Source organism: Pseudomonas sp. R5(2019), from assembly GCF_009905435.1.
Lineage (GTDB): Bacteria > Pseudomonadota > Gammaproteobacteria > Pseudomonadales > Pseudomonadaceae > Aquipseudomonas.
Genome location: NZ_JAAAMT010000010.1, coordinates 1 through 57,510, shown reverse-complemented (window position 1 = coordinate 57,510; position 57,510 = coordinate 1). Strand labels below are relative to the sequence as shown.

Here is a 57,510-nt window from a genome sequence, read left to right as displayed (position 1 = left end):
TCGCCGACGCGCTTGTGGTCCTGGCTTGTGGCCATCGGCAAGACGTTCTTGCCATCGACCATGACGATAAAGCTGGCTTCTTCGCCGTCGAGGAACTCCTCGATGACGACGCGCGAACCGGCGTCACCGAAGGCGTTGCCGGCGAGCATGTCGCGCACGGCGTCTTCGGCTTCAGCCAGGGTCATGGCGACGATCACGCCCTTGCCGGCGGCCAGGCCGTCGGCCTTGATCACGATCGGCGCACCCTTTTCACGCAGGTAAGCCAGGGCCGGCTCGATCTCGGTGAAGTTCTGGTAGTCGGCGGTCGGGATCTTGTGGCGCGCCAGGAAGTCCTTGGTAAAGGCCTTGGAGCCTTCCAGCTGGGCAGCACCGGCGGTTGGGCCGAAGATGTCCAGGTTACGGCTGCGGAACAGATCGACCACGCCGGCGACCAGCGGCACTTCCGGGCCTACGATGGTCAGCGCGACATTCTTCTCGGCGAAGTCGGCCAGTTGCTCAAGGGCCAGCACGTCGATGGCGACGTTCTCGCACTTGGCTTCAATGGCGGTGCCGGCGTTGCCCGGGGCAACGAAGACTTTGGCGACGCGTGGGTCTTGTGCAGCTTTCCACGCCAGGGCGTGTTCACGGCCACCGCTGCCGATGATCAAAACATTCATGTCAAAACCTCGATGAAGCGAATTCTTCAGGGTGAGGGCGCCCTTGCGGACGCCATCGCGGCTAAAGCCGGCTCCTACATGAATGACGCGATCCTGTAGGAGCCGGCTTTAGCCGCGAACGAGCGCAAGGCGCTCGCCGTGAATCAGTGACGGAAGTGGCGCATGCCGGTAAATACCATGGCGATGCCGGCTTCGTCGGCCGCTGCAATCACTTCATTGTCACGCATCGAACCGCCCGGCTGGATCACCGCAGTGATACCCACCTTGGCCGCGTTGTCGATACCGTCGCGGAACGGGAAGAACGCATCCGAGGCCATGACCGCGCCCTGCACTTGCAGGCCGGCATGTTCTGCCTTGATCGCAGCGATACGCGCGGAGTTGACGCGGCTCATCTGGCCAGCGCCGACGCCGATGGTCTGGCGGTTCTTGGCGTAGACGATGGCGTTGGACTTGACGAACTTGGCCACTTTCCAGGCGAAGATCAGGTCGTTGATCTCTTGCTCGCTCGGGGCGCGCTGGGTCACGACTTTCAGGTCAGCGGCGGTGATCATGCCGATATCGCGGCTCTGCACCAGCAGGCCACCGTTGACGCGCTTGTAGTCCCAGGCAGCGGCACGTTCAGCCGACCATTCGCCACAGGCCAGCAGGCGCACGTTGGCTTTGGTAGCAACGACAGCGCGGGCTTCGGCGCTGATGCTCGGGGCAATGATCACTTCGACGAACTGACGCTCGACGATGGCCTTGGCAGTTTCGCCGTCCAGCTCGCGGTTGAAGGCGATGATGCCGCCGAACGCCGACTCGGTGTCGGTGGCGTAGGCCAGCTCGTAGGCCTGGCGAATGCCGCCTTCGGCGTCCGGGCAAACCGCCACGCCGCACGGGTTGGCGTGCTTGACGATGACGCAGGCGGGCTTGACGAAGCTCTTGACGCATTCCAGCGCGGCGTCGGTGTCGGCCACGTTGTTGTATGACAGTTCCTTGCCTTGCAGCTGGGTCGCGGTGGCGATGCCGACTTCGGCAGGCTTGGCTTCCACGTAGAACGCCGCGCTCTGGTGCGGGTTCTCGCCGTAGCGCATTTCCTGGGCCTTGATGAACTGGCTGTTGAAGGTGCGCGGGAACTCGCTGCGGCCTTCTGTGCTCAGGGTTTCGGCAGCCTGATTAACCGTGCCCATGTAGTTGGCGATCATGCCGTCGTAGGCGGCGGTGTGTTCGAAGGCCTTGAGCATCAGGTCGAAGCGCTGAGCGTAGGTCAGGCCGCCGGCCTTGAGGTTTTCCAGCACCTGGGCGTAGTCGCTGGCGTTAACCACGATGGCCACGTCTTTATGGTTCTTGGCCGCCGAGCGAACCATGGTCGGGCCGCCGATATCGATGTTCTCGATCGCGGTCGGCAGGTCGCAACCGGGTTTGGAGATGGTGGCTTCGAAGGGGTAGAGGTTGACCGCGACCAGGTCGATCGGGTTGATCCCGTGCTCTTGCATGATGGCATCGTCGATGCCGCGGCGGCCGAGGATGCCACCGTGGATTTTCGGGTGCAGGGTCTTGACCCGGCCGTCCATCATTTCAGCAAAGCCTGTGTAGTCGGCGACTTCGACTGCGGCAACGCCGTTGTCCTTGAGCAGCTTGAAGGTGCCACCGGTGGACAGGATCTCGACGCCCAGGGATTCCAGCTCACGGGCAAATTCAAGGATCCCGGTCTTGTCGGAAACGCTGATCAAAGCGCGGCGAATCGGCAGGCGGATAGTCTGGTCGGTCATTTCAGTTTCCATCTAAAGCAGAGGAGTCAGCAAAAAAGGCGACCTCATGGAATGCGAGCCGCCTTTTATGGTTTGAATGCATGCTTACAGCAGATCGTACTGCTTGAGTTTCTTGCGCAGGGTGCCCCGGTTCAGGCCCAGCAGTTCGCTGGCCTTGGTCTGGTTGCCCTTGACGTAGTTCATCACGCTTTCGAGCAAGGGAGCCTCGACTTCGGAGAGCACCAGGTTGTACACGTCCGTAACGGCAGCGCCCTCCAGGTGGGCGAAATAATTGTGCAGCGCCTTTTCGACACTCCCGCGCAGGGTCTGGCCCTCTTCGCTGGGTGTGCTCAGGTGCTGTTTCAAATTGACGTTGTCGCTCACGGGTGTTGTTCCACTCACTAAAGTCTCGGTCATCATCGTCATGCGGCCACCCCTTGTCCGTCTCCTGTCACCAGGCTCTGGTCACGTTCGCGGAAGAAGCTGCGAACGTCGGCGCACTGCGCCTGCGAATCTTCCAAACGATTGAACTGGGCGCGAAATTCCCTGGCCCCTGGCAGGGTGGCCAGATACCAGCCGACATGTTTGCGGGCAATACGTACGCCCATCACATCGCCATAGAAGGCGTGCAGCGCGGCAAGGTGTTCTAGCAGAATTCGTTCCACTTCTTCCAACTGCGGTGGCGGCAATGTCTCGCCGGTGCGCAGGTAATGCTCGATCTCGCGAAAGATCCATGGCCGCCCTTGGGCAGCCCGGCCAATCAACACGCCATCAGCCCCGGTGGCTTGCAGCACCTGCCGGGCCTTTTGTGCAGAGTCGATGTCGCCGTTGGCAAAGACCGGTATCGACACCGCCTGCTTGATCGCAGCGATGGTGTCGTACTCGGCTTCACCGGTGTACAGGTCGGCTCGGGTCCTGCCATGGACCGCCAGGGCTTGAATCCCGGCTTGTTCGGCGATTTTCGCCACCGTGATGCCGTTTTTGTTCGAACGGTCCCAGCCGGTGCGGATTTTCAGCGTGACCGGGACATCGACGGCGGCAACCACGGCGTGCAGGATTTCGCGCACCAGGTTTTCATCTTTCAATAAAGCAGAGCCTGCAGCCTTGTTGCAGACTTTTTTTGCCGGGCAACCCATATTGATATCAATAATCTGGGCACCCAGCTCGACATTGGCCCGGGCCGCAGCCGCCAGCATCTGGGCATCACCACCGGCGATCTGGACCGAGCGTGGCTCGGGATCACCTTCGTGGATCATGCGCAGGCGCGATTTGCGGCTGTTCCACAGACTCATGTCGCTACTGACCATTTCCGAGACCACCAGGCCTGCGCCCAGTCGTCGGCATAACTGACGAAATGGTTGGTCCGTGACCCCGGCCATCGGGGCGAGGATCAAGGCGTTTTGCAATGTATATGGGCCGATGCGTACCGCCGACATAGGTGTTCCCTGTTGTGGGGCCGGATCATTGGAGTTCGAAAAAGGGTGGGCATGATACCCGCTCTCGATGACCGGATAAAGGTCGATTTGGATAAAATCTGAACAGCTGCAGGCTTATGCCGAGGGGTTTTGTCCGGGCGGCTGGCGCCGGAATGCTGGCATCAGCGGTGCTAGACGCGGTCGATCACTCCGGAGAGCGGAAGCTGAGGCTGTAGTTGACGGCCCTGGAGCCCGGGTCGAGGATGTCCAGCGCGATGTGGATGGGCGTTTGCGGGGGCATTTCTGCCTTGCCGGCCAGCTCACCACTCAGGTATTCACCGGGTTTGAACCGACGGCTGGCAATCAGCTGCCCGTTCAAGTCGGCGAACCGCAGTTCCAGCAGCGGGAAAGGCTGCGAAAAAGTCGCACGGTTGTAGATGATCGCATCGACGATCAACGCGCCTTTGAAGTCCGGATGGCTGCGCACCACCAGGTTACTGCTCTTGATCAGGCTGATGTCGACCTTTGATGGCACCTTGCACCCTAGCTGTGGGCAGAGTTGCTGGAACCAGGGGCGGTATTGATCCTGCCGCGCCAGCTCATCAAAGTGATACCAAATGTATTGACCTGCCAGTGCCGCCGCGGCCAACAGCACCAGGATGAACCACAAAAGGCGCTTGCCCCAGGGCGTGCGGCGTTTTTGCCAGTCCAGCTGCAACGGATCGTCGACCAGGTCGGCAAGGCCATCGTTGTTCAGGCCCGGTTCATGGCGCACGCCTTTGTCGCGGCGGGTTTCCAGTGGCGGATCACGGCGCAGTGGCTCGTCGTCCTGCTCATCAAGGGGATCCAGTGCCGTCAGGCGTTCGCGCGCGGGGGGGCGCTCAACGGGCTTTTCGACAACCGGTAGCGGGCGGCGAGGTTCTACATCGAGGTCTTCGTCAGCGTCCAGCGACAACGAGGGCTCGGTGCGCTCGAAGCGCGCAGGCTCAGGCTTGTCAAAGGCGATGGGCTCGATGGTCGGCGGTTGCAGCTCGGGTTCGCCGTGAGGGTGCCCGTCATCGGCTGAACCGAACAGCCCGCCGGCCAGGGGCGGTTCATCGACATTATGGACGTCGCGCTGGGCGCTCAAGGACTCTGCGCGCGGCGGGCGGATGTGGCCGAACTCGGTGGTCGGCTCGATTTCCCGTTGTTCGAGCCTGGCCAGTTCCCGGTCGAGATCGAGTTTGTCCAGGTCAAGGTTATCCAGGTCCAGCTCGGCCGGTGACCATTCGCGCTGGCTGACCGGCGCCTTCGGCTCACCGGTGGCGGGCGCCTCTGGCGCCGGGGCAGGGATGGGCTGGGCGGAAGGCGTGAGGGCTTGCCGGGCTTCCCGGGCCGAGCTCTGTTCGAGCAGTTGGCGCGCCGCGTTGAACACCTGCAGGCAGGCGCCACAACGCACCACCCCGCGGGCCACGCTCAATTGAGTGTGGCTGACGCGAAAGCTGGTCTGGCAATGGGGGCACTGAGTGACGAAACTGTCGGTCATGCGGCGATCCGGGTTAGGCAGAGGACCATTCTAGGCGCTCTCAGCGGCGGCGGCCACTGATGCGTACCCAGCCTTCGCGCACGGCGATCGGGTCCAGGTCGAAGTCGGTGGCATAGGCGGCGGCGACCTCTTCACCTTGCTCGGCGAGGATGCCCGACAGCGCCAGGCGGCCACCCGGCTTCACCAGCCCGGACAGCTGCGGCGCCAGCGAGACCAGCGGCCCGGCGAGGATGTTGGCGACCAGTACATCAGCCTGGATCGCTGGCATGTCTTCAGGCAGGTAGACCGGGAAGCGCTCCTCGGCAATGCCGTTGCGCCCAGCGTTGTCGCGGGAGGCTTCCAGCGCTTGCACGTCGATATCGGTACCGATTGCGTGGCGAGCACCCAGCAGCAGGGAGGCGATGGCCAGAATGCCCGAGCCGCAGCCGAAGTCGAGGACTTCGCAGTCTTTCAGGTCCTGGCCATCGAGCCATTCCAGGCACAGGGCGGTGGTCGGGTGGGTGCCGGTGCCGAATGCCAGGCCCGGATCGAGCAGCAGGTTGACGGCGTCTGGCTCTGGCGCTGCGTGCCAGCTTGGTACGATCCACAGCCGCTGGCCAAAACGCATGGGCTGGAAATTGTCCATCCAGCTGCGTTCCCAGTCCTGGTCCTCGACCACTTCGACCTGATGCTCGGGCAATTCGGCGCCGGTCAGCAGTTGCAGGTGCGCAAGCACGTGCTCAGGTTGGGCATCGGCTTCGAAGAGGGCCAGCAGGTGAGTGTGCGACCAGAGTGGAGTGGTATTGAGGTCCGGTTCGAAAATCGGCTGATCTTCAGCGTCCATGAAGGTCACGGAAACGGCGCCGACTTCGAGCAAGGCGTCTTCGTAGGTTTCGGCTTGTTCCGGGCTGATAGCCAGACGTACTTGCAGCCAAGGCATGGCGGGCACCTTTGAAAATGTACAGAAGGCAGCCCTGGGCTGCGCGAAGCCTGCCAGTTTACTTGAGGTGAAGGGGAAACACGACAAGTCCGAAAGCTCTGCAGACAAACCCGCTCTCGCAAAGGGTCACCCATTTCAAGTGACGAGCTTTTCTGTGGGAGCGGATTTATCCGCGAATAAAGGCGCCGCAGCGTGTCAGTCATTCGGCGGTGTCTGCATTCGCGGATGAATCCGCTCCCACATGGATTTCGGCGGTCCGTTCCTATTGGATAAAGGCCAGAATCAGTCGGTTCACTTCGTCGGCGGCTTCCATCTGCACCATGTGGCCTTGCCCTGCAAGCACATGGATCTGAGCTGACAGCCCTTGGGCGTGTGCCGCAGGAATGATCGCATCGCGCTCCCCCCAGATCACCAGGCTCGGTTGCTGCGCCACCACGGCACGCAGACCCTGCCGTTGCTGGCCACCCTCGAACAGGTTGCCCAACAGTTGCCGCAACGCTGTATCGACGCCTTCCAGGCGCTTGAACTTGAGCATATCTTCAAGCATTTGCCGATTGACCAATGCGGGGTCGGAAAACAGCTGCACCAGTTGCGGCTTGAGGGCGTTGCGATTGCTGGCGTCGACGAAGCCCTGCAGGTAACTGCCGTTGATATCCGGCCCCAGGCCAGCGCTGGCGATCAGGGTCAGAGAGGCTGCGCGAGCCGGTGCCAGTCGCGCCAGATTGAGAGACACCGCGCCGCCCATGGAGTGGCCGACGAAATGCGCTCGTTCGATATCGAGATGGTCGAGCAGCGCCAGTACCGCTTCGCTCAACTCATCCAGATCGCCCTTTTGCAGCACCTTGCCAGACTCACCATGGCCGGGCAGGTCCAGTGCAATGACACGTCGCCCAGTCGCCAGAGGCTCATGATTGAACAGCCAGTTGTTCAGGTCGCCGCCAAAACCATGGACCAGAACCAGCGGTGTGCCGCCTTCGCCACGATCGAAGTAGCGCAGCATGCGGCCGTCTATTTCCACTTTCTGCGGTGAAGGGCCGCTGTCTTCGCTCGCATCGCCGCCCGGCACAAAGCTGGCCTGGAACTGAGCGATGACTTCGTCGATTTGGGCCTCGCTGGCTTCACCTTCGACGATCACCGCCAGCAAGGCGCCCACGCTCAAGGTTTCGTCCGGCTGCGCGATGCGTCGGCGTAATACTCCGCTGAACGGCGCTTCGACGCTGCTGGAGATCTTGTCGGTCTCCACATCCAGCACCTCGTCGCCCTTGCTGATAGGTTCGCCTTCTTCCTTGAGCCAGGCATCGACCCGGCCTTCGGTCATCGACAAGCCCCATTTGGGCATGGTCAGGGTATGGATCTGGCTCATGCCGCGCTCCTCCCTTCGAACACCTTGTGCACGGCCGCCTCGATCTTCGCGGCGGTGGGGATGTAAAGGTCTTCCAGCGCATCGGAAAACGGCACCGGCGTATGCGGCGCGGTGACCATTTCAATCGGGCCCTTGAGGGCCGAAAAGGCTTTCTGGGCAACCAGTGCGCTGATGTCGGTGGCCATCGAGCAGCGCGGGTTGGCTTCGTCGATCACCACCAGGCGGCCGGTTTTTTCCACGCTTTCCAGGATGCTGTCTTCGTCCAGCGGGCTGGTGGTGCGCAGGTCCAGCACTTCGCAGTCGATACCCTGGCGCGCCAGACTGGCCGCGGCGTCCATGGCCAGGTGGACCATTCGCCCGTAGGTCACCAGGGTCACGTCGTCGCCCTCGCGCAGGTAATTGGCTTCACCGAACGGCACGCAGTAGGACTCTTCGGGCACCTCGCCCTGCAGGCTATAGAGCAGTTTGTGTTCGCAGAAGATCACCGGGTCGTTGTCGCGAATGGCCTGGATCAGCAGCCCCTTGGCGTCATAAGGCGAGGACGGGCAGACCACTTTCAAGCCGGGGATGTGCGTCCACAGCGAGGTCAGCATCTGCGAGTGCTGGGCCGCGGCGCGCAGGCCGGCGCCGACCATGGTGCGCATCACCAGCGGAGTGACCGCCTTGCCGCCGAACATGTAGCGAAATTTCGCGGCCTGATTGAGGATCTGGTCCAGGCAGCAGCCGGCAAAATCGACAAACATCAGTTCGCAGACCGGGCGCAGGCCCTGGGTGGCCGCACCGACTGCCGCGCCGACGTAGCCGATTTCCGATAGCGGTGCATCCAGCACGCGGCCGGGAAACTGGTTGTACAGGCCTTTGGTGACACCGAGCACGCCGCCCCAGGCGTCGTCTTCACCCGGTGCGCCGGCGCCACCGGCAACGTCTTCGCCGATGATGAAGACGCTGGGGTCGCGGCGCATTTCCTGGGCCAGGGCTTCGTTGATGGCCTGTTGGTAGCTGATTTTTCTCGCCATGATGATTCTCCACTTGTTCTTGTTGTAGGGGCGGCTCAGGGGTAGGACACGTAAACGTCGCTGAGCAGGTCGGCGGCCAGGGGTTTGGGATCGGACTTGGCGCGGCGCACCGAGTCCTCGATCAGCGCGGCAACCTGCTGGTCGATGGCATCGAGTTGAGCGGCCTTGAGCACGCCGGCGCGGGTGGTGCGCTCGCGAAACTGCATCAGGCAGTCGCGGGTTTCACGCAGGTTCTTGACCTCGTCTGGTGCTCGGTAGGTTTGTGCATCGCCTTCGAAGTGGCCGTAGTAGCGGGTCAGCTTGACCTCCACCAGTGACGGACCCTGGCCTGCGCGAGCGCGCTCGATGGCGGCGCCGGCGGCTTCAAAGACAGCGAAGAAGTCGTAGCCGTCGACGGTGACCCCCGGCATGCCGAAGCCGGCGGCGCGGTCGGCGATGTGGTCGCACGCCACTGACCAGTTCGAGGCGGTGGCTTCGGCGTAGCCGTTGTTCTCGGCAACGAAGATGCACGGCAGGTTCATGATCGAGGCCAGGTTCATGGCCTCGAACACCGCGCCTTCGTTGGAGCCGCCATCGCCGAAAAACACCACCGATACGTCCTGGGTGCCCTTGAGCTTGGCGGCCAGCGCGGCACCGGCCACCAGCGGCGCACCGGCGCCGACGATGCCGTTGGCGCCGAGCATGCCTTTCTCGAGGTCGGCGATGTGCATCGAACCACCCTTGCCACCGCAGACGCCGGTTCTCTTGCCGTAGATCTCGGCCATCATGCCGTGCACATCCACGCCCTTGGCGATGCAGTGGCCGTGGCCACGGTGGTTGGAGGCAATACAGTCGCTGTCGGTCAGGTGCGCCATGACCCCGGCGGCGCTGGCTTCTTCGCCGGCATACAGGTGAACGAAGCCCGGGATCTCGCCGGTGGCGAACTCCACATGCAGGCGCTCTTCGAAATCACGAATGGTGCGCATGACCTGGTAGGCATGCAGCAGTTGCTCGGTGGACAGGTGAGTGGACATCTTGTTGTTCTCCAGGGTTGTCTCAACACGAAAGGTTGGCGGGGTGTTGCGGGTGTTCGCGGCCAACCGCCAGCAGGCGGTGGCGGGCGGCATAGGCCAGCACGGCCTCGACATCGATGCTCAAGGGGCCATTGGGGTCGAGGGTGATGGTCGGGCGCTCGTTGGCGCTGAATTCGATTTCCCGTTCGCCGTCCAGCGCCAGGGTGCCGCTGGCCAGGCTCAGGGAATAGGCGACGCCGGGTGTCAGGCGGCCGCTGGCGGTCACGCCGCAGCCTTGCAGCAGGCCGGGGGCCAACGGCGCCAGCAGTGCCTGTTCGGCCTGGTGATGCAGACGCACCCAGGCGCCTTCGGGATCCTGGCGCGAGACCGGGCACCACAGCCCGCACAGGGCCGACAGGCCAATAGCATGGGGCTCGGCAAAGGTCGCGAAGACTTCCACCAGGTCTTCGGCACGGCTGATGGCGCGCGCGCCGATAAAATTCAGCGGCGAGACCGCGACGTCCACCAGCGCCCATTCGCGCAAGGCGCGGGTGCTGTCCTGCACCAGCAGTCGCTTGTTGCGCCGCAGGCCGATCTGCGCCGGGATCCGGCCACTGGCGAACAAGCCGCCGGCGAGCCCGGCGCTGGTGGCTTCGCGCAATTCGGGGAAAGCGTTATTGGTGCCGGTGGAGAGGGTCAGCAGCGGCGTGTCGCCGACTTCGGCCGCGACGGCCTTGTGGGTGCCGTCACCGCCCAGCACGGCGATCAGCGTTGCGCCGTGCTCGACCATTCGCCGGGCTGCCAGACGGGTGTCGGCCACGGTCTGCTGCAACGGCATGTCGAGTATCTGCAGGCGCGGCCAGCGATTCTGGCTGGCGTGCGGGCTGTTGCTGGCCTTGAGCACGGCGGCGGCGATGCCGGTCATGTCCGGCGGCAGCAGCACCTGGTCGACCCCGGTGACACCGAACGCCCCCAGCAGCCGTTGCACGGTCGAGGCCTTGTCGGTGCTGGAATAAAGGCCGGCATTGGCGGTCAGGCGCCGAAGGTCACGACCGGAGGCCGGGTTGGCGATGATGCCAACGGTCAATGCGGGTTTGCTCATGGCGCACCTCTGATTATTGTTGATCAGGGGTAGAGCAAGGCCAGTGCCAACCGCGTCGAGTCTTGCGCGGATGCCCGGTCTAGAGCGTTATCGGGCAATGACAGCACGGTGGCGGGTCAGACGCTGGGTCTCATGCTCCTGATGGCGCGGTCGAGACGCCGAGACGCTGCGTCTCACTCAGGCCCGATCGGCAATGCAGGCTTGTCCACCTGCGCCATTGGGCGCTTAATGAGGCCCATAACAACAAAATCCCGAGACCGGAGGGCCCATGCTTGCCGCGAACTCCAAAGCCCATGTGGATTGCGTCAGCCGTGTTCTGAAGAATGTCGACCGCGTGCCGCAAGCGCCGGTACCGGCACTGATCCTCGATTCCTGGCGCCGCTCGATGGAGCAGCACCATCTTGACCCCGGTTCCTTGCAAGGGCCGCGTATCCTGTCCCAGACCCTGCTCAATGAATGTCGCGAACGTGCCGACCTGTTCCTGCGCATTGCCAGTGAAGAGGTGGCACGTTTGCATGGGCGTGTGCGCGATGCCGATTACTGCGTGATGCTGACCGATGCACTGGGGCGCACCATCGATTACCGGGTCGAGTCGGCGATTCGCAACGACTGCCGCAAGGCCGGGTTGTACCTGGGCACGTGCTGGTCTGAGGGCGAAGAGGGCACCTGCGGCGTGGCGGCGGTGCTGACCAACAAAGCGCCGGCCACGGTGCACAAGCGCGACCACTTTCGTGCCGCCTTTATCGGCCTGACCTGTTCGGCCGCGCCGGTGTTCGATCCGCAGGGGGAGTTGCTCGGGGTGCTGGATGTGTCGGCCCTGAGGTCGCCGGACGATCGGCGCAGCCAGCACCTGATCCGGCAGATGGTCGCCCAGAGCGCTCGGGAAATAGAGAACGCCTTTTTCATGCACAGCGCTCAAGGGCACTGGTTGCTGCGGGCTCACAGCGCACCGGGCTACGTGGACAGTCAGCCGGACTTTCTGCTGGCCTGGGATGCCGACGGGCGCCTGCAGGCGCTCAACAGTGCCGCCCGGCAATGCCTGCGCGAGCGCTATGGGCAGCTGCCGGAACACATCGGCCAGCTGTTCGACCTGGACAGCTTGCAGGCCGCAACCGATGAATCAGCCCGGATCCTGCGCTGGCGTGGCGATCTTGATGACCTGCACGTGCGGGTCAGCGCGCCTCGGCATCGGCCGCCGTTGCGCAGGGTGCTCAGGGAAGACGATGAACAGACCGACCCGCGAATCAGCGAGAGCTTGCGCCGCGCGGTGCGGGTCAAGGACTGCAATCTCGCGGTGTTGGTGCTGGGCGAAACCGGCTCGGGCAAGGAAGTGTTTGCCCGACAGCTGCACGAGCGCAGTCGTCGCGCCAAGGCGCCGTTTGTCACGCTCAACTGCGCCGCCATTCCCGAGAGCCTGATTGAAAGCGAGTTGTTCGGGTACAGCGCCGGGGCCTTTACCGGCGCATCGAGCAAGGGCATGCGCGGCCTGCTTCAGCAGGCCGATGGCGGCACCTTGTTCCTGGATGAAATCGGCGACATGCCGCTGAGCCTGCAAACCCGGTTGCTGCGCGTGCTGGCCGAGGGCGAAGTAGCGCCACTGGGGGCGTCGCGACGCCAGCAAGTGGACATTCATGTGATCGCGGCCACCCATCGCGATCTGGCCGTGGCGGTCGCCGAAGGGCGCTTTCGTGAAGACCTGTATTTTCGCCTGGCCAATGCGCGTTTTCAGCTGCCGCCCCTGCGTGAGCGCAGTGACCGATTGGCATTGATCAATCGCTTGCTGGCCCAGGAAGCACAGGGCTGCGGAGTGTCGGTAGGCCTGAGCGTGGCGGCGCTGGAGTGTCTGCTTGGCTATCGCTGGCCGGGCAATGTGCGGCAATTGCGTCAAGTGCTGCGCTACGCCTGTGCAGTGTGCGCGGGGACGACGATTCAGCGGGAGGACTTGCCAGAGGATATTCGTGGAGACGAGGCGGTAGAAGAGGGGGGGCAAGACAGTGCCAATCCGCAACGGCAACTGCTGCTCGATGCGTTGATTCGTCATCGCTGGAAGCCGGGGGAGGCGGCGCAGTCGCTGGGGATTTCGCGGGCAACCCTGTATCGGCGGGTGCGCGAGCATGGCATCAAGATGCCGCGGGTTTCTTGAGGGTCTTAAAAGCTTCGCGGATAAATCCGCTCCCACAAAAACCCTCACTCACTGTTGTGGGGGCGTTTGTGGGAGCGGATTTATCCGCGAATGGGTTCACATCACTCCTGGCTAGCCAGTTTGTGTTCCAGGTAGTGGATGTTGACGCCGCCCTTGCAGAAGCCTTTGTCACGAACCAGATCACGGTGCAACGGGATGTTGGTCTTGATCCCGTCAACCACGATTTCGTCCAGGGCATTGCGCATGCGAGCCATGGCTTCGTCGCGGTCCTTGCCATAAGTGATCAGCTTGCCGATCAGCGAATCGTAGTTCGGTGGTACCGAATAACCGCTGTACAGGTGCGAATCGACGCGAACGCCGTTGCCGCCCGGTGCGTGGAAATGCTTGACGGTGCCAGGGCTTGGAATGAACTTCTTCGGGTCTTCAGCGTTGATCCGGCATTCCAGCGCGTGGCCGCGGATAACGACGTCATCCTGGGTGAACGACAGCTTGTTGCCAGCGGCGATGCTGAGCATCTCCTTGACGATGTCGATGCCAGTGACCATCTCCGAAACCGGGTGCTCCACTTGAACACGGGTGTTCATTTCGATGAAGTAGAACGCGCCGTTCTCGTAGAGGAACTCGAAGGTGCCAGCGCCACGGTAGCCGATGTCGATGCACGCCTTGACGCAGCGCGCGAAGACTTCCTGACGGGCTTTTTCGTCGATACCCGGTGCTGGCGCTTCTTCCAGTACCTTCTGGTGACGACGTTGCAGCGAGCAGTCACGGTCGCCCAGATGAACGGCGTGGCCCTGGCCATCGGAGAGCACCTGAACTTCCACGTGACGTGGGTTGGTCAGGAACTTCTCCAGGTAAACCATCGGGTTGCCGAACGCAGCACCGGCTTCGGTGCGGGTCAGCTTGGCCGAGGAGATCAGGTCTTCTTCCTTGTGCACCACGCGCATGCCGCGACCACCGCCGCCGCCAGCGGCCTTGATGATCACCGGGTAGCCGACTTCACGGCCAATGCGCAGGGCTTCTGCTTCGTCTTCCGGCAGTGGGCCGTCGGAACCCGGAACAGTCGGAACGCCTGCTTTGATCATCGCGTCCTTGGCCGATACCTTGTCGCCCATCAGGCGGATGGTGTCAGCTTTCGGGCCGATGAAGGCAAAGCCGGATTTCTCGACCTGCTCGGCGAAGTCGGCGTTTTCTGCGAGGAAGCCGTAGCCCGGGTGGATCGCCGTGGCGCCGGTGACTTCGGCTGCCGCGATGATGGCCGGGATGTGCAGGTAGGAGGCGGAGGCTTGCGCCGGGCCAATGCACACGGACTCGTCAGCCAGGCCCAGGTGCATCAGCTCTTTGTCAGCCTTGGAGTAAACGGCGACGGTCTTGATGCCCATCTCTTTACAGGCACGCAGGATCCGCAGGGCGATTTCACCGCGGTTGGCGATCAGAACTTTTTCCAACTTCGCAGGTTTCAACATCGTTAACTCTCCGCGGTTCAAACGATGGTGAACAGCGGCTGGTCAAACTCAACCGGCTGGCCGTCTTCTACCAGGATGGACTCGATCACGCCGCTGGTTTCAGCTTCGATGTGGTTCATCATTTTCATCGCTTCAACGATGCACAGGGTGTCGCCTTTCTTCACGCTCTGGCCGACTTCAACGAAGGCAGGCGAGGTAGGCGAAGCCTTGCGGTAGAAGGTGCCGACCATTGGCGAACGGGCAACGCTGCCGTTCAGTTTCGGTGCGGATGGGGCTTCTGCGGCGGGGGCAGCGGCAGCCACTGGAGCAGCAGCGGCAGGCGCCGGTGCGGCCATCGGGGCTGGAGCGTAGTACTGCTGGGCAGGGGTTTTGCTGTGACGGCTGATCCGTACGGATTCTTCGCCTTCTTTGATCTCGAGCTCGTCGATGCCGGACTCTTCCAGCAGTTCGATCAGTTTCTTGACTTTACGAATATCCATCAATCATCAACTCCCAAGGGTCGGTCAGGGGCGTGTAAGCGCTGTCTTCAAGCGGTTTCTTGCGTCTCGTCTTGCGACCAGACACGCGTATTCAGGGTTTTGCAGGTGCAGCCAGTTGTTCCAGGGCTGCTTCCAGGGCCAGCCGATAACCGCTGGCGCCAAGACCGCAGATCACTCCTACGGCGACATCCGAAAAGTAGGAGTGATGGCGAAAAGGTTCACGCTTGTGCACGTTGGACAAGTGCACTTCGATGAATGGGATGCTCACCGCCAGCAACGCGTCACGTAATGCGACGCTGGTATGCGTAAAAGCGGCCGGATTGATAAGAATGAAGTCGACGCCTTCGTCGCGGGCGGCATGGATACGATCGATCAGTTCATACTCGGCGTTGCTTTGCAGGTACTGCAGGTGATGGCCGGCAGCGCGAGCGCGCTGCTCAAGGTCCTGGTTGATCTGGGCCAGGGTCACGGCGCCATAGACACCCGGTTCGCGGGTGCCGAGCAGGTTCAGGTTGGGGCCGTGAAGCACCAATAGCGTTGCCATCTGTGTTTTCCTTTCTCGAGTCTGGGCTGAGTTCAATGCGGGCGACTATGCCGGAAGGGCTACGCACTGTCCAGTTTGCTGCAATAGCCAGCACGATGCCCGAGGATTGCGCGAAATTTGTGACTGAATGGTTAAGTCTGGTCATGCTTGCCGCCTTTTTTGGCGGCCTGGGACGTTATAGACGCAGATCGCGCCGCGCGCTCCTCAGTCGCTCGGCAAATTCGCCGGCGTTTATCTCACCGACCACCCTTAGGTGCTTCAGTTCGTCGCCGTTCGCGGCAAAGAACAGAATGGCCGGTGGCCCGAAGAGCCTGTAGCGGTCGAGCAGGGCGCGCTGCTCGGCGTTGCTCTCGGTAATGTCGAAACGCACCAGTTTGTAGTCCTTCAACTGGGGGACCACGCTTGGCGCCGTAAGCACTTCTTTCTCGATCACCTTGCAACTGATGCACCAGTCGGCGTACCAGTCGAGCAGCACCGGTTGCCCGGCATTTTTTGCCTCGGCGAGCAGGCGATCGAGCTCGTCAGGGCGGGTGATGGTCTGCCAATCGCCATGGCTTTCCTGAACGCTGGCGGCGCTGCCGTTGACGGTCACCTGCGTGCGGCCCAGGGGTTGGAAGGGGTCGGTGTTGCCGCTCAGGGCGCCGAACCAGCAGGTCAGGGCGTAGAACAGCAACAGCAGGCCAAGCAGCTGGGCCAGCCGCTGGCGTGTGGTTTTGTGGGTGAACTCGAGGGCGCCCAGAAACACTCCGACACCGGCCGCCAACAAGCCAATCAACAGCAGCGTGACCTGCCCCGGCAGTACCCGGCTGAGCAGCCCGATTGCCAGCCCCAGCAGCAGCACGCCGATGGCGTTCTTGACCGTGCCCAGCCACGGCCCGCTCTTGGGCAGCCAGGCTGCACCGCCGACCGCTACCAACAGCAGCGGAGCGCCCATCCCCAGCCCCAGGCTGAACAGTTTCAGTGCTCCGCCGGCGGCATCGCCGCTGGCACTGATATAGAGCAGTGCGCCCGCCAGTGGGGCCGACACGCACGGCGAAACCAGCAGGCTGGAAACGACGCCAAGGATCGCCGCGCCCACCAGCGAACCGCCCTTGGTCTTGCCCGCCATGCGGTCAAGACGCGAGCTGATCGAGTGTGGCAATTTCAGCTCGAAGAGGCCGAACATCGCCAGGGCAAATACCACGAAAAACAGCGCAAATGGCACCAGCACCCAGGCCGATTGCAAGCGCGCCTGCAGGTTCAGCTGGGCGCCGAACAGTCCCATCAGGGCGCCGAGCAGGGCGAAGCAGGCGGCCATCGGCAGCACATAGGCCAGCGACAGACTGAACCCGCGCCAGCCGCCGACCTGGCCGCGCAACACCACCCCCGAAAGGATCGGCAGCATCGGCAATACACAAGGGGTGAAGGTCAGGCCGATGCCGGCGAGGAAGAACAGCAGCATCTCCTTCCAGGTCCAGCCTGTCGGGGCTATCGGGGCCGAGCTCGCCGCCATGGAGGCGACACCCTTGCCGTCGATGCTCAGGCGTTCGGTTTCCGGCGGGTAGCACAGGCCCTTGTCGGCGCAGCCCTGGTAGGTCACGGCGAGGGTGAAGGCGCGGTGGTCATCCTTGGGACGCGGGATCTCGACGTCGAGGATGCCGTAGTACACCTCGACATCGCCGAAGAACTCGTCGCGTTTCTTTTCGCCCCGGGGCAGTTGCGCGGGGCCCAGGACCACATCGACCGGGTCGCTGCGGAACTGGAAACGGTGGCGATAGAGGTAATAGCCTTCGGTGGCCACGAAGCGCAACTTGATGGTCTCGGCGTTGCTGTCGACCAGGCTGAGCTTGAACGCCTCGCGCACGGGCAAAAAGTCGCTGCTGTTATTCAGCGCGGCACCGCCGAAGGTCGCGTTGGGGCGACTGTCGAGCAGGCCGGCACCGACGGCGGGCAGGGCAAAGACCAGAAACAGCAGGCAAAGCAGGCGGCGCATGGCGATCTCGCGAAGCAGGAGTGTGGGCATCATAGCGAACTGAGTCGCGCCATGCATGGGCGCGACTCACTGCCCACCTTCTAGTGCCTCAGGATTAAGAGCCGGTTAATCACACCCTGAAGGCCCGCACAGCGGTGCGCAATTCGCTGCCCAGTGCCAGCAATTGCTCACCTTGTTCGCGACCTTCGCCGATACGTTGCAGGTTGCCCTCGCCAAGCGCGTGAATGCGCTCGCTGTGGTCGCGGATCTCGCTGACCGCGCCACTTTGCTGGGCGGTGACTTCGGCGATGCGTTCGGCGGTGGCGGCGATGGTCTGGATGGCGGCGACGATCTCATCCAGCGCACCGTCAGCGGCCTGGGCCTGGCCGGCGGTCGCCTCGGCGTGCCCGACCTGGGCGCGCATGCCTTCCACCGATTGCCGCGCCGCCAGTTGCAGGCTGGCGATCAGGGTCTGGATTTCACCGGTTGCGCCAGCGGTGCGCTGGGCCAGCGAGCGCACCTCTTCGGCGACCACGGCAAAGCCGCGACCCATCTCGCCGGCCCGCGCGGCTTCAATGGCTGCGTTCAAGGCCAGCAGGTTGGTCTGGTCGGCAATCGAGCGGATCACGGTCAGGACGCCGCCGATGGTGGCCGACTCTTCCGCCAGCCGTTCGATCATCTGCGCATTGCTTTGCACCTCGCCGACCAGCGTATGCAAGCCTGTGAGGCTTTGGCCGATCACCGCCTGCCCGTGTTCAACCGCGCGCCCGGCGTCACGGCTGGCATCGGCGGCCTGGCTGGCATCGCCGGCGACTTGCTGGATGGTCGCTTCCAGCTCACCCAGCGAATCACGAATCATGCCGGTGTCACCGGCCTGGCGTTCGGCATCATCGTGCAGGCCGCTGCTCAGGTCGGCCAGGGTACGACTGCTGCCGGCTACCCCTTCGGCGTTGCTGCGGATGGTGCCGACCAGGTCCACCAGATAGGCGCGCAGGCGGTTCAGGGACTCCTCGATGTCGTGCAGTTCGCGGTTGGTGGCACCCAGGGCGATGGGGCGGCTGAAGTCTCCTTCGGCCCAGGTTGACAGAGCCGGTGCCAGGCGCGTCAGCACGCGGGCAAGGCGCCGTTGCAGGGTGTCGATCAACAGCGCGATGAGGAGGATCAGGGCAATGATGAGACCTTGCAGAATGCGCACTTCAGCCTGAATGCGACCGTGCTCGCTACGCACCGCGGGTTCAAGGTCGGCGATGGCGGTCTGGACGCTGGCAAGCTCTTTATGGGTGCGCTCGGCCAGTGCTGCGCGGCGTTCGATCTGTTCACGGGTGCGGCTCAGTTCAGCCGGGTAGCGAGTCAGCAGGCTGGCCAGCTCGCGCTTCAAGTCGACCCCCTTGTCCTGGGCTTGCGCCTTGGTGTCGCTTTGCAAGCCCATCATTGAGGCGAAGTCATCGACATTGCTTTGCGCCTCTGCGGTCACGCCCAACAACGGCAGGGCTTGCAGGGCCTCGGCCTGGTTGGCAATAGCGGACAGTTCTCGCTCGACGTCGGCCGCCAATTCGCCACGGCCGCTGCTGACCAGTTTGTCGCGGGCCAGCGACAAGCGCGCCAAATGCTGTGCGGCAGCCAGCAGCGGTGCTTGATAGCGCGCGGCATCGGCGTTGGCCTCGGTGCTGGCGTACTGCGCCAGTTGTTCCAGGTTGGCACCTAGTTCGCGTTCGGCCTGCAACAGCAAGGCTTGCGGGTCGCCGGCCAGTTTGCCGGCGGCGAGCAGGTCGGTGCTGCTGAATTCGCGCAGCCGGGTCAGGCTGGGCCGTAGCGTCTCGGTCAGTGCCGCCGGCAGTTCGGTCAGTTGCTGCTCCAGTTCGGCAATGTTTTGCACCGCGCCGCTGTGGCGCAGGGCATCGCCGCTGCTCAGGTAGTCCTCGACGTTGCGGGCGACCTGATTCTGGAATTGCTGGGACAGGCCCAGGTAGCGCTCCATCAGTAAATAGGGGCGCTCCAGTGCGCGCTGCGACCACCACAAGGTGGCGCCCAGCGCGACGCAGACAGTGACTAGCAGGAAGGTGTTGAGATTGGTAAGCAGCTTCAGGCGCATGGACGGTTTCACTGACGGCCGGAGTGTAAGTGTCTGAAGATATTGCGGTTTTATGACACCGTAATGACGGTGAGGGTGTTTCGGGGGTAGGAGCAGAGCTTGCTCGCGATGACACCTGCGCGGTTTGAAGATTTTTGTCGCCTGAGCTGGCGTCATCGCGAGCAAGCTCTGCTCCTACAGCCACCCTCACCGTCGGATTACGGCAGGGCGTGCACGCGATTGCGTCCCAGGTGCTTGGCGCGGTAGAGCGCTTCATCCGCCTGGGCGGCCAGCAGCAGGGCATCGCTGTCGTCGTTCAACTCCACCACACCGGCGCTGAAGGTACAGCTGAGGTCAGTGCCTTGTGCCGGGTATTGGATTTCGGCGAAGCGCTGGCGGATTTCGTCGAGCACGTTGTGAGCGGCGGCCAAAGGGGTGTCCGGCATGACGATGGCGAACTCTTCGCCACCGTAGCGGCCGATGTAGTCGGTCTTGCGCAACCGCTGCTTGAGGAACAGCGCCAGGCTCTTGATCACCCGATCGCCCATAGGGTGACCATGGCAATCGTTGACCTTTTTGAAGTGGTCGATATCCAGCATGGCAAAACTCAGCGGCTTGCCCTCGCGGCGGGCGCGAAGGCTGCAGTCTTCCAGCAGCTGGAGAATATGCGTGTGGTTGTAGAGCCCGGTCAGGCTGTCACGCACCATCCGCGACTTGAGGTGGCGCGCCCGTGCTGCGCGGTTGCGCACGGTGGTGATCAGGTGGCGCGGCTTGATCGGTTTGGTCAGGAAGTCGTCGCCGCCTTCGCTCATGGCATCGAGCTGTTTGTCCAGGTTATCTTCGGCCGACAGGTAAATGATCGGCACGCTGACATAGCGGTCGTTGTGGCGGATGACCTTGGCCAGCTCCGTGCCGGTGCAGGCTGGCATGTACATGTCGAGAATGATCAGGTCGGGCTGGAAATCCGCCAGCTCAGTCATCGCTTGCAGGGGTTCGAACAGGGTGCGGGTCATCACGCCGGCGCTGTTGAGGATCCGTTCGGTGTGCCGCGCCTGGGTGCGCGAGTCGTCGACGATCAACACCTTGAACGGGTCGTACTGGGTGACGCAGGTCAGGCTTTCGATCTTTTCCAGCAGGCTTGAAGTCTCCAGGGTGCCGGTCAGGAACTCTTGCCCGCCGGCCCGCACCGCCGCGAGGCGGGTCGGAGTATCGGCATCCGGCAGGCTGAAAAACAGCAGCGGCAGTTTCTGCCCCAGCCCTTCCTGGGCCTGGGCCGCCAGTTGCAGGCCGACACCCTGGCCGCCGAAATCCACGTCCATGACGATGGCAGCCGGGTAGCGCTCGGCCATGGAGGCTAGAAAGGCATGGGTACTGCCCAGCGCCTGGGCGCCCACGCCGAAAAACTCCAACTGGCGGGCCAGTCGCTCGGCGCCCACATTGTCTTGCAGCACCACGTACACAGGCTTTGGCAACGGCGGCAGGCGGGTCTGCTCAAGGTGGTCGCCCTGACGCAGGCCGGTGCGCGAGAGCTGCTGCATGAGTCGGTTGAGCTCGCTGATCGAGTCGCTGCTCAGCCGCCCTTGGTTGTCATCAACCGCCTGTAGAGCCTGCCCGATGATCTGGGCCAGCCGGACATGTTCGGGTTGTTCGAAGCGTTCGGCATGGCGCAGCAGGCGCAGGTTGGCATTGGCCAGTTCATCCCGGTCGGCAGTGTTCCACTGGCTTGACTGCAAGCGCTGCCATATCTCCAGAATATGCCGTGCCTGGTGTGTGACACGCTGGGCAAAGTGCTGCTTGAGTTGCTCGCGGCTGGGGTCTTCAGGCTCGGTCATCGGGCGTGGGCGAGGTCGAATGGTGGCTCTATGCTAGCACTGGTCGTCGAGGAATGGATTGCTATGCGTCAATCTCCCGACCCTTGTCAGAATTCATTTTGTGACCGAAGAGTCGCTTATGCGCGTGCCCGTGCTTGCTTTATAGTGCAGGCCGGGCGGCGCAATCCCTGGTGGTGCCAAGAGCAAAAATGCTCGACCACCACAGGCACGATGCAACGGGCTTGCGGTCGAATCCCATGAATTGACGTGATCGAAAGGACATAGCCATGCTGGACTGGAAAAACCGCACAGGCACAACCGAAGCGCGCGAACGAGTGGATGCAAGAGGCGCCGGTGCGCGCAGTTACTTCAGCGGTCTGGTGTTCAGCCGGGCGCTGGGAACGCTGCTGTTTCTTTACTTGCTGGTGGCTGTGCTGGTGGGCTGGTACTGGAGTCGCGAGCCGGATCTGTTCCCGGTGCAGCAAAACGCTCAGGCCGCCGCGCAGCGCGAGAGTCGCCAGATGGTGATCGGTTACACCACTGTCGAAACGCTCAAGAGCGTTTCCGGCACCCTGCTGCACAAACCCGGTGGCTATATTTCCAACGACCGTTTTCCGCCGGGCCTGTGGATGGACAACATGTCGAGCTGGGAATACGGCGTGCTGGTCCAGGTCCGTGACCTGAGCCGCGCCTTGCGCAAGGACTTCGCCCGTTCCCAGTCGCAGTCCACTGAAGACGCGGACCTGGCCAAGGCCGAACCGCGTTTCAACTTTGACAACAAGAGCTGGATCCTGCCGTCGAGCGAATCCGAGTTCCAGGAAGGCATCAACTCCCTGAGTCGTTATCAGGCGCGCCTGTCGGCGCCCGAGCAGAAAGGCGCGCTGTTCTATTCGCGCGCCGATAACCTGAACAACTGGCTGGGCGATGTGGCCACGCGTCTGGGGTCGTTGTCCCAGCGGCTGTCGGCAAGCGTCGGCCGAGTGAAGCTCAACAGCACCCTGAAGACTGAAGTCATCGCTCCGGGCCAGGTGCCGCAGCTCGATGAAGAAGTGGTCGAAACCCCGTGGCTGCAGATCGACAATGTCTTCTATGAAGCCCGTGGTCAGGCCTGGGCGTTGTCGCACCTGCTGCGAGCGATCGAGGTCGACTTCGCCGATGTACTGGCCAAGAAGAATGCCACCGTCAGCGTGCGGCAGATCATCCGCGAGCTGGAAGCCTCGCAGGAGTCGCTGTGGAGCCCGATGGTGCTTAACGGTAGCGGCTTCGGGGTCTGGGCGAACCATTCGCTGGTCATGGCCAACTATATTTCCCGTGCCAACGCTGCTGTCATCGATTTGCGTCAATTGCTCTCGCAAGGATGAACCATGCCCGTCAGCCCTCGGGAGGCCGCGCACCGCGCCGCTTCCGATGCCGAAACCATCGCTTGGGTCGATGAACACGACCAGCCCCTGGGCGCTTTGCCCAGGGCGCAGTTGCGCGAGCGCAACCTGATCGGGCGAGGCACTTACATTCTGTTGTTCAACGGCGCCGGCGAGTTGTGCGTGCACCGGCGCACCTTGAGCAAGGCGATCTACCCGGGCTACTGGGATGTAGCCGCCGGTGGCATGGTCCAGGCCGATGAGACTTACGCCGAGTCGGCAGCCCGTGAGCTGGAAGAGGAGCTGGGCGTGTCCGGGGTCGAACTGACCGCCCACGAGCGGTTCTTCTTCGACCAGCCGGGCAACCGGCTTTGGTGCGCGGTGTTTTCGGCGGTCTGGGACGGGCCATTGCGCCTGCAACCGGAGGAGGTCAGCGACGCGCGTTTTCTGCCCGTCGCCGAGGCCCTGAAGGACAGCCTGAGCAACCCCTATTGCCCTGATTCGCTGGCCGCACTGAACCGTTTTATGGCCAGTCGTCCGTAAAGTCGCGATTGCTGAGTAAAATGCCGCAGTTTTGTACTTAGCAACCGGCGCTTTTGTCGTTAAACTGCGCGGCCTTTTCAGACCGAAGCCTTCACCGCTTCGGTTGCGCTGCCCCTGCCAGAGTGGGGCTTCGCGGTCGGTTCCCACCGACCAGTTTTTGTCCTCCCAAGAGGATCAAAAGTGGCCAAGAAAGCCGCATCCTTCGCCGCCCTCGGTGGCCTGGTGTTCTCCACCGACGCAGGCCGGCATTGCCCGGACTGCCGTCAACCCATAGATGCCTGCATCTGCAAACAGTCGCTCATTCCCGAAGGGGATGGCATCGCCCGTGTGCGCCGCGAAAGCAAAGGCCGTGGCGGCAAGACGGTGACCACCATCAGCGGTGTGCCGCTGCCTGAAGCCGAACTCAAGGAACTGGCCAGTACGCTCAAGCGTCGCTGCGGAACCGGCGGTGCGCTCAAGGACGGCGTCATCGAAATCCAGGGCGACCACGTCGAGCTACTCTTGGCGGAACTGATCAAGCAGGGTTTCAAAGCGAAGAAGTCCGGCGGCTGATCCGCACTGCCTGCATAAACGACGCCCCGAGCTTCACGCTGCCATGGCAGCGCAGCGTCGGGGCGCGGTGTATTGGCTGGCAGAATCTAAACTCATGGCCGTAATCGGGGTCTGATCCCGCATACGGTAAATCGTCATTTTCACTCTCTACACTGCGCCATCCCGCATGGCCGGTGTTTTTCGACTTTATCAATAGGGGACTTCGATGTCCGAACGACGCACACGCAAAGACGATGGCAGCCAATGGACAGTTGCGGACAGCCGCAGTGTTTATGGGATTCGCCATTGGGGGGCCGGGTATTTCGCGATCAACGAGGCCGGGCGCGTGGAAGTGCGCCCGAACGGCCCGAAAAGCGCCCCGATCGACCTGTTTGAACAGGTTGATGAGCTGCGCCAGAGCGGTCTGTCGCTGCCGTTGCTGGTCCGCTTTCCAGATATTCTGCAGGACCGCGTGCGTCAACTGACCGGTGCCTTCGACGCCAATATCGCGCGTCTGGAGTACCAGAGCCAGTACACCGCGCTGTACCCGATCAAGGTCAACCAGCAAGAAGCGGTGGTGGAAAACATCATCGCCACCCAGGATGTTTCCATTGGTCTTGAGGCGGGCTCCAAGCCTGAGTTGCTGGCGGTGCTGGCACTGGCACCGAAGGGCGGCACCATCGTCTGCAACGGCTACAAGGACCGCGAGTTCATTCGCCTGGCACTGATGGGCCAGAAGCTCGGTCACAACGTCTTTATCGTGATCGAGAAAGAGTCGGAAGTGGCATTGGTGATCGACGAGGCTGCCGACCTCAACGTCAAGCCGCAGATCGGTCTGCGCGTGCGTTTGTCGTCGCTGGCGTCGAGCAAATGGGCGGACACCGGCGGTGAGAAGTCCAAGTTCGGTCTGTCGGCGGCCCAACTGATCTCGGTGGTCCAGCGTTTCCGTGATGCCGGGCTGGATCAGGGCATCCGCCTGCTGCACTTCCACATGGGCTCGCAAATCGCCAACCTGGCCGACTACCAGCACGGCTTCAAGGAAGCGATCCGTTACTACGGCGAACTGCGCGCCTTGAACCTGCCGGTCGATCACATCGACGTCGGCGGCGGACTGGGTGTCGACTACGACGGTACCCACTCGCGCAACGCCAGCTCCATCAACTACGACATGGACGATTACGCCGGTGTCGTGGTCGGCATGCTCAAGGAGTTCTGCGATGCCCAGGGCCTGCCGCACCCGCACATTTTCTCCGAGAGCGGCCGCTCGCTGACCGCCCACCACGCCATGCTGGTGGTGCAGGTGACCGACGTCGAGAAGCACAACGACGAAGTGCCGGTGATCGAGAACAAGGAAAGCCTGCCCGAGACCGTGCAGTGGCTGGCCGACCTGCTGGGTCCGACCGATATCGAGATGGTCACCGAGACCTACTGGCGCGCCACCCATTACATGAGCGACGTGGCGGCCCAGTACGCCGACGGCAAGATCACCCTGGCGGAAAAAGCCCTGGCCGAGCAGTGCTACTTTGCCGTGTGCCGGCGCCTGCACAACTCGTTGAAGGCCCGTCAGCGTTCGCACCGTCAGGTGCTGGACGAACTCAACGACAAGCTCGCCGACAAGTACATCTGCAACTTTTCGGTGTTCCAGAGCCTGCCGGACACCTGGGCCATCGGCCAGGTCCTGCCGATCCTGCCGCTGCATCGCCTCGACGAAGAGCCGCTGCGCCGTGCGGTGCTGCAAGACCTGACCTGCGACTCAGACGGCAAGATCAATCAGTACGTGGACGAACAGAGCATCGAAACCAGCTTGCCGGTGCATTCGGTCAACGAGGGCGAGGATTACCTGCTGGGGATTTTCCTGGTCGGTGCCTACCAGGAAATTCTCGGTGACATGCACAACCTGTTCGGTGACACCGACTCGGTGAACATCTACCAGAACCTGGACGGCAGCGTGTACCACGCCGGTATCGAGACCCACGACACCATCGAAGACATGCTGCGCTATGTGCACCTGTCGCCGGAGGAATTGATGACTCATTACCGCGACAAGTGCGCCAGCGCCAAGATCACCGCCCGCGAGCGCACCCAGTTTCTGGATGCGTTGCGCCTGGGGCTGACCCGGTCTTCTTACCTGTCGTCTTGACCAACAACCCCCCATCCTTTTGCTGGAATGGAATGTGGGAGCGGATTTATCCGCGAATAGGGTCGCTGCGGTTTATCAGTCAGACCGTGTGGCCTCTATTCGCGGATGAATCCGCTCCCACAAGGGGGGTGTCAGCAGGCCAGTTGATGGGAGGCAAGATTTCAGTTTTCTGGGCGGACCCACCCATCCCTGCGCTGCAACCGCCAACCGATCACCCCCAGCGTCACCGCCCTCAGCGCCATGAACAGCAGAAACCCCAGCCACAGCCCATGGTTGCCCAGCCCATTGCAGGCATAGGCCAGCGGCAAGGCAATGGCCACGCTCAGCAGCATGCCGTTGCGCATCTCCCGCGCCCGGGTGGCGCCGATGAATAGCCCGTCGAGCAAGTAACTCCACACCGCAATCAATGGCAGCAGCGCCAGATAGGGCAGGTACTGATAGGCCGTTTCGCGCACCGATTCGATGCTGGTCTGCATATCGATAAACAGATGCCCACCCAACAGGAACAACACCGCAAAGGCCACGCTACACAGCAGTGACCATCCCGCCGCGACATTCAGTGAGCGGCGCAAGGCGAGTCGGTCGCGGGCGCCGATCGCATGCCCGCACAAGGCCTCGACCGCATGCGCCAACCCATCCAGCGCGTGAGCAGTCAGCAGCAGGCCGTTGAGCAGCAACGCATTGGCGGCCACGGTTGCATCCCCCAGCCGCGCCCCCTGGACGGTGATCAGGAAGAACACCGACTGCAGGGCCAGGCTGCGGATAAAGATGTCACGGTTGACGCTCAGCAGCGGTCGCCAGCTGTGCCATTTCGCCAGCGCGGCCCACATCATTTGCCCAGGGCGCGCGCGCAGGGCCGGGCCGGCCATGGCCAGGCCCAGCAGCGCGGCGCTCCATTCGGCGATGACCGAGGCCCGTGCCGAGCCGGTCACGCCCCAGTCCAGGCCGATCACAAACCACAGGTTGAGGACGATATTGAGCAGGTTGGTGGTCAGCAGGATCACCAGCGGTGCCCGGGCATTCTGGGTGCCGAGAAACCAGCCAACCAGGGCAAAGCTCGCCAGCACCGCCGGCAAGCCCAGCAGCCGGGTCTGAAAGAAGTCGTGGGTGGTCTGCTCCAGCGCCGCCGACGGTTGCATCAAGCTCAGCGCCAGATGGCTGAAGGGCAGGGCGAGCAGACCGATCAACAGCGCAAACAGCATCGCCAGCAACAAGCCCTGAACCAGCACCTGACGCAAGCCGGCACCGTCATTGCGGCCCACCGCCTGGGCGGCGAAGCCGGTCGAGCCCATGCGCAGAAAGCCCATGGCCCAGGCCAGAAAACTATAGAGGCTGGCGCCGACCGCCACGGCACCGAGCTGATGGGCGTGGGGCAAGTGACCGACCACGGCGCTGTCGACCAGCGCCACCAGCGGTACGGAAATATTGGAAAGAATCATCGGCGCGGCCAGGGCCCAGACCTTTCTGTGGGTCGGGCGGTCGCGCCAGTCGTGTGTAAATCGGGACATGCGGGCTCCTTGAGAGCGGGCATTGTACCGGCACTGCCAGGACGTGGCCGTCAATGCGCAGCAGACCCGCGTTACAACCCGTTTGGCGATGTTGATATATAGTTCAACCCTTCAGAGTTCCCTGCCCAAGAGTGTTCCCATGCTGAACAAAGGATTGTGGCTGGCTTGTGCCCTGGCACTGTTGAGTGCCTGTGATTCATCGACCGGCGACAAGCCCGCCCCGGCCCCGACGCCTGTGGAAAAGCCTGCGCCAGCAACGCCCGCCCAGGCCAAACCGGTTCAGAATGTGTCGGCGCTCGCCCAGCGTTATGCCGGGCGTGAGCTGAGCGTGGTGGATGTTTCCGAAGTGCAGCTGGACGGTGCCAGCGCCTTGTCGGTGTCGTTCTCGGTGCCACTGGATCCGGCGCAAGAATTTGCCGACAAGCTGCACCTGGTCGACACCGTCAACGGCAAGGTCGATGGCGCCTGGGAGCTTTCCGATAACCTCATGGAGTTGCGCCTGCGCCATCTGGAGCCCAAGCGCAAACTGGTCCTGACCCTCGATCCCGGCCTGCTCGCGGTCAACGGCCAGCGCCTGGCTGCCGAGCACGTCAGCCGTCTGGAAACCCGCGATCTGGCGCCGAGCATCGGCTTTGCCAGCCGCGGCTCCTTGCTGCCGACCCGGCTGGCTGAAGGTCTGCCGGTGATCGCCCTGAATGTCGATAAGGTCAATGTCGAATTCTTCCGCATCAAGCCCGAATCCTTGCCGACCTTTCTCAGCCGCTGGGGCCGTAACAGCAGCCTGCAAAGCTATGAGTCGCGCGATTTGTTGCCGATGGCCGAGCTGGTCTACGGGGGCCGTTTCGACCTCAACCCGGCGCGCAATACCCGCGAAACCGTGCTGCTGCCCATTGCCGGGCTCAAGCCATTGCAACAACCGGGCGTCTATCTGGCGGTGATGCGCGCCTCGGGAACCTACGGCTTTTCGCAACCGGCAACGCTCTTTACCCTGAGCGATATCGGCGTCTCGGCGCACCGCTACCGCAATCGCCTGGACGTATTCGCCCAGGCTCTGGAGGGCGGCAAGGCCATGGAAGGCGTGGCGCTGGAAGTGCTCGACGGCGACGGCCGGGTGCTGGCCCAGGCCAGCACCGAGCAGGGCGGCCATGCGCAATTGCCGCTGCCGGCCAAGGCCCAGGTGCTGTTGGCCCGGCAGGGGGAGCAGACCACGCTGCTGAGCTTGCAATCCGCCGCGCTGGACCTGGCCGAGTTCGACATCACCGGCCCGCAAGCGCACCCGCTGCAGTTCTTCGTGTTCGGCCCGCGCGACCTTTATCGCCCTGGTGAGACCGTCTTGCTCAATGCGCTGCTGCGCGACAACGACGGCCGCGCCCTGAAGCCGCAACCGGTTAACGTTGAAGTGCGCCGCCCGGATCAACAGGTCAGTCGCAAGTTTGTCTGGGAGGCTGATGCCTCGGGGCTCTACCAACATCCGCTCGAACTCTCCGCCGAGGCGCCGACCGGGCGCTGGCAACTGGTGTTCGACCTGGGCGATGGCAAGCCGCAGCTGTATGAGTTTCAGGTGGAGGACTTCCTGCCCGAGCGCCTGGCGCTGGAGCTCAAGGGCAGCGACGCACCGATCGGCCCGGATCAACCCGTCGAAATCGATGTCACCGGCCGCTACCTTTACGGCGCCCCGGCTTCGGGCAATCGCCTGAGCGGGCAGGCCTATCTGCGGCCGCTGCGCGAAGCGGTCAAGGCGTTGCCGGGGTATCAGTTCGGTTCGGTCACCGAGGAGCAACTGAGCCAGGACCTGGAGCTGGACGAAGCCACCCTCGACAACGCCGGCAAGGCGACGCTGTCGATCGAAAGCAAATGGGCCGAGGCCCGCTCGCCGGTGGAGTTGATCGTGCAGGCCAGCTTGCAGGAGTCCGGCGGCCGGCCGATTACCCGTCGGCTGAACCAGCCGATCTGGCCGGCCGAGCGCTTGCCGGGCGTGCGCGGGCTGTTCAGCGGCGAGGAAACCGATGGCGATGCGCAAGCCGAATTCGAATTGCTGGTGGCCGACCAGGACGGCCACAAGCTGGCTGCCGACAACCTCAAGGTGCGGCTGGTGCGCGAACGTCGTGACTATTATTGGAACTACTCCGAGAACGATGGCTGGAGCCACAACTTCAACGAGAAATACCTGACCCAGAGCGAGCAGACCCTGAGCATCGCCGATGGCGCCACGGCCAAGGTCAGTTTCCCGGTGGAATGGGGCCCTTATCGCGTCGAGGTCGAAGACCCGCAGACCGGGTTGGTCAGCAGCCTGCGTTTCTGGGCCGGCTACCGCGCCCAGGACAACGCCGAAGGCGGTGCGGTACGGCCCGATCAGGTCAAGCTGGCGCTGGACAAACCGGTCTACGCCGACGGCGATACCGCCAACGTGACGGTCACGCCACCCGCAGCGGGCAAGGGTTATTTGTTGGTGGAGTCCAGCGAAGGGCCCTTGTGGTGGCAGGAAATCGACGTGCCCGCCGAGGGCAAAAGCTTTGCCGTGAAACTCGACCCGAAATGGCTGCGCCATGACCTGTACTTCAGCGCCCTGGTGATCCGCCCGGGTGAGCGCAAGGCCAACACCACGCCCAAGCGCGCGGTCGGTGTGCTGCACCTGCCTCTGGACCGGGCCGAGCGCAAGCTGGCATTGACTCTGAGCGCGCCGGAAACAATGCGCCCCAAACAACCGCTCAAGATCAAGGTGCAGGCCCGCAACGCCGATGGCAGCGCACCGGGCCAGGTGCATGTGCTGGTCGCGGCCGTGGACGTGGGCATCCTCAATATCACCAACTACTCGACCCCGGACCCGTTCACGAGCCTGTTCGGGCGCAAGGCGTATGGCGCCGACCAACTGGACATTTATGGGCAACTGATCGAAGCCGGGCAGGGTCGCCTCGCCAGCCTGGCCTTCGGTGGTGACGCGGGGCTGGCCAAGGGCGGCAAGCGGCCGGACACCAGCATCACCATCGTTGCGCTGCAGAGTGCGCCGGTTGCCTTGAACGAGCAGGGCGAAGGCGAGGTCAGCCTGGACATTCCCGACTTCAATGGTGAGCTGCGGCTGATGGCCCAGGCCTGGACCGACGAGCGCTACGGGATGGCCGAAGGCAAAACCGTGGTGGCCGCACCGCTGATTGCCGAGCTGTCAGCGCCACGCTTTTTGGCCGGTGGTGACCAGACCACCCTGGCGCTGGACCTCTCCAACCTGTCCGGCAAGGCCCAAACGCTAAAGGTGCAGGTCAGCGCAGAAGGGCAGCTGAACCTGCTCGGTGCTGGCGAGCAAAGCGTGGCCTTGACCGAAGGCCAGCGCACCACCTTGAAAATTCCGGTGCAGGCTCGGGGCGGATTGGGTCAGGGCCGAGTCAAGGTGCAGGTCGACGGTCTGGAATTGCCCGGTGAGACGCTGGCAGCGCTCAGCCGCGAGTGGACCCTGGGCGTGCGCCCGGCCTATCCGGCCCAGCTGCGCCACTACCGCGTGGTGCTCAAGGATCAGCCGTGGCAGCTGCCCGCCGGAGAACTGGAGCACTTTGAACAGGCTGGGCGTGAAGCACTGCTGGCCCTGTCGAGTCGCCCGCCACTGAACCTCGGCGAGCAGATTCGTGCGCTCAAGGCCTACCCCTACGGCTGCCTGGAACAGACCGCCAGCGGACTTTACCCGTCGCTGTATGCCGACGCCGCCACGCTCCAGCGCCTGGGCCTTGAAGGGGAGTCGGCGAATGTGCGCCAACGCAAGATCGAGCTGGGCATCGAACGCCTGTTGGGCATGCAGCGCTACAACGGCAGCTTTGGCCTGTGGAGCGCCGATGGCGAAGAAGAGTACTGGCTGACCGCCTATGTCACCGACTTCCTGTTACGGGCGCGCGAACAGGGCTTCGCGGTGCCGGCCGAGGCGCTGAAAAAAGCCAGCGAGCGGCTGCTGCGATATGTGCAGGAACGCAACCTGATCGAGGTCAGCTACAGCGAAAACGTCGAGCACACGCGCTTCGCCGTCCAGGCGTACGCGGGGCTGGTACTGGCGCGCAGCCAACAGGCGCCGCTGGGTGCGCTGCGCAGCCTGTTCGAGCGGCGCAGCGATACCCGTTCCGGCTTGCCGCTGGTGCAATTGGCCATCGCACTGCAGAAAATGGGCGACCAGCCGCGTGCCGAGCAGGCCCTGCAGGCCGGGCTTGCTGCGGCTCGCCAAGGCAATGACTGGCTGGCCGACTATGGCAGCCCTCTGCGCGATCAGGCGTTGATTCTGGCGTTGCTGGAAGAAAGCGATTGGGCCGCCGGTGAACGTGAGCAGCGCTTGTTCGAGTTGTCCGATCAGCTGGCTGCCAGCCAATGGCTGTCGACTCAGGAGCGTAACGCCCTGTTCCTCGCTGGGCGCGGCTTGCTCAGCAAGCCGCAAGCGCCGTGGCAGGCACAGCTTGACAGCGGTGCGCAAACCCGCGAGCTGAACAACGCGCAACCGGGTTTGAAACTGGAGGGGCCACTGTTGGCGTCGCCGCTGTCGGTGCGCAATCTGGGCGGCGGAACCCTCTACCAGCAGATGACGGTGTCGGGTTATCCACAGCAGGCACCTGCTGCCGGTGGCGAAAACTTGAGTATCCGCCGCGATTATCTGGGCCTCAATGGTCGGGCGTTGGACCTCAAAGCCATCAACAGCGGCGATCTGGTACTGGTGCACCTGGCCGTTACCGCCAAACAGCGCGTCCCGGATGCGCTGGTGGTGGATTTGCTGCCGGCAGGGCTGGAACTGGAAAACCAGAACCTGGCCCAGAGTGCAGCCAGCCTGGATAACGCTGGCAGCAATGTGAAGCAATGGCGCGATGCAATGCAGAACGCCAACCTGCTCCACCAGGAGTTTCGTGATGATCGCTACGTGGCGGCGCTGAACCTGGATGGCCATGGCACTACGCACCTGCTGTACCTCGCCCGGGCCGTGACGCCGGGTATTTATAAAATACCGCCGCCGCAGGTGGAGTCGATGTATCGGCCGAACTGGCAGGCGCTGGGTGAGGCGCCGGGGAGTCTGGTGGTGAAGGAGCGCTGATTCGCCACTCCATGCTGTAGGAGCAAGGCTAGCCGGGACGCCGGACCGCTGCGATGGGCTGCGAAGCAGACCCCAGGGCCGCTACGCGCCCCATCGCAGGCTAGCCTTGCTCCTACACGAGGTGAGTTGAGTCAGCTCAATGAATCACCCAGCTCATCACCCACAACGCCAGAATCAACCAGATGATCCCCATCACAATCGAAGCCCGCATGAATGCCCGCACCGCGGAATACAACAGCAGCAAGCCGATGATCAGCGCCAGAATGCTGGTCAGTGAGGTGTCCATGCCCAGCGTGCGTGAAAGCCCTTCGATAAAGTTGCCGCCGGCATTGGCGAGAATGCCGAACAACCCGCTCAGGCCGTCGACGATAAAGCGAATGACAGCGCCGAACACTTGTCCCAACCATTCAAAAAAACCTTCTACATGCATAGTTGCATCCTGATCCTGAGGGCGGCGACGTCGCCGGTCTTGAGCCTTTGGCCACGGCCGGGCCAGGTCAGTTCCCCGCGCAGGCACAAAGGTCGGCGTTCGTGAAGCTGAGCTTGGTATGGGCCCGCCGTCCGCTGGCTCGGCGTTGCGCGATTGGCCTAGGGCTGGCGTTGAGTCTGTGTGGATTGCTGTGGATCGCTGACCGCATCTGGCCCTTGCCGCTACCGGCTGATGACTTGGCGCGGGTGGTGCTGGCCGAAGACGGTACGCCCCTGTGGCGCTTTGCCGACGCCAAGGGTGTCTGGCGCTATCCGGTCACCGCAGAGCAGGTATCGCCCCTTTACCTGCAAGCATTGCTGACCTACGAAGACCGCTGGTTTTACCGGCACCCCGGCGTCAACCCGCTGGCACTCGGGCGCGCGGCCTGGCAAAACCTGAGTGGCGGGCGCGTGTTGTCGGGTGGCAGTACCTTGTCGATGCAGGTGGCACGCCTGCTCGACCCGCACCCGCGCACCTTGCCTGGCAAGCTACGCCAACTCTGGCGCACGGCGCAGCTGGAGTGGCATTTGTCCAAGCAGCAGATTCTCGAGCTGTACCTCAATCGCGCGCCGTTCGGTGGCACCTTGCAAGGCGTGGCTGCCGCGAGCTGGGCCTACCTGGGCAAGTCGCCCCTGCAACTGTCGCCGGCCGAGGCGGCGATGCTCGCGGTCTTGCCACAAGCCCCCAGCCGGCTGCGTCCGGATCGTCATGCGCAGCGGGCGCAGGCCGCTCGCGACAAGGTGCTCAAGCGTCTGGCCGAGTATCAGCTGTGGCCTCGGGCGACGGTCGATGAAGCGCTGGAAGAACCGTTGTTGCTGGCCCCGCGTCGGGAACCCGCGCTGGCGCCGTTGCTGGCCCGGCGGCTGAATCGCCGCGACAGCCCGCCGCTGATCCAGACCACCCTCGATGCCGCCTTGCAACGGCGGCTGGAAGACCTGTTGCTGGGCTGGCGCGCGCGATTGCCTGAGCGGACCTCGGCGGCGATTCTGGTGGTCGAGGCGCAGAGCATGGCGGTGCGCGCCTATGTGGGTTCGGTTGATTTGTCTGATGAGCGCCGCTTCGGCCATGTGGACATGATCAGCGCGGTGCGCTCACCGGGTTCGACCTTGAAACCGTTTCTCTATGGCATGGCCCTGGACGCGGGGCTGATTCACTCCGAATCGCTGCTGCAGGATGTGCCGCGCCGCTATGGCAACTACCGCCCCGGCAATTTCTCCGCGGGCTTCAGTGGCCCGGTGGCGGCCAGCTCGGCGCTGGCACTGTCGTTGAACCTGCCAGCGGTGCAGCTGCTTGAAGCCCTTGGCCCCAAGCGCTTCGCCGCGCAGTTGCGCAATGGTGGACTGTCGTTGCTGCTGCCGAATCTGGCCGAGCCTAACCTTTCATTGGCGCTGGGCGGCGCGGGCAGTCGCCTTGAGGATCTGGTGGCGGGCTACAGCGCCTTTGCCCGCGGTGGCAAAAGCGCCAGCCTGCGTTTTCAGCCGCAAGACCTGCTGCGCGAACGAACCATGCTGTCACCCGGCGCGGCCTGGATCGTGCGGCGCATTCTGGCCGGTCAGGCCCGGCCCGACCTGGACCCGCACGCCGATTTTCTGCAGCGCCCGGTGCTGGCCTGGAAGACCGGCACCAGCTACGGCTTTCGAGATGCCTGGTCGATCGGTGTGGGCCCGCGCTATCTGATCGGTATCTGGATCGGTCGCCCGGACGGCACGCCGGTGCCGGGGCAGTTTGGCCTGGCTTCAGCAGCGCCGTTGATGCTGCAAGTGCACGACGTATTGACCAACCGCGACCGTCAACGCGGTATCAGTGCGCCTGTCGCGCCAGTGCCGGCCAATGTCGGGGTTGCTGCCATCTGCTGGCCGCTGGGCCAACCGCTGGCGCGTACCAACAGCAATTGTCGGCGCCAGCGCTTTGCCTGGACACTGGACGGCACCACGCCACCCACCTTGCTGGCGGCGGATCAACCTTTGAGCGTGGGGCTGCTGGAAACGTTCTGGGTCAATGCCGATGGCTTGCGTGTCGGCCCCGGTTGCCCGGGCGCCCAGGTGCGCAATATGGCGCTATGGCCGGCGCCACTGGAGCCTTGGCTGCCGCGTGTGGAACGTCGCGAGGCACGCTTGCCAGCCATTGATGCAAGCTGCCCGCCGGTGCTCTCGGCCCGCTCGCCGCTGTCGATCATCGGTGTGCGAGAGGGCGATCACCTGCGCCGCCCGGCGGCCAGCCAGGAGCCATTGCGGCTCACACTTTCCGCCTTGGGCGGTGAAGGCCGGCGCTGGTGGTTTATCGATGGTGCACCCCAGGGCGAAACCCGAGGGCAGGAGGGGCTTGCGGCGAGCTTCACCGAGCTTGGCCGCCATCAGCTCAGTGTGCTCGATGAAAGCGGCCAGACCGCGCGGGTCGAATTCGAGGTGATCGACTGAGCGGCCTCAGCCGCGACGAATCATCCAGACCCCGGCGAGGATCAACACCAGGCCTGCGACTTTGCCGAAGGTCACCGGGGACTCGCGAAAGCCTGCCCAGCCAAAATGGTCGAGTGCCAGGGCCATCGCCAATTGCCCGGCCAGCACCAACGTCATAAACAACATCGCACCGATGCGCGGCCCGGCGAAGGCGGCGGTGGTGATGAAGAATGCGCCCAGCAGGCCGCCGCTCCAGTGCCACCAGGTCAGGCCCTTCAGGGCGGCGAAACCAGGCACTTCGCGTTGCGACAGCACCAGCGCCAGCAGGGCCAGCGAACCCACTACAAAGGAAATCAGCGCGGCAGCCAGGACGCTCGACACCTGCTTGGCCAATTGGCCGTTGATCCCTGCTTGCAGGGGGAGGAAGGCGCCAGCAATAAAGGGCAGACACAGCAGCCACCAGACGGGGGCGGGCATTGGTAATCTCCAGCAAAAAAGACGCGACAGTATAACCAGATGCATCGAAGCCACAGAGTGCGCTTTTGCTTTTGATGTAGGAGCTGGGCTCGCCCCAATGCCAGTCAGTTAAGGCGAATTACATGTGGGAGCGGATTTATCCGCGAATAATGACGACGCGCAATACCTGAAAAACCGCGGTGTCTGGATTCGCGGATAAATCCGCTCCCACAAGTTTTGTGTCGTTCAATGCCTTAACTGACTGGCATTGGGGTTTGCGCGCGACGTATTTAAAAACCACCGATCAAAGAAACCCCCGCGCGCAAACCCGGTCAGGAATTAACCAGCTGCACGCGCGGTTGGGGAAAAAGATTGTTAAGCGTCTCGAACAAGCGTACGTGATAGATGGGCTTGCGAAACAGATCGAGCACCTGCAACCGCAGCAGGTCGCTGACATCGTCCATGTCGGCATGGCCCGAGGTGACAATCACCGGCAAATGCTGGCGGGCAGTGTGCTCGCGCAGTCGCTTGATCAGCGACATGCCGCTCTCTTCGGGCATGCGCAGATCGGTAATCACCAGGGCAATGTCCGGGTGACGGGTCAGGTGCTGCAGGGCGAGTTTCACCGAGGTGGCGGTGAAGCAGCAGAAACCCTCGCCCTCCAGCAGTTCGGCCAGTTCCAGCAAAGCGTCTTCTTCGTCGTCGACCAGCAATAGTTGTTGACGTGGTGAAGGAGCCGGCATGGTGGGTACCTGTCGTGATTGATTTAAATATCGGCCTACTCCGCGGGGGGCACGGGGCTTTTGATGACCTCGAGAAGGCTGTCGAAAATACCTTTGACGGCGGTGCCGACTTCGCCGCTGAGGCCTGCGATCACCACGGCCACCATGGCGGCGACGATGGCATATTCGATACCGGATGCGCCTTCTTTCGAGTAAAAGAAGTCTTTGATTTTTTTAATCAATTTTTTATCAAGCATCGTGTGGCTCCTTGAAGGGAATGGCCTTGGGACAACATATTCAATACCTGGCGCCCCTTTTTTGCTTTCCAGGAAGGCGAGGATTTGAACGTACAGTCGGGTGAGAACCATGGATTGCTCCTTGCGCACGGTGCGCCGGTAATGCCGGGTGATTTCTCTTTGCCAGCACAGCATTGTCAACATGGCCGTTCGCAGCAACTGTAAGAAAGCATTATGACTAAAGTTATAACTCTAAAGTTGACGTCAATAAGTGGTTGTTTTTGTGGGGCGCGATACAAGGACTTGATTTATTTGTTCGGGCTAATGGCATTTTGTCTTCACTGCGCTAGCGTCAAATAGCGAATTAGTTGTTTCATGTGACATGCCGGGTTCGCCATTGGCGATTGGGAAGTAGTGCAAAAGGAGTTCCGACATGAGTAGTCGCTTGACGATGTTACTGGCAGGGGTATTTCTGTTCGGGGCGATCATCGCGGGTTACTGGGGGTTCGCCCTGAGCCGGCAACAGCCCCAACAGCCTTCGGTCGCGGTGATAACACCAACGGCTGAGCCGGTCGCCCAAGTCGCCGCCAAAGCCGCAGATGAGTTGCGTACGCCGGTCGTGATCGTTAAGCGCGACATCCCCGCTCACACTGTGCTGAGTGCGGATGACGTCATGGTCGAGCAGTTGACGGTGGCACCTTCCGGCAGTTTTCAAACCCCCCAGCAAGTGCTGGGTCGCAGCGCCTGGAGAGCCTTGCCAGCCGGTACCTGGCTGGACGAAAGCAGCTTCAGTGTCGGTGGCCCCCTGGCGCGCATGATTCGTCCGGGTGAGCGCGCGGTCGCGCTGGCGGTCGATGAAGTGGTGGGCGCCGCTGGGCAAGTGCAACCCGGTGACTATGTCGATGTCCTGCTGTTCCTGCGCCAGGACGCCAGTCATCCTGAACCCACGACCCAGGTAGCGATTCCGGCCCTGCGGCTGTTGAGTGTCGGCGAAGAGTTGGGTTTGGCCAACGATGGCAAGCCCGCCCAGGCGCTGTCAGAAGATGAACGCAAGGCTCGCCAGGAGCAACGCCGCAATCCGGCGCGTACGATGGTTCTGGCGGTGCCTGAAGGGCTGGCCAGTCGACTGCTGCTGGCGGCCCAGGCCGGCACCTTGCGGCTGGCGGTGCGCAGCGCCGACGAACAGCGGCTGGCGCGCTACTGGGCGGGTCGAGAAGACTCGGCGGCAACCCTGGCCTCTGCCAATCGTGAACTCTACCGCTTCAATCAACTGGCGATGGCGTCCCCCGCCAAAGCGCCGGTGGCCTCTGCTGCCAGCCCCGTACGGCGGGGTATCGAAATCATTCGCGGTAACGCTGGCCAGCCAACTCCCTGACAGAGCAAGGATGCCCTCCATGAGCAGATGTTCCATGCCAAAGGTTATACCGTTCGTGGCTGTTGTTTTTTCCGTGGGTTTTTCATTGCCCAGTGCCTTTGCTGCCAACCAGTGCAGCGCGTTGGCGCAGATGCCGGGCGTGGTCGAGCTTACCCAGGGGCTGCAACAGGAAATCCGAGCTCCCATGGCAATCACTCGGGTGGCGGTGGGCGATGTGAAAATCGCCGAAGTTCAACCCAGTGGCAATGATGCCTTTGTGTTGACGGGCGTCGAGGCCGGGGTCACCAGCCTGATGGTCTGGACGGCGTGCAGCAAGACCCCGCGCCAGAGCATGGTCTTTGTCAAAGGACGGGCAACCCACGAAATGACGGCCTCGGGTGTGTCGCCTTCGCAAGACCCTTTACTCCCCACCCAGGTGCAGACCGATATTCGCTTTGTCGAAGTCAGCCGCACCAAACTCAAGGAAGCCGGGGCCTCGATATTTGGCAAGGGGTCCAATAACTTCCTGTTTGGTGCGCCCGGCACCGTCCCGCGCGTGACAGTTTCCCCGGGGACGGTCAGCGCCACAGTGCCAGCCATTCCCCTGGCCAATGACATGTTCAACATCGTCTGGGGCGGCGGCAGCAGCAAGGTGCTGGGGATCATCAACGCACTGGAGAACAGCGGCTTTGCCTACACCCTGGCGCGGCCCTCGCTGGTGGTGCTCAGCGGCCTGACGGCCAGCTTCCTGGCCGGCGGTGAAATTCCGATTCCAGTGCCAAGCACGGGTAGCGATACCGTCTCGATCGAATACAAGGAATTTGGTGTTCGCCTGGCCCTGTCACCTACGGTGATCAGCCGTGATCGCATTGCACTAAAGGTCGCCCCGGAAGTCAGTGAACTGGATTTCACCAATGCGGTGAGCATTGCCGGCGTCACCGTGCCCGCGCTGACCGTGCGGCGCACCGATACCAGCATCTCGCTGGCCGATGGCGAGAGCTTCATCATCAGCGGCTTGATCAGCAGCAACAACCGTTCGGCAGTGAACAAGTTTCCAGGCCTTGGGGATATTCCGATTCTGGGTGCGTTCTTTCGCAATTCGGTGATCCAGAGTGAGGAGCGCGAACTGCTCATGATTGTCACCCCGCATCTGGTCCAGCCGCTGGCTGCCAACGCCACCTTGCCGCAACTGCCCGGTGAGCGCCTGCGCACCTATGACCCGAACTGGTACCGCTTGTTTTTCCTGGAGAACGGCGATTTCGATCGCCGTCGCGGGTTATCCCAATGAGCGAGAATCTGAGCCAGACGTTTCTGGCAATCACCCGAAATGACGGTGACCTGGAGTGGTTACAGGGGGCCCTGGCGCCGCTTGGCCAAGTGGTGGGCGCCGCTGGCAGCCTGGATGAGCTGCTGGCGCTGATCGATGTGACCTTTGCCAATGTGATTTTCATTGGCCTGGACCGTGAGAACCTGGTGAGTCAAACCACCCTGGTCGAAGGCGTGCTGGAAGCCAAGCCGATGATCGCCATCGTCGCCCTTGGCGACGGCATGGACAACCAGTTGGTGCTCAATGCCATGCGCGCCGGTGCCCGGGATTTCGTCGCCTACGGTTCGCGAGCCAGTGAGGTGGCGGGGCTGGTGCGACGCTTGAGCAAACGCCTGCCACCGGTGGTGCCGAACCCGAACCTGGGCGGCTTGACGGTGCTCTATGGGGTGCAATGCGATGCCGACGGTGCGTTGCTGTCCACGCACATGGCGCTGGGCGTACAGAAAAGTGGTCAGCAAACCTTGCTGCTGGATCTGGGCTTGCCCAGAGGCGACAGCCTGGCGATGCTCGGGCTGGAAACCGCCTTCCATTTTGGTGATGCCCTGCGAAACCTGCGCCGGCTGGACAGCACCCTGATCGACAGTGCCTTCGTGACCGGCCCCAACGGCTTGCGCTTGCTGGCCTATAGCGACACCGATGAGTCGCTGGAGCGCACCAGCGCTGCCGAGCTGTATATGTTGCTCAGCGCCTTGCGCCATCACTTCCAACACATTGTCGTGAACCTGGTCGGGCAGACCGACAGCGAAGCGTTGCGCACCTTTGTCAGCCATTGCGACAAATTGATCTGGTACACCGACCAGAACGTGCTCAACTGCCGGCGAAATCTGGCGATGCTCAATCTGTGGCGTGACAAAGGCATGAAGCTCGACCACGCCCGCTTGCTGGTCGACCGTTATTTGAAGGGCGTGACACCAGACTCCGAGGCGCTGGCCAAAAGTTATGGTTTGCCGGTGCTGGCGGTGTTGCCCGATAGCCCGCAAGTTCGCCTCAATGCCAAGAACCAGGGCGTGACCCTGTTTGAACTGGCTCCGCGCGAAACACTGAGCCAAGGCCTCAAGGCACTGGGTGACCGCTTGGCCAAAATCTCTGGAAAAGCGCCCAAAAGCAGTGGCTGGATGAATCGCCTGTGGGGCGCGCGATGAACAAGGAGAAGCTGTTCGGTGGCCGCCCGCATGCGAGCGACCCACAGAGCCTGAAACTGGCGCTGCATCGGCACATCATCGATGCCATCGAAGACTCCGGCAAAAACCTGCTGGAAGGGTCGCGTCCGGCGCTGTCCAACTTTGTCACCGGCAAGGTCGGCGACTACATCGCCGATCTGCACCTGGCCGTGTCCCGCTATGAAATGGAACGGTTGGCCGAGGAGCTGGTGGACGAGCTTACCGGCTTCGGCCCGCTGGAGGTGCTGCTGCGCGATGCGACCGTCACTGAAATACTGGTCAACGGCCCGCACCGGGTCTTTATCGAACGCGCCGGCGTGCTGCAGCAGACCGACCTGCGGTTTATCGATTCCCACCATGTCGAGCGGGTCATGCAGCGGATCCTGGCGCCGCTGGGTCGCCGGTTGGATGAGTCCTCGCCAATGGTCGATGCACGCTTGCCCGATGGCAGCCGGGTCAACGCGATCATTCCGCCGATTGCCCTGGATGGACCGTGCCTGTCGATTCGTAAATTTCGCAAAGACATGCTCAAGAGCGGTGACCTGATCGCCACCCGTACGGTGGACCAGGCGATTCTCGAGTTTCTCGAGCAGGCCGTGCGCAAGCGTTGCAACATTCTGGTCAGTGGCGGCACCGGCACCGGCAAGACCACCTTGCTGAACATTCTCAGCCAGTTCATCAGCCCCCACGAACGACTGGTGACCATCGAGGACGTGGCCGAACTGCAGCTCGATCACAACCACGTGGTGCGCCTGGAAACCCGCCCGCCCAATGCCGAAGGCCATGGCGAGGTCAAGGCCAGCGACCTGATACGCAATGCCTTGCGGATGCGCCCGGATCGGATCCTGCTCGGTGAGATCCGCGGGGTGGAAGTGGTGGATGTACTGACCGCGATGAACACCGGTCACGATGGATCGATGAGTACCGTGCACGCCAACAATGCTCAGGATGCGCTGTTGCGGCTGGAAACGCTGGTGGGCCTGACCGGCCGCCAGGTGGCGGAAAAGACCCTGCGGCAAATGATCTGCGCGGCGCTGGACGTGGTGATTCAGCTGGCGCGCCTGCCAGACGGTCGACGCTGTGTCAGTGAGGTGGTGGAGGTGGTGGGCGTGCGCGACGACGTGTATGTGACCAATACCCTGTTTCGTCTGGATCGCCTCGACGGCTCCCGATTTTTGCGCGATGCGGTCAACCCGGCGGGTGAAAAGCTGCGCTCTCTATCAGCACTGGGCAAGGACGGCGCGCCATGATTGGACCGCTGCTGTTATGCCTGACGTGTCTGCTGCTGGTCGGTGCTGCGGTGCGGCTGTTTTACAGTGGCCTGCGCAAGTCCGGGAGTGAGCGAGTACTGGAGCGACTGGGGCAGGCCCAGGCGGATCGCCCGGAAGAAAAACCGTTGCTGTCCTGGGTTGAAAAGGCGTTTTTACGTGCCGGCATGGGCCGTCCAACCCACCAGCTGGGGCGTTGGTTGATGCTGTGGTCGGTGTTGATGTTGATCGGTCTGGTGGCGGCTGGCTGGCCAGGTTTGCTGGTCATGCTGGTGTCCGGCCCCTTGGCACTGCGCCTGTTTGTCAGTTGGCGTTACCGGCGACGCCTGAAGAAGATGATCAGCCAGCTGCCGGGGCTGCTCGACCACGCGGTACGAAGTCTCAAGGCTGGCCGCACGCTGACGGACGCGGTACTGGGGGCCATCGATGCATCCGCTGATCCATTGGCAGAGTCGATGCGCCGGGTGCAACGCAATGTGCAGCTGGGGGTTAGCCTGGCGGACGCCATGCACGACCTTGCCGAACTGTACGAGCAAGACGAGCTACGCCTGTTTGCCTTGGGATTGCGGATCAACCACCGCTATGGCGGCAACGCCAGTGAGCTGTTGGAAAACCTGATCAAGGTGATTCGCGAGCGTGAGCAGGCGGCGCGCCAACTCGCCGCCATGACCGGCGAAACGCGGATGACCGCCTATGTGCTGGCGCTGTTGCCGATCGCAATGGTCGGTTACTTCCTGGCCACCAACCCCAATTACTTGCTGGGCATGTGGGATGACACCAGCGGCCAGCACATGTTGTTGGGGGCGTTTATCCTCCAGGTGCTTGGCTGCGTCGCGCTCTGGCGCATGTTGCGGAGTATTTGAGATGGTCTTGATGCTCAGCGCGGTCCTGTTTTTCAGCGCCTTTGTGTTGTTGTTGAATCAGCTGGCCCGGCAACGCCGTCGCGATCAGCGCGTCGCCGAGCGTCTGCAAGGCCGATGGGTTCGCAGCAACCGGCTGGAGGGTTGGCTGCAGAGCCTGGGTCGCAGCTCGATGGCGCAGCGCTCCCTGAGCCTGGATAACGAAACTCAGGTGTTGCTCAACCGTATTGGCTGGCGCAAGGCAAGACAGCGCGCCCTGTTCGCGGCTTTTCAGCTGGGGACGCCGTTGGCGGCGCTGGCGTTGGTGTTGGCGCTGCAGGGAATATTTTTCGATGCCCAAGAGCACCCTTGGCTGGCGCCATTGTGCGCACTGGGGGTGGGCTACCTGCTGCCCAAGCGGGTGTTGGCGTTGGCGGCGGGATACCGGCAGCAGCAAGTCGCCACCGAGGTCACCACCTTTATCTCGTTGCTGCGCATCCTCTTTGAATCGGGCCTTGCGGTGGAGCAGTCATTGCGGATTCTGAGCAGCGAAGGGCGTCGGCTGTTACCGGTATTGTCTGCCGAGCTGCGCCTGGTCCTGTCGCGCGTCGACTCGGGCCTGGAGTTGGCCGCGGAGTTGGAAAAATCCGCCCGGTTGCTCGCCGTGGATGAGTTCAGCGATACCTGCATTATTTTGCAGCAGCTGATTGTGCAGGGCGGCGGAGCAATGAAATCGCTGCTGGCGCTCAAGCTGTTGCTCGAGGATCGACGCTTGACCCGGCTGCAAGAAAAGATCTCCAAGCTGTCGGGGAAGATGTCCATCGTGATGATGCTGTTTCTGTTTCCGGCGTTGTTGATTGTCTTGGCCGGCCCCGGCTTTACCGCGTTGTCGCGAGCGTTCGGGCCCTGAAGGAGTGCAGTCCATGAAAGCAGTCATGAGCGTGGTAGCGATGTTGGCCCTGGGCGGGTGTGCGAGCAATGGGCAAACACCCTGGCAGGCGCTGACGGCAACGGCCAGTTGCGCCAGGCTGAGCGACGATCAGCAGTTGTCGTTGAGCATGGCCGATGACATGGCCGCAGAGGGCCGCTTGCATGCAAGCCTGGCGAACCTGCAGCGGCTGCCCGAAAACCTCGCGCAGGTTCGCCTGAGCAAGGCCAAGGCCTTGCGCCAGCTGGGCCGCAGCGAGGCCGAGCCGCTTTACCGCAGCTTGCTGGGCACCTGCCTTGGGGCAGAAGGCGAGCACGGTCTGGGGCAACTGGCGATGGTCAGAGGTGACGACAGCGGCGCCCTGGAGCATTTGCGCCGGGCCGCCAGGTTGTCACCCACGGATGAAAAAATCCGCAATGACCTGGGAGTGGTTTTCCTGAATCAGAAACGCCTGCAAGAAGCCCGTTTCGAGTTTCTGACGGCCATGGAACTCAAACCGTCCGATACCCTGGCCGCGAGCAATCTGGTCACGCTGTTGATCTACCAGGACAACTGGAAACAGGCCAGCGAGCTGGTCACACGGGCGGGACTGTCGCCCGAGCAGGTGGCCGACGCACAGTCTCGCGCCGAGCAACTGAAAAAGCCAGAACGAGCGGTCCCAACCGCTTCCTCTGATCGGGTGGCGGGGCTGGACAGCACCGCAGGCGATGTCAAATAAGTGAGGGTCTGATGATGAAAGCAATCCCGTTAGCGGTGTGTCTGGCGATGCTGCCCACCCTGGCATCGGCCATTGAGCCCGGACCTTCTTCCAGCGCTCAACAAGTGACAGAACAATGGCTGGCCCTGCAGGCGCGTGGTGCAGCGGCTTCACCTGTGATCCAGACGGCTACCCCCAAGGAGCGCGAGCAGACTATGCAGCGTTGGCTGGACAGCTACAAATACGTGATTCCTGACTTCTATCGTTGGGAGAAAGTCTCGTCGTCTGACTGATGACGCGCCGGCGGCGCAGTGTTCAATGCGCCGTCGCCCGCTGACGCAGCCCGGAGCCGCTGGGCGAGAGCGCCAGCGCCAGCTGGGTGCGATTGTGCATGTGGGTCAGGCGCAGAACCTGTGAAACGTAGAGTTTGACGGTGTTTTCGGTGATGCCCAGCTCACAGGCGATCTGATAATTGGTCTGGCCCTTGCCGACCAGTCGCGCGACGTCGAGCTGGCGTGGAGAGAGGTGCTGGATGATCGCGGGCATCTCGTCACCCTCAGGCTCGTCGGGGCCGTCGGCGGGCGGGGCGAGGGGCGGGCGCTGGCGAACCTTGTCCAAATCCTGATAGAGGTGATCGATGGATTCAGCCAGGTACTGCAGTTTCTGATTCAAATGACCGAGTTGCTGAAGGCTTTTCTGCTGTTCGTGCAATGAGAGCTCCTGGCGTTGCAGGCCTTCAAGCAATTCATTGAGATCAACCGGTTTTTGATAGTAATCGGCGAACCCTTCGCGCAGCGCCTTGATCACATCCTGCTTGTCTGCTCGCCCGGTCAGCATGATAGCTTCAAAGAGCCGATCCTTGCCGGCAATCAACTTCAGCGCACGCACCAACTCAATGCCGTCATAGTCGGGCATGTGCAAATCGCACAGCACAAGGCTGATGTCCGGGTCATCACGGAATTGATCGATGGCGTCGCGGCTGGATTGGCAGCAGATGCAGATGTAGCCGTGGTTTGTGAGAAATTCGCCAAGCTCTTCGACGATCAACGGTTGGTCATCAACAATGAGGACCTTTACTTGGGTGGCAAGCTCGTTCACGTGCTACTCCCTGCTTGGCAAGCCAATTCCTGGCCAGTTCCAAAGTCGTCCGAAACATCGCGGCTGTTGCAGCCTGGTAGGTGTCAAAGTAGTCGCACTTTAGGGTTATGTACATAGCGATACCCAGCTGCGACGACTAGTGGATCCAAGCCAGCGACAGCAGAAAGCCCAACAGCAGGAATGGGGCGAAGGGTTGTTTTCTTGACGAGGCCGGGTCGAAATACTGGAGGCGCTTTCTAAGCTTTTGACTCATATGAGTCCAGGCCCATCGGCCGCTGAACAACCAGACCAGCATGATGACACCGGCGCCGATAACCGTGCCCAGCAAATAATTTCGGTCACTGGCCAGGGCCAGTGCGGCGAGGAGTTTGACGTCCGCGGCGCCGAAGCGACCCATGATATAGCCGGGCAGCGTCAGCACCATGCAAATCGCCAGCGCCCAGCCGCCTTCGGAGGCGTCAGCACCCATCCAGGTGTGTCCGGTGACAAACAGGTAGATGAGCGCCGCCGCCGCCGCCCCGAGCGTCAGCCCGTTGGCGATTTCCCGTTGACGCACATCCTGTTCGGCGCACAGCGTGAGCCACATCAGCAAAACCAGGCTAGGCATCGGTTAAAAGTCATCCTTTTTCGATGAATGATTCTATGCTGTCACTCAGGTGTTTGACTGTCAGGGTAGACGCGATCATGGAAGCAAGCCTCCCCGCTAAGCAAAAAGGTGCTGCTGCAATCGAGTTTGCACTGGTGTTCATCCTTTTTTTTGCAGTGTTTTATGGGGTGATAAGTTACAGCTTACCGCTGTTGATGTTGCAGTCATTCCAGCAAGCCAGCGCCGAAGCGGTGCGCCGCTGCGTGGCGCTGGACCCGGCCAGCGCAACCTATGATGCTGACGTCAAGGCACTGGCCAGGCAAGTCGTGACCCAACAGACCGCCTGGATGCCCGCGGCGCTGAATTTCAAGCAGGCAGACGATGCCAAGGTAACGCTGGCCAACCGGCTGTTGACGGTCGAGATTCGCTATTCTCGAGCCAAACTGGAGCAGGTGATCCCGTTTCTGGTATTGCCTGGCATAGGGACTGTTCCCAATCTTCCTGCAACCCTGGTTGCCCAATCGAGCCTGCAACTTTGAGTAGCGGCCAAAGGCGCTTCGGCCTCTGGCGCAGTCGTGTCCCGGCCACCCCGCCAGAGGTGGAAGCCAGCGCCAGGATGCCTGCTGTCGGGCTGCAGATCTGGCTCGACTTGCAAGGCCGGGTGTTGCGCCTTTCAGGCCCGCTTCGGCCGGCGTTGGCCCTGCATTCGGGCAATGGCGCAACCCTGCTGGATTACGTTCAGCCGCTCAGCTCCCTGGCCCTGGAAGGAGAACCTGCCGACTGGCAAGGTCAAACCCTGGACCTGGATTTCCAGGGGCCCAATGGGCAAACCCTGCATACCCGTGGCTGGCTGATGCCTCAGGAGGACTGCTGGCTGTTGCAGATGTTTGATATCGGCGACCTGCTGCAGGAGCGTCAGCAAGCCCGCAGCCACCTGCAGAACCTGCGCCTGGCGCGGGATCTCAACGAACGCCTGCGCTTGTGCGAGGCGCAGCGCTTGAATGAAATCGTCGGCGAGCAGATGCACGAGTTGGTACGGCATTGGCGATTGTCGCGTGCCGTGTTGCTGTTGCCAGCCGAGCAGGGCTGGCAGACCTTTGCCGAGTCCGTGGCTGCCAATGGCATCTGGCCCAGCGACCGACGCCTGAGTGAAGGACTGCAGGCCATCGATGCCAGCCGTCCTCTGCGGGCCAACCAGCACCCGGCGTTGCAGCCGGTGTTTGGCGCCGCCGCGGTGTTGCTGTTGCCCTTCCACGACAGGCGCGGAGTAGCGGCCTGGCTGGTCTGCGCCGCGATGCCGGGCCAGGTGCTCGACCCTTCGATCGAAAAGGACGGCCCGCAGCTGTTGAGCGCGATGGTGGAGCCGTTGATCGCGCGCTTGTCCGAGCAGCGTTACGAGCACCGCCTCCAGGGCCTGGAGGCGCTGCAGGGGATGCTGGGCACCGGCTGGTGGGAAATGCTCGAGGAGCACATGCTGCTGGCGCCCGCCCTGGTTGCAAGCCTGGGGCTGGGGCCGACTGCCCAGCGATTGGCGCTCAAGGACTGGTTGGCATTGACTCATCCGGCTGACCGGGAGGAACTGGGCAGCGCGCTGCGAGAGCTGGAGCAAAAAGGCACCGCGTTGCTGCTGTGCGTGCGGCTGCAGACCGGTAGCGATCAGGCGCCAATCTGGTACCGGATATCTGGCCAGGCGCTGGGCAGTGGGTCCAGCCGCCGCCTGGTGGGCTTCATGCTCGATATCAGCGACATCAAGAATCAGCAACAACAGGCGGCTGCCGCCCATGCCCGGCTGGACAACCTCATCGCCAGCTCTCCGGCCGTCATTTACGTCCAGCGCTATGAACAGGGCGCCTTGCGCCCGGATTTCTTCAGCGCCAGCCTGCAGCCGCTGCTGGGCTGGACCCGCGAGCAAGCCCAAGGCGCTGAACTGGCCCAGTGGATTCACCCCGAAGACCACGCGACCTGGTTCCAGCGCACCCGCACCTTGCTGCGTGAGGGGCAGGCCAGCACGCGCTATCGCTTGCGCGATAGCCATGGCAACTACCACTGGTTGCTCGATGAGGTGCGCCTGTTGCGTGATGATCTCGGCGTGCCGGTGGAGGCTGTCGGCCTGTGGCTGGATGTCACTGACGCGACCCTGGCTGCTGAGCGGGTGCGCGAAAGCGAGGAGCGCTACCGGATCCTGGTGGAAGACTCGCCAGCGATGATTTGCCGCTACCGCCCCGATCTGGTCCTGACCTTTGGTAACCGCCCCCTGGCCGATTACCTGGAGTGCACCCCGGACGACTTGCCAGGCGTCGATCTGGGCAGCTGGCTGTCAGCGGAGCAACGTGAAGCTTTTGTCTTGCGTCTGTCCGGGTTGAGCCCGGACGTGCCGGTGAGCACGGCAGAAATCTGCCTGCAATTGCCCGGCCGCGAGCATGCCTGGTGGATATGGTCCGACCGTGGCGTATTCGATGCTGCCGGGCAACTGATTGAAGTGCAGGCGGTGGGGCGCGATAACACCCAGGTCCGGCGCACCCAGCAACAGCTGATGCAAAGCGCGAAAATGGCCACCCTTGGCGAGATGGCCACGGGCCTGGCGCATGAGATCAACCAGCCGCTGAACGTCATGCGCATGGCCATCGTCAACGTGCTCAAGCGCCTGGACACCGGCGATGTGCAGATCGACTACCTGCAAGACAAGCTCAAACGCATTGACTCACAGGTCCAGCGGGCCGCGCGGGTGGTCGACCATATGCGCGTGTTCGGTCGTCGTTCGGAGATCGAACAGCAGCCGTTCGACCCTCGCCAGGCCGTGGAGGGCACCTTGTCGCTGCTGGCTGAAGGCATGCGTGGCAAGGGCGTGGAGCTGCGGGTCGAGGCGTTGGAGATGAACGTGCAGGTGCGCGGGTTTGTCGATCAGCTCGAGCAGGTGTTGATCAACCTGATGGTCAACGCCCGGGATGCCTTGCTTTCGCGACGCGAGAAGCTGCGCGACTTCCAACCCTGGATCGCCGTGCGTGCCGAAGCCGAGGAGCACTGGGTGCGGCTGTTTGTCGAGGATAACGGAGGCGGCATCGACCCGCGTTTGCTGGAGCGAATCTTCGAGCCGTTTTTCACCACCAAGCCAGTCGGGGTTGGCACCGGCCTGGGGCTGTCGGTGAGCTTTGGCATCATCGACAACATGGGCGGGCGCATGAGTGTCAGCAATACCGCCGAAGGTGCCCGGTTTTGCGTGGAGTTGCCAGTGGCTCAGATCATCAGCTGAGCACGGCCGGTGTGGCAGCTGAGGTTGGCACCCACCTGGATCTGGTTCAGATCAATACCCAGCAACGTCAGCAGATTATTGATGATGGGGTCGAGCAGTGGTGCCAGCAGGCCGCTGATCAACCCGGTAACCAGTGACAGGCTGATCACTTCAGGGCTCAAGGAGATGCCCGTAAGGGTGCTCCTCACACTGGCGACAAGATTGCTCGATTGCTGAGTATGGTTAGCGGACGGTGCTTCCAGCTCGGGAGGCTGTGTGTAGGTATCCTCTACCGTTTGGCCAAAAACCGGTGAATTGGCTACCAGGCCGATATCGATTCCGAGTACTTCGAGAATGACCAGCGGTGTTGCATTGGACGGAGTGGTTGAGGAAAAGAAATTGTTGCTGTTGATCTTGCCGATCAACACCTTGACCGCTGCTGATTCGTCGTTGACCGTCAAACTCTTGGTGGCGACAGAGTTGCAGTTGTAACCAATCACATGGCTGCTGGCGCTGGCCACTTCGAGTCCAATGTCCAGGTTGGGGCCATTGGGCAGTACTTTCACCAGCAGCAAATTGAGACCCGAGCTTATTGAAGCAATATTCAGGGTCATCAAGATGCGCGTTTGCGCGGTGCGGACATAAATCTGATCGGCGTCCGAGGGGTTGTTGGTGGCCTTGGCAGGGTTGCCAATGGCAGAAAACTGCGGCGGTTCGATGATGCGAATCCGCGTCGTCAGGTTGGCGATCCCAAGCAGACTAACCGGCAACGTGACTTCAGCAGCGTGCTTGCTATTGGCCAGTTGGACGATGCCTTGAACCAACTGCAGCGCCTGCAGGTTGGCATCCAGCCCCGACGTTGTTCCACCGTTCTGTATGTTCAATAAATCGCCCAGGACGATGCCTCCGGCGTTTTGCGCCAGCAGGCTCAAGTCGGCAAGCCCGCTGACATTCACCAGCGGGTTGTTTTGCTGCGCAACCGTGGACATGACGCTCAACATATCGCCAACGGCAATCTGTTTACTGAGCAGTTCGGTGTAATTGCCGGCGCTGACATTGGCCTTGATCGCCAAGGCATCCAGGTAGTTGAGCAGATTCACATCGGCATTGAGCAGCCCTTGCCATTGCATGAGGCTCAAGTTCACCTGGCTGCCCAGCAACGCGGTCATCAGCGAATTGAGCAGCGCTGACCTGGCAGTATCGATGCTGACCAGGGTGCTGCGGATATTGAGTCTGGCCAGGGGTGGCCCTGGCTGTGCGGCGACGGCGCTGGCCGTCAGTTGGGTGGTCAGGCTGGGGTTGGCACCCGAGAACAGCGCGCTGACACCCGCAGCGATGCTGGTGGTCACTTTGGCGCCAGCGATGGCCCGTACGGCATCGGATTTAGTCGCGTCTGCGGTAAAACCACGCAGCCCACTCGTGGTTTTCAGGCTGCCGCACTCCACCACAAGGGTGTGATCGCTGTCGACAGCATGGCCGTTGCGGGCCGAAGCAGCCCGGGCCAGTGTTTGAGCCGACAGCGCGGGGGAAATGCAATTGCCTTTGCCATTCACGGCCTCCAGGGCGGCCATGTCGGCCACGCGTTGGAGTTTGCGTTGCTCCAGATAGAGTCGACCGCTGTCGATGACCGTGACAGCGAACAACAGCGCCATCCCCAGCGTCAACGCCGCCGTCAAACCAATCGCACCCCTTTGGCGATAAGGCATTCCTGTTGCCACTGGGCACTCCCTGTTCAATGCCTGTACAGAGGGTGAGTGTAGTCAAGGCGGGGTGTTTGCGCTGGCCAGTCGCCATATATTGTGCAAGATCGGTGTGAGTGCAGGTCTACTCCGGCAAGTTTTTTGTCGCTTGTGCTGGCCTCATCGCTAGCAAGCTCTGCCGTGTGGGAGATTCTATGGTTGACTGCAATTTTTTTGATGTAGGAGCCGAGCTTGCTCGCGATGCAGGCGACGCGGTGTATCAGATACACCGCGGTGATGCCATCGCAGGCAAGCCTCAATGCCGGTCAGTTAAGGAATAGAACGACGAAACCCTTGTAGGAGCGGACCTGGCCGCGATGGGCTGCGCAGCAGCCCCCGAGGCCGGTGATATCAACGGCAAGCCTTGGGAGTGCGGGTGGTTTCAGAGTCGCCGGGGCCGCTTCGCAGCCCATCGCGGCCGGGTCCGCTCCTACATGGACGTCTGTGTTCCGATCCTTAACTGACTGGCATTGGGGCAAGCCTTGCTCCCACAAAATCAAAAGCACCGCAGTTTCGACAATTATGTAGATCGGTGTGGGAGCTTGGGCTCAATGCGGCGGATAGTTGGACATCACCTTCGCCACGGTCTTCTGAATCGCGGTGTTGCGCTCAGCCGGGCCTGGCGGGTAGTTGTTCATGACCTGTTCGGCGCTGCCGCGCCACACCAACTTGCCGTCGCGGGCATCGAGCAGATCGACCTGAATGGTCGCGACCTTGTAATCGATACTGCGGGTTTCGTTGTACATCGGCCCGCCCCAGTAGTTACCCCAGTAACCGCCCCAGGCACCGCCGTAGTTGGTGGTGATCTGTTGCTGGCGGTTTTCCACGATCAGGTAGGTTTGCACATTGAGGTCGCCACGGCTGCTGGCCGGGGCCGGGCGCAGGCCGCGTTGGTCGAGTTGCTGGCTGACCGCTTCACGGATGCGGCGCTCGGTCAGGTCGCTCTTGATCCGCGGATCGTCCGGGCGGTACTGCAGCGCGGGTTCTTTCCAGGTCCAGCTGCGGTAGGCGGCGAAGTCGCGACTGGCGTCGAAGTCCTGGGCCACATTGCTGGTCTCGCAGGCGCTGAGCAGCAAGGCCAGTGAGAGTAAAGCGAGACGAGGGAACATGATGAATTCTCCAATTGCCGGCGGACGGTCCGCATGGGCACGCCCTAACTAGGAGGATACGCCGTCAATGCCTTTTGAACAGCTTCGCGCAAGGCATCCGAGCGTTCTCTGAGGCTGCCCTGACTGCCGGTTTCGGCGCTGGCGCTCCAGACCGGCTGGCCATTGCTGGCATCAAACAGATTGATGCGTATCACCACCACTTCAACTTCATAGGTGCGCACCACCGGGACACTGCCGTAGGCACCGTAGCCGCTGCCATAGCGGTTGTAGCCATAGGGCGAACCCCCGTAGGCGCCATAGCCGCCGTAGCCATAATCATCACGGACCTGGCGCAGGCGCTTTTCCAGGCGCATGTCGGCTGCAACGCGCAGGTCGGCTGCGCTGTTGTCTCGGGCCGGGCGCAAGCCACGCTGGTCCAGCGCATTGCTGACCGCTTCGGCCAGTTGCGCCGAGTCGGCCCAGGCAGTACCGGGCGGCAGGGTGCCATTGAGCCAGCTCCAGCTTTGGTAGCGGCCGTAGTCGCGTGGCGCGGCGGGGTAGGCGCTGCGGTCGAAGGTCTGCGCCGCCTGCGCAGGGGCGGGCGGCAGAGGCCTGGAACTGGCGGTGTAGGGGTTGCTGCTTTGGCAGGCAGCGAGCCCCAGGCTCAGCAGGCAAACAGCAAGGCGAGATAGCATGGGTGTTCTCCCCGCTACCCGGTCGATCAAACCGGGCGGCAGATCCAGTGCAGGTAACGACCGAGCCCGGCGTAGGCCGGGTGGCGACGGTGGGCCAGCTCCATTTCCAGCAGGTCGAGCAGCTCGGCCCTGGCTTGGAACTCGACTGGCATGTAGTCATGGAAAACCCTGACGCCGCTCTGACTTTCGACCGCCCACAGACCTTCGAGTTGCGTAGCCAGCTCGCGCGGGTCCAGCGGCATCTGCGGGGTCAGGCTCTGCTTTTCGCCAGCCAGGCTGTTTTTTCGCAGCTTGCGAAAGTGGCCCTTGAGCAGGTTGCGGTACACCAGTGCGTCGCGGTTGTAGAACGCCAGCGACAACCAGCCGCCAGGCGTGGTCAGCTGATGCAGCACCGGCAGGATCGCGTGGGGTTCGGCCAGCCATTCCAGCACGGCGTGGCAGAGCACCAGGTCATAGGACTCGGTCAACTGGCCGAGTAGTTCTTGCCAGGGCGCCTGGATAAACGTGGCGGTCTGGCCGGCAGCGGCAAAGCGTTCGCGTGCGCCTTCAAGCATCGGCGCGGCGGGCTCGGCCAGCGTCACTTGATGACCGCGCTCGGCCAGCCACAGGCTCATATGGCCCAAGCCTGCGCCAATGTCGAGCACCCGCAGCGGGCGATCGGGCAGGGCTTCGGCAAGGTCGGCCTGCAGTACAGCCAGGCGAATCGCCCCCTTGGCGCCACCATAGATTTTTTCGGCGAAGCGGGTTGCCAGCTCATCGAAATGACGGTCACTCATCGGGCGAACCGCCGTTCGCTGTCGGCCAGCTTGCTGCGCACCACCTGTTCCATGTCCAGGCCCAGTTCGCTGCACAGCAACAGCAGGTACAGCACCACGTCACCGACTTCCTGGCCCGCGTGGGCCAGTTGGTCGGGGCTGAGTGTGCGTGACTGGTCTTCGCTCAGCCATTGGAAAATCTCCACCAGCTCGGCCATTTCAACGCTGGCGGCCATGGCCAGGTTCTTGGGGCTGTGGAAACCGCGCCAGTCATTGGTGTCGCGGATGCGATGCAGGCGTTCGGTCAATTCAACTAAGTTCATGCGGGCTCTCCTGAAGGGCTATAGCTTCAGGCGCGGCGCAGGCCGACGCAAGCGAGAAACGCTCCTACGATGAGTACAAAGTTGTCCAACCTCCGACCATATGCACCAGATCCCCATGCCCCGCGAGTTCCAGCTGCCCGCTGGGCCCTGTGGCACTGGCCGACAGGATGACCTCGTTCGGCAGGCGCACCGGCTTCAGAAACTCCACCTCAAACGCGTAGCCCGCCGACGGCAGATGGCCGTGCAGGGCCGTCAGCGTTCGGGCCAGGCTCCACATGCCATGGGCGATGGCCTGCGGGAAGCCGAACAATCGCGCTGTGGTGGCGCTCAGGTGGATCGGATTGTAGTCGCCAGACACCTTGGCATAACGCCGGCCAATGTCGGTGCCCGCGTACCAGCGGGTCGCTTCGAGCAACGGCATTTCTTCGCGTTCTTCTGGGGTTGGCGGCTCACCGGGGGCTTTGGCATGGCGGCAAAGCACGGTGCTGGTTTCTTCCCACAGTAGCCCGACTGCGTCGCTCGCCTGGGTAATCAGGTCAAAGGTGGCGCCTTTTTCATGGGGCTGAAGGTTATCCACATGGACACTCAGCTGCAGGCTGGCCAGGCCACCCAGAGGGCGCAAGACCCGGATCCGGTTGACCAGGTGGACCAGGCCCAGCAGCGGAAAGGGGAAGGCATCATCGGTCAGCAGCTGCATGTGCAGTCCAAACGCCAGGACATGCGGATACGCCGGGGGCAACAGGCTGCTGTCACCGATCTCGCAAACCTTGCGGTAGGCCGCCAGGCGCTGGGCATCCACCGCAACCGTGCAGCGCAGGCCTGTGTGGGGCAGCGTGTCGCCGCTGATCTTGCGCCGTCGCGCCGCTTTCGCATACAGCCCGCCAAGGCTGGGTGGTGCATTGAGGTCGTGCCAGTCGATACTCATACTCAGGCTCCCATGATGGCTTGGCCACACACTCGCAGCACCTGGCCGTTGACGGCGCCGGAGCCGGGTTGCCCCAACCAGGCCACCGCTTCGGCGACATCCTGCGGCAGGCCACCCTGGCCCAGCGAACTCATGCGTCGCCCGGCTTCACGCAGGGTGAAGGGAACTTGCGCGGTCATATGGGTTTCGATAAAGCCGGGGGCCACAGCGGCAATACTGCTGCCGCGCTTGGCCAGGCGCGGTGCCCAGACCTGGGCAAGGCCGATCAGCCCGGCCTTGCTGGCTGCATAGTTGGCCTGCCCGCGGTTGCCGGCAATGCCGCTGATCGAGGCCAGCAGCACAATGCGTGCATGGTCATGCAAGGTGCCGCTGTCGAACAGCGCCTGGGTCAGCACTTGCGGCGCCTTGAGGTTGACCGCCAATACCGCGTCCCAGAATTCCGGCGTCATGTTGGCCAGGGTCTTGTCGCGGGTAATGCCGGCGTTGTGCACCAGAATGTCGAGGCCGTCTGGCAGTTGTTCGATCAGTTCAGAGGCGGCATCGCTGGCGCAGATATCCAGGGCAATGGAACGGCCACCCAGGCGAGCGGCGAGGGCGTCAAGATCGCCCTTGGCTTGCGGCACATCCAGCAGTACCACGTCGGCGCCGTCGCGCGCGAAGGTTTCGGCGATGGCCGCGCCGATACCGCGCGCCGCGCCGGTGACCAGTGCGGTGCGGCCGCCCAGCGGGCGAGTCCAGTCCTGCACCTGCTCGGCGCAGGCTGTCAGGCGCAGCACTTGGCCAGAGATGAATGCGCTCTTGGGCGACAGGAAAAACCGCAGTGCACCCTCCAGTTGATCTTCGGCCCCGTCCCCGACGTACAGCAACTGCAGCGTGCCACCGTTACGCAGCTCCTTGGCCAGCGTTCGGCTGAAACCCTCCAGCGCCCGCTGGGCAATGCTCGCCAGCGGATCGCCCAACGATTCCGGGGCACGGCCAAGAATGACCACATGGGCACCGCGGTCCAGGCTGCGCAGCAATGGCTGGAAGAACACGCGCAGCTGGCTCAGCGCGTCGATGTCGGCCAATCCCGAGGCATCGAAGACCACCGCCTTGAGCTTGGGCCCAAGCCCTGCCACCCATTCCTGGGTCTCGGAGACGAAGGTGCCAAAACTGTAGACCTGATCGGTGAGCTTGCCGGCGAACGCGCCGACCTTGTCTGCCAACGGGCCGCCACTGAGCAGCAGCGCACCTTCGACGGGCCGCAGCCGACCGGCCTGCCAGCGTTCCAGACGGGCCGGGCTGGGCAGGCCGACCGCGCCTACCAGGCGGCGGCCAAGATCGGAGTTGGCGAATTCGATATATCGGTCAGACATGGAACGCTCTCCAGCAAATAAGGTTCAAAGTGTGGACCATGGTTGGTCATCAGTCGTCCGAACATCGAAAAAAGACCTACGCTGTAGCCGCAAGAGCCTTTGCACAGGGAGTTACCCATGAGCTCATTGCGACGGGTCGCCATCATCGGCGGCAACCGCATCCCCTTCGCCCGTTCCAATGGCCCTTATGCCCAGACAAGTAACCAGGCGATGCTGACCGCCGCGCTGGAAGGGTTGATCGAACGCTTCAATCTGCACGGCGTGCGCGTGGGGGAGGTGGCGGCGGGTGCGGTGCTCAAGCACTCGCGCGACCTGAACCTGACCCGCGAATGCGTGCTCAGCTCGCGGTTATCGCCACACACACCGGCCTACGATGTTCAGCAAGCCTGTGGCACGGGGCTTGAAACCGCGCTGCTGGTGGCCAACAAGATCGCCCTTGGGCAGATCGACTGCGGCATTGCCGGTGGCGTAGACACCACCTCCGATGCACCGATTGCCGTGAGCGAAGGCTTGCGCCGGGTGCTGCTCAAGATTAACCGCGTCAAGACCCCCGGCGACAAGCTCAAGGCCCTGCTGCAGTTGCGCCCCAGCCATCTGAAACCGGAGTTGCCGGGCATTGGCGAGCCGCGCACGGGTTTGTCCATGGGCCAGCATTGCGAGTTGATGGCCCAGACCTGGCAGATCAGCCGCGCCGACCAGGACCAGCTGGCGCTGGAAAGCCATCAGAAACTGGCCGCCGCTTATGTCGAAGGTTGGCATGACGACCTGCTCACGCCCTATTTGGGGCTGACCCGTGACAACAACTTGCGCCCGGACCTGACCCTGGAAAAGCTCGCCAGCCTCAAACCGGTCTTCGAGCACAGCGACAAAGGCACCTTGACTGCCGGTAACTCCACGCCGCTGACCGATGGTGCCTCGCTGGTGTTGCTGGGCAGTGAGGAATGGGCCCGCGAGCGCGGCCTGCCGATTCTGGCGTACTTGCGCGACGGCGAAACGGCCGCAGTGGATTTCGTCAAAGGCCAGGAGGGTCTGTTGATGGCGCCGACCTATGCGGTGCCGCGCCTGCTGGCGCGCCATCAGCTGAGCCTGCAGGACTTCGATTTCTACGAGATCCACGAGGCGTTCGCCGCCCAGGTGTTGTGCACGCTCAAGGCCTGGGAGGATCCCGACTACTGCAAGACCCGCCTGGGGCTCGACGCACCGCTGGGCGCGATCGACCGCAGCAAACTCAATGTGAAGGGCAGTTCACTGGCCGCGGGGCACCCGTTCGCCGCTACGGGCGGGCGGATTCTGGCCAATCTTGGCAAGCTGTTGGAGGTGGCGGGGCAGGGGCGGGGGTTGATCTCGATCTGCGCCGCGGGTGGGCAGGGGGTGACCGCCATTGTCGAGCGCTGAAGCCAATAGCGGGCTGGACTTGAACAGGCGGTAGAGCACTGTAGGAGCGGACCTGGCCGCGATGGGCTGCGAAGCGGCCCCGGCGATTCTGAATTCACCTGCACTCGCTGGCTGAATCACGGATGCCACTGGCCTCAGGGGCTGCTTCGCAGCCCATCGC

At 62.7% G+C, this 57,510-nt stretch carries 48 protein-coding genes (1 of these 48 only partly in view); 18 read left to right on the top strand and 30 right to left on the bottom strand.

The window, feature by feature from the left end; translation table 11 throughout:
* From purD to GUY40_RS09005, 10 genes are all read right to left on the bottom strand, one after another.
* On the bottom strand, positions 1-656 hold the 5' portion of the coding sequence (gene purD / locus GUY40_RS09050; protein ID WP_166568614.1) for a phosphoribosylamine--glycine ligase. 637 nt of this gene lie to the left of the window's left edge; only the first 656 of its 1,293 coding nucleotides appear in the window; it begins with the start codon at positions 654-656; the stop codon falls past the left edge of the window.
* A 143-nt stretch (positions 657-799) separates the two neighbouring features.
* Entirely contained in the window at positions 800-2,407 is a 1,608-nt protein-coding gene (gene purH / locus GUY40_RS09045) for a bifunctional phosphoribosylaminoimidazolecarboxamide formyltransferase/IMP cyclohydrolase (RefSeq protein WP_166568613.1), read from the bottom strand.
* An 84-nt stretch (positions 2,408-2,491) separates the two neighbouring features.
* A complete protein-coding gene (fis, locus tag GUY40_RS09040; RefSeq protein WP_166568612.1) occupies positions 2,492-2,812 on the bottom strand; it encodes a DNA-binding transcriptional regulator Fis in 321 nt (106 codons plus the stop codon).
* Complete coding sequence (gene dusB, locus GUY40_RS09035; protein ID WP_166568611.1) at positions 2,809-3,822, bottom strand: tRNA dihydrouridine synthase DusB; 1,014 nt, start codon at positions 3,820-3,822, stop codon at positions 2,809-2,811. The genes fis and dusB overlap by 4 nt, the downstream gene beginning before the upstream one ends.
* Positions 3,823-4,006: 184 nt before the next feature.
* Positions 4,007-5,326, bottom strand: a complete 1,320-nt coding sequence (locus tag GUY40_RS09030) for a DUF3426 domain-containing protein (protein ID WP_166568610.1) — start codon at positions 5,324-5,326, stop codon at positions 4,007-4,009.
* Between the two features lie 40 nt (positions 5,327-5,366).
* Positions 5,367-6,245 (bottom strand): 50S ribosomal protein L11 methyltransferase, encoded by an 879-nt coding sequence (gene prmA / locus GUY40_RS09025; protein WP_166568609.1) that lies wholly within the window; start codon positions 6,243-6,245, stop codon positions 5,367-5,369.
* A gap of 262 nt (positions 6,246-6,507) precedes the next feature.
* A complete protein-coding gene (locus GUY40_RS09020) occupies positions 6,508-7,608 on the bottom strand; it encodes an acetoin dehydrogenase dihydrolipoyllysine-residue acetyltransferase subunit (RefSeq protein WP_166568608.1) in 1,101 nt (366 codons plus the stop codon).
* Positions 7,605-8,624, bottom strand: coding sequence for an alpha-ketoacid dehydrogenase subunit beta (locus GUY40_RS09015; RefSeq protein WP_166568607.1), 1,020 nt, complete (start codon positions 8,622-8,624; stop codon positions 7,605-7,607). Before GUY40_RS09015 ends, GUY40_RS09020 begins: the two co-directional genes overlap by 4 nt.
* A 35-nt stretch (positions 8,625-8,659) precedes the next feature.
* Positions 8,660-9,637 carry a thiamine pyrophosphate-dependent dehydrogenase E1 component subunit alpha gene (locus tag GUY40_RS09010; RefSeq protein WP_166568606.1) on the bottom strand — a complete coding sequence of 326 codons (978 nt, stop codon included), beginning with the start codon at positions 9,635-9,637 and terminating at the stop codon, positions 8,660-8,662.
* Between the two features lie 22 nt (positions 9,638-9,659).
* Positions 9,660-10,718, bottom strand: coding sequence for an ATP-NAD kinase family protein (locus GUY40_RS09005; protein ID WP_166568605.1), 1,059 nt, complete (start codon positions 10,716-10,718; stop codon positions 9,660-9,662).
* Between the two features lie 268 nt (positions 10,719-10,986).
* On the opposite strand from GUY40_RS09005, the gene GUY40_RS09000 reads away from it, so the two are divergent.
* On the top strand, positions 10,987-12,861 hold the full coding sequence (locus GUY40_RS09000; protein ID WP_166568604.1) for a sigma-54-dependent Fis family transcriptional regulator: 1,875 nt from the start codon (positions 10,987-10,989) through the stop codon (positions 12,859-12,861).
* Positions 12,862-12,962: 101 nt separating this feature from the next.
* Here GUY40_RS09000 and accC read toward each other — a convergent pair whose 3' ends face one another.
* From accC to GUY40_RS08970, 6 genes are all read right to left on the bottom strand, one after another.
* Positions 12,963-14,324 (bottom strand): acetyl-CoA carboxylase biotin carboxylase subunit, encoded by a 1,362-nt coding sequence (gene accC, locus GUY40_RS08995; protein ID WP_166568603.1) that lies wholly within the window; start codon positions 14,322-14,324, stop codon positions 12,963-12,965.
* Between the two features lie 17 nt (positions 14,325-14,341).
* On the bottom strand, positions 14,342-14,803 hold the full coding sequence (accB, locus tag GUY40_RS08990) for an acetyl-CoA carboxylase biotin carboxyl carrier protein (protein ID WP_166568602.1): 462 nt from the start codon (positions 14,801-14,803) through the stop codon (positions 14,342-14,344).
* A gap of 91 nt (positions 14,804-14,894) precedes the next feature.
* Positions 14,895-15,347, bottom strand: a complete 453-nt coding sequence (gene aroQ / locus GUY40_RS08985; protein WP_166568601.1) for a type II 3-dehydroquinate dehydratase — start codon at positions 15,345-15,347, stop codon at positions 14,895-14,897.
* A 175-nt stretch (positions 15,348-15,522) separates the two neighbouring features.
* On the bottom strand, positions 15,523-17,319 hold the full coding sequence (locus GUY40_RS08980; protein WP_166568600.1) for a protein-disulfide reductase DsbD: 1,797 nt from the start codon (positions 17,317-17,319) through the stop codon (positions 15,523-15,525).
* Positions 17,320-17,428: 109 nt separating this feature from the next.
* Positions 17,429-18,157 (bottom strand): methyl-accepting chemotaxis protein, encoded by a 729-nt coding sequence (locus tag GUY40_RS28760; protein ID WP_371924762.1) that lies wholly within the window; start codon positions 18,155-18,157, stop codon positions 17,429-17,431.
* A 1,430-nt stretch (positions 18,158-19,587) separates the two neighbouring features.
* Entirely contained in the window at positions 19,588-21,201 is a 1,614-nt protein-coding gene (locus tag GUY40_RS08970; protein ID WP_166568598.1) for a PleD family two-component system response regulator, read from the bottom strand.
* Positions 21,202-21,467: 266 nt separating this feature from the next.
* Here GUY40_RS08970 and GUY40_RS08965 point away from each other — a divergent pair, with 266 nt between their 5' ends.
* The 4 genes from GUY40_RS08965 (at position 21,468) to speA (ending at position 25,752) form a co-directional block, all read left to right on the top strand.
* The gene (locus GUY40_RS08965; protein ID WP_166568597.1) at positions 21,468-22,541 is read left to right on the top strand and encodes a DUF2333 family protein; all 1,074 of its coding nucleotides are present in this window, start codon (positions 21,468-21,470) and stop codon (positions 22,539-22,541) included.
* Positions 22,542-22,544: 3 nt separating this feature from the next.
* On the top strand, positions 22,545-23,081 hold the full coding sequence (locus GUY40_RS08960) for an NUDIX hydrolase (protein ID WP_166568596.1): 537 nt from the start codon (positions 22,545-22,547) through the stop codon (positions 23,079-23,081).
* A gap of 180 nt (positions 23,082-23,261) precedes the next feature.
* Positions 23,262-23,633: a translation initiation factor Sui1 gene (locus GUY40_RS08955; protein WP_166568595.1), complete on the top strand. Its 372-nt coding sequence runs from the start codon at positions 23,262-23,264 to the stop codon at positions 23,631-23,633.
* 205 nt (positions 23,634-23,838) lie between these two features.
* Positions 23,839-25,752: an arginine decarboxylase gene (gene speA / locus GUY40_RS08950; RefSeq protein WP_166568594.1), complete on the top strand. Its 1,914-nt coding sequence runs from the start codon at positions 23,839-23,841 to the stop codon at positions 25,750-25,752.
* A 161-nt stretch (positions 25,753-25,913) separates the two neighbouring features.
* On the opposite strand, the gene GUY40_RS08945 is transcribed toward speA, so the two are convergent.
* A complete protein-coding gene (locus GUY40_RS08945) occupies positions 25,914-27,260 on the bottom strand; it encodes an MATE family efflux transporter (protein WP_166568593.1) in 1,347 nt (448 codons plus the stop codon).
* A gap of 139 nt (positions 27,261-27,399) precedes the next feature.
* Here GUY40_RS08945 and GUY40_RS08940 point away from each other — a divergent pair, with 139 nt between their 5' ends.
* A complete protein-coding gene (locus GUY40_RS08940) occupies positions 27,400-32,310 on the top strand; it encodes an alpha-2-macroglobulin (RefSeq protein WP_166568592.1) in 4,911 nt (1,636 codons plus the stop codon).
* Between the two features lie 136 nt (positions 32,311-32,446).
* Here GUY40_RS08940 and GUY40_RS08935 read toward each other — a convergent pair whose 3' ends face one another.
* Positions 32,447-32,740: a hypothetical protein gene (locus tag GUY40_RS08935; RefSeq protein WP_166568591.1), complete on the bottom strand. Its 294-nt coding sequence runs from the start codon at positions 32,738-32,740 to the stop codon at positions 32,447-32,449.
* 134 nt (positions 32,741-32,874) lie between these two features.
* Between GUY40_RS08935 and pbpC the strand changes: the two genes are divergently transcribed.
* Positions 32,875-35,196: a peptidoglycan glycosyltransferase PbpC gene (pbpC, locus tag GUY40_RS08930; protein WP_178117750.1), complete on the top strand. Its 2,322-nt coding sequence runs from the start codon at positions 32,875-32,877 to the stop codon at positions 35,194-35,196.
* Positions 35,197-35,202: 6 nt separating this feature from the next.
* On the opposite strand, the gene GUY40_RS08925 is transcribed toward pbpC, so the two are convergent.
* The 3 genes from GUY40_RS08925 to GUY40_RS28755 form a co-directional block, all read right to left on the bottom strand.
* On the bottom strand, positions 35,203-35,652 hold the full coding sequence (locus GUY40_RS08925) for a DMT family transporter (RefSeq protein ID WP_166568590.1): 450 nt from the start codon (positions 35,650-35,652) through the stop codon (positions 35,203-35,205).
* A gap of 311 nt (positions 35,653-35,963) precedes the next feature.
* Positions 35,964-36,374 (bottom strand): response regulator, encoded by a 411-nt coding sequence (locus GUY40_RS08920; protein WP_166568589.1) that lies wholly within the window; start codon positions 36,372-36,374, stop codon positions 35,964-35,966.
* A gap of 35 nt (positions 36,375-36,409) precedes the next feature.
* Positions 36,410-36,793 (bottom strand): Flp family type IVb pilin, encoded by a 384-nt coding sequence (locus GUY40_RS28755; protein ID WP_371924755.1) that lies wholly within the window; start codon positions 36,791-36,793, stop codon positions 36,410-36,412.
* A 229-nt stretch (positions 36,794-37,022) separates the two neighbouring features.
* On the opposite strand from GUY40_RS28755, the gene cpaB reads away from it, so the two are divergent.
* The 8 genes from cpaB to GUY40_RS08875 are packed head-to-tail and all read left to right on the top strand — an operon-like array spanning position 37,023 to position 44,455.
* Complete coding sequence (gene cpaB, locus GUY40_RS08910) at positions 37,023-37,964, top strand: Flp pilus assembly protein CpaB (RefSeq protein WP_166568588.1); 942 nt, start codon at positions 37,023-37,025, stop codon at positions 37,962-37,964.
* Between the two features lie 19 nt (positions 37,965-37,983).
* Positions 37,984-39,231 (top strand): type II and III secretion system protein family protein, encoded by a 1,248-nt coding sequence (locus GUY40_RS08905; protein ID WP_166568587.1) that lies wholly within the window; start codon positions 37,984-37,986, stop codon positions 39,229-39,231.
* On the top strand, positions 39,228-40,412 hold the full coding sequence (locus tag GUY40_RS08900) for a pilus assembly protein (protein ID WP_166568586.1): 1,185 nt from the start codon (positions 39,228-39,230) through the stop codon (positions 40,410-40,412). The genes GUY40_RS08905 and GUY40_RS08900 overlap by 4 nt, the downstream gene beginning before the upstream one ends.
* Complete coding sequence (locus GUY40_RS08895) at positions 40,409-41,680, top strand: CpaF family protein (protein WP_166568585.1); 1,272 nt, start codon at positions 40,409-40,411, stop codon at positions 41,678-41,680. Before GUY40_RS08900 ends, GUY40_RS08895 begins: the two co-directional genes overlap by 4 nt.
* Positions 41,677-42,561, top strand: a complete 885-nt coding sequence (locus tag GUY40_RS08890) for a type II secretion system F family protein (protein WP_166568584.1) — start codon at positions 41,677-41,679, stop codon at positions 42,559-42,561. Before GUY40_RS08895 ends, GUY40_RS08890 begins: the two co-directional genes overlap by 4 nt.
* 1 nt (position 42,562) lies before the next feature.
* On the top strand, positions 42,563-43,447 hold the full coding sequence (locus GUY40_RS08885; RefSeq protein WP_166568583.1) for a type II secretion system F family protein: 885 nt from the start codon (positions 42,563-42,565) through the stop codon (positions 43,445-43,447).
* A gap of 13 nt (positions 43,448-43,460) precedes the next feature.
* Positions 43,461-44,183 (top strand): tetratricopeptide repeat protein, encoded by a 723-nt coding sequence (locus GUY40_RS08880; RefSeq protein ID WP_166568582.1) that lies wholly within the window; start codon positions 43,461-43,463, stop codon positions 44,181-44,183.
* Positions 44,184-44,194: 11 nt separating this feature from the next.
* Positions 44,195-44,455: a DUF3613 domain-containing protein gene (locus GUY40_RS08875; RefSeq protein ID WP_166568581.1), complete on the top strand. Its 261-nt coding sequence runs from the start codon at positions 44,195-44,197 to the stop codon at positions 44,453-44,455.
* Positions 44,456-44,477: 22 nt separating this feature from the next.
* On the opposite strand, the gene GUY40_RS08870 is transcribed toward GUY40_RS08875, so the two are convergent.
* Together GUY40_RS08870 and GUY40_RS08865 are read right to left on the bottom strand one after the other, a co-directional pair.
* Positions 44,478-45,260 carry a response regulator transcription factor gene (locus GUY40_RS08870; protein WP_166568580.1) on the bottom strand — a complete coding sequence of 261 codons (783 nt, stop codon included), beginning with the start codon at positions 45,258-45,260 and terminating at the stop codon, positions 44,478-44,480.
* Positions 45,261-45,396: 136 nt separating this feature from the next.
* Complete coding sequence (locus tag GUY40_RS08865; RefSeq protein ID WP_166568579.1) at positions 45,397-45,867, bottom strand: prepilin peptidase; 471 nt, start codon at positions 45,865-45,867, stop codon at positions 45,397-45,399.
* A gap of 77 nt (positions 45,868-45,944) precedes the next feature.
* Here GUY40_RS08865 and GUY40_RS08860 point away from each other — a divergent pair, with 77 nt between their 5' ends.
* Together GUY40_RS08860 and GUY40_RS08855 are read left to right on the top strand one after the other, a co-directional pair.
* The gene (locus GUY40_RS08860; protein ID WP_166568578.1) at positions 45,945-46,385 is read left to right on the top strand and encodes a TadE/TadG family type IV pilus assembly protein; all 441 of its coding nucleotides are present in this window, start codon (positions 45,945-45,947) and stop codon (positions 46,383-46,385) included.
* Positions 46,382-49,096, top strand: a complete 2,715-nt coding sequence (locus GUY40_RS08855; RefSeq protein WP_256675682.1) for a PAS domain-containing sensor histidine kinase — start codon at positions 46,382-46,384, stop codon at positions 49,094-49,096. Before GUY40_RS08860 ends, GUY40_RS08855 begins: the two co-directional genes overlap by 4 nt.
* On the opposite strand, the gene GUY40_RS08850 is transcribed toward GUY40_RS08855, so the two are convergent.
* From GUY40_RS08850 to GUY40_RS08820, 7 genes are all read right to left on the bottom strand, one after another.
* Entirely contained in the window at positions 49,081-50,781 is a 1,701-nt protein-coding gene (locus GUY40_RS08850) for a pilus assembly protein TadG-related protein (protein ID WP_166568577.1), read from the bottom strand. The two genes, GUY40_RS08855 and GUY40_RS08850, sit on opposite strands and share 16 nt — an antisense overlap.
* Before the next feature lie 581 nt (positions 50,782-51,362).
* Entirely contained in the window at positions 51,363-51,923 is a 561-nt protein-coding gene (locus GUY40_RS08845; RefSeq protein ID WP_166568576.1) for a DUF4136 domain-containing protein, read from the bottom strand.
* Positions 51,924-51,967: 44 nt separating this feature from the next.
* Positions 51,968-52,597, bottom strand: a complete 630-nt coding sequence (locus GUY40_RS08840) for a DUF4136 domain-containing protein (RefSeq protein WP_166568575.1) — start codon at positions 52,595-52,597, stop codon at positions 51,968-51,970.
* A 26-nt stretch (positions 52,598-52,623) separates the two neighbouring features.
* A complete protein-coding gene (locus tag GUY40_RS08835; protein WP_166568574.1) occupies positions 52,624-53,373 on the bottom strand; it encodes a methyltransferase domain-containing protein in 750 nt (249 codons plus the stop codon).
* Positions 53,370-53,675, bottom strand: coding sequence for a MazG-like family protein (locus tag GUY40_RS08830; RefSeq protein WP_166568573.1), 306 nt, complete (start codon positions 53,673-53,675; stop codon positions 53,370-53,372). Before GUY40_RS08830 ends, GUY40_RS08835 begins: the two co-directional genes overlap by 4 nt.
* Positions 53,676-53,739: 64 nt before the next feature.
* Positions 53,740-54,600, bottom strand: a complete 861-nt coding sequence (locus GUY40_RS08825; protein ID WP_166568572.1) for a MaoC/PaaZ C-terminal domain-containing protein — start codon at positions 54,598-54,600, stop codon at positions 53,740-53,742.
* Between the two features lie 2 nt (positions 54,601-54,602).
* Positions 54,603-55,955 carry a 3-oxoacyl-ACP reductase gene (locus GUY40_RS08820; protein ID WP_166568571.1) on the bottom strand — a complete coding sequence of 451 codons (1,353 nt, stop codon included), beginning with the start codon at positions 55,953-55,955 and terminating at the stop codon, positions 54,603-54,605.
* A 117-nt stretch (positions 55,956-56,072) separates the two neighbouring features.
* Here GUY40_RS08820 and GUY40_RS08815 point away from each other — a divergent pair, with 117 nt between their 5' ends.
* Positions 56,073-57,350 (top strand): acetyl-CoA C-acetyltransferase, encoded by a 1,278-nt coding sequence (locus GUY40_RS08815; RefSeq protein ID WP_166568570.1) that lies wholly within the window; start codon positions 56,073-56,075, stop codon positions 57,348-57,350.
* Positions 57,351-57,510: the final 160 nt, after the last annotated feature.

Bases quoted from the DNA above. Each gene is read 5' to 3' on its own strand.
- GUY40_RS08890 (WP_166568584.1), top strand. From the start codon at position 41,677: ATGATTGGACCGCTGCTGTTATGCCTGACGTGTCTGCTGCTGGTCGGT.
- dusB (WP_166568611.1), bottom strand. From the start codon at position 3,822: ATGTCGGCGGTACGCATCGGCCCATATACATTGCAAAACGCCTTGATC.
- prmA (WP_166568609.1), bottom strand. From the start codon at position 6,245: ATGCCTTGGCTGCAAGTACGTCTGGCTATCAGCCCGGAACAAGCCGAA.
- aroQ (WP_166568601.1), bottom strand. From the start codon at position 15,347: ATGGCAACGCTATTGGTGCTTCACGGCCCCAACCTGAACCTGCTCGGC.
- GUY40_RS08965 (WP_166568597.1), top strand. From the start codon at position 21,468: ATGCTGGACTGGAAAAACCGCACAGGCACAACCGAAGCGCGCGAACGA.
- accC (WP_166568603.1), bottom strand. From the start codon at position 14,324: ATGTTGAAACCTGCGAAGTTGGAAAAAGTTCTGATCGCCAACCGCGGT.
- GUY40_RS09005 (WP_166568605.1), bottom strand. From the start codon at position 10,718: ATGAGCAAACCCGCATTGACCGTTGGCATCATCGCCAACCCGGCCTCC.
- GUY40_RS08850 (WP_166568577.1), bottom strand. From the start codon at position 50,781: ATGCCTTATCGCCAAAGGGGTGCGATTGGTTTGACGGCGGCGTTGACG.
- speA (WP_166568594.1), top strand. From the start codon at position 23,839: ATGTCCGAACGACGCACACGCAAAGACGATGGCAGCCAATGGACAGTT.
- accB (WP_166568602.1), bottom strand. From the start codon at position 14,803: ATGGATATTCGTAAAGTCAAGAAACTGATCGAACTGCTGGAAGAGTCC.
- GUY40_RS08945 (WP_166568593.1), bottom strand. From the start codon at position 27,260: ATGTCCCGATTTACACACGACTGGCGCGACCGCCCGACCCACAGAAAG.
- GUY40_RS08960 (WP_166568596.1), top strand. From the start codon at position 22,545: ATGCCCGTCAGCCCTCGGGAGGCCGCGCACCGCGCCGCTTCCGATGCC.
- GUY40_RS08885 (WP_166568583.1), top strand. From the start codon at position 42,563: ATGGTCTTGATGCTCAGCGCGGTCCTGTTTTTCAGCGCCTTTGTGTTG.
- GUY40_RS08935 (WP_166568591.1), bottom strand. From the start codon at position 32,740: ATGCATGTAGAAGGTTTTTTTGAATGGTTGGGACAAGTGTTCGGCGCT.
- cpaB (WP_166568588.1), top strand. From the start codon at position 37,023: ATGAGTAGTCGCTTGACGATGTTACTGGCAGGGGTATTTCTGTTCGGG.
- GUY40_RS08905 (WP_166568587.1), top strand. From the start codon at position 37,984: ATGAGCAGATGTTCCATGCCAAAGGTTATACCGTTCGTGGCTGTTGTT.
- GUY40_RS08835 (WP_166568574.1), bottom strand. From the start codon at position 53,373: ATGAGTGACCGTCATTTCGATGAGCTGGCAACCCGCTTCGCCGAAAAA.
- GUY40_RS28755 (WP_371924755.1), bottom strand. From the start codon at position 36,793: ATGTTGACAATGCTGTGCTGGCAAAGAGAAATCACCCGGCATTACCGG.
- GUY40_RS08815 (WP_166568570.1), top strand. From the start codon at position 56,073: ATGAGCTCATTGCGACGGGTCGCCATCATCGGCGGCAACCGCATCCCC.
- GUY40_RS08830 (WP_166568573.1), bottom strand. From the start codon at position 53,675: ATGAACTTAGTTGAATTGACCGAACGCCTGCATCGCATCCGCGACACC.
- GUY40_RS08895 (WP_166568585.1), top strand. From the start codon at position 40,409: ATGAACAAGGAGAAGCTGTTCGGTGGCCGCCCGCATGCGAGCGACCCA.
- GUY40_RS09020 (WP_166568608.1), bottom strand. From the start codon at position 7,608: ATGAGCCAGATCCATACCCTGACCATGCCCAAATGGGGCTTGTCGATG.
- GUY40_RS08920 (WP_166568589.1), bottom strand. From the start codon at position 36,374: ATGCCGGCTCCTTCACCACGTCAACAACTATTGCTGGTCGACGACGAA.
- GUY40_RS08940 (WP_166568592.1), top strand. From the start codon at position 27,400: ATGCTGAACAAAGGATTGTGGCTGGCTTGTGCCCTGGCACTGTTGAGT.
- GUY40_RS08900 (WP_166568586.1), top strand. From the start codon at position 39,228: ATGAGCGAGAATCTGAGCCAGACGTTTCTGGCAATCACCCGAAATGAC.
- fis (WP_166568612.1), bottom strand. From the start codon at position 2,812: ATGACGATGATGACCGAGACTTTAGTGAGTGGAACAACACCCGTGAGC.
- GUY40_RS08845 (WP_166568576.1), bottom strand. From the start codon at position 51,923: ATGTTCCCTCGTCTCGCTTTACTCTCACTGGCCTTGCTGCTCAGCGCC.
- GUY40_RS08980 (WP_166568600.1), bottom strand. From the start codon at position 17,319: ATGCGCCGCCTGCTTTGCCTGCTGTTTCTGGTCTTTGCCCTGCCCGCC.
- GUY40_RS09015 (WP_166568607.1), bottom strand. From the start codon at position 8,624: ATGGCGAGAAAAATCAGCTACCAACAGGCCATCAACGAAGCCCTGGCC.
- GUY40_RS09030 (WP_166568610.1), bottom strand. From the start codon at position 5,326: ATGACCGACAGTTTCGTCACTCAGTGCCCCCATTGCCAGACCAGCTTT.
- GUY40_RS08825 (WP_166568572.1), bottom strand. From the start codon at position 54,600: ATGAGTATCGACTGGCACGACCTCAATGCACCACCCAGCCTTGGCGGG.
- GUY40_RS09010 (WP_166568606.1), bottom strand. From the start codon at position 9,637: ATGTCCACTCACCTGTCCACCGAGCAACTGCTGCATGCCTACCAGGTC.
- GUY40_RS08860 (WP_166568578.1), top strand. From the start codon at position 45,945: ATGGAAGCAAGCCTCCCCGCTAAGCAAAAAGGTGCTGCTGCAATCGAG.
- GUY40_RS08880 (WP_166568582.1), top strand. From the start codon at position 43,461: ATGAAAGCAGTCATGAGCGTGGTAGCGATGTTGGCCCTGGGCGGGTGT.
- GUY40_RS08970 (WP_166568598.1), bottom strand. From the start codon at position 21,201: ATGACCGAGCCTGAAGACCCCAGCCGCGAGCAACTCAAGCAGCACTTT.
- GUY40_RS08865 (WP_166568579.1), bottom strand. From the start codon at position 45,867: ATGCCTAGCCTGGTTTTGCTGATGTGGCTCACGCTGTGCGCCGAACAG.
- GUY40_RS08820 (WP_166568571.1), bottom strand. From the start codon at position 55,955: ATGTCTGACCGATATATCGAATTCGCCAACTCCGATCTTGGCCGCCGC.
- GUY40_RS09000 (WP_166568604.1), top strand. From the start codon at position 10,987: ATGCTTGCCGCGAACTCCAAAGCCCATGTGGATTGCGTCAGCCGTGTT.
- GUY40_RS08925 (WP_166568590.1), bottom strand. From the start codon at position 35,652: ATGCCCGCCCCCGTCTGGTGGCTGCTGTGTCTGCCCTTTATTGCTGGC.
- GUY40_RS08875 (WP_166568581.1), top strand. From the start codon at position 44,195: ATGATGAAAGCAATCCCGTTAGCGGTGTGTCTGGCGATGCTGCCCACC.
- GUY40_RS28760 (WP_371924762.1), bottom strand. From the start codon at position 18,157: ATGATTCGTGATTCGCTGGGTGAGCTGGAAGCGACCATCCAGCAAGTC.
- purH (WP_166568613.1), bottom strand. From the start codon at position 2,407: ATGACCGACCAGACTATCCGCCTGCCGATTCGCCGCGCTTTGATCAGC.
- GUY40_RS08840 (WP_166568575.1), bottom strand. From the start codon at position 52,597: ATGCTATCTCGCCTTGCTGTTTGCCTGCTGAGCCTGGGGCTCGCTGCC.